General features: G+C 45.3%; 51 protein-coding genes, 1 tRNA gene and 1 other annotated feature (1 of these 53 only partly in view). Of the genes, 5 read left to right on the forward strand and 47 right to left on the reverse strand.

Annotated elements, in window-relative coordinates:
* Both miaA and ACJ28U_RS04520 read right to left on the reverse strand, forming a co-directional pair.
* A protein-coding gene (gene miaA, locus ACJ28U_RS04515) for a tRNA (adenosine(37)-N6)-dimethylallyltransferase MiaA (protein ID WP_407618536.1) crosses the window boundary here: on the reverse strand, window positions 1–602 show its 5' portion. It extends 322 nt beyond the left edge of the window; 602 of the gene's 924 nt are visible here — the first part of the coding sequence; it begins with the start codon at window positions 600–602; the stop codon falls past the left edge of the window.
* Window positions 603–616: 14 nt separating this feature from the next.
* Window positions 617–1228, reverse strand: coding sequence for a glycerophosphodiester phosphodiesterase (locus ACJ28U_RS04520; protein ID WP_407618537.1), 612 nt, complete (start codon window positions 1226–1228; stop codon window positions 617–619).
* 75 nt (window positions 1229–1303) lie between these two features.
* Here ACJ28U_RS04520 and ACJ28U_RS04525 point away from each other — a divergent pair, with 75 nt between their 5' ends.
* Entirely contained in the window at window positions 1304–1486 is a 183-nt protein-coding gene (locus ACJ28U_RS04525) for a DUF3042 family protein (protein ID WP_010372363.1), read from the forward strand.
* A gap of 50 nt (window positions 1487–1536) precedes the next feature.
* Here the strand turns inward: ACJ28U_RS04525 and ACJ28U_RS04530 are convergent, their stop codons facing one another.
* The 10 genes from ACJ28U_RS04530 to ACJ28U_RS04575 form a co-directional block, all read right to left on the reverse strand.
* Window positions 1537–1923 (reverse strand): rhodanese-like domain-containing protein, encoded by a 387-nt coding sequence (locus tag ACJ28U_RS04530; RefSeq protein ID WP_043707726.1) that lies wholly within the window; start codon window positions 1921–1923, stop codon window positions 1537–1539.
* Window positions 1924–2023: 100 nt separating this feature from the next.
* A complete protein-coding gene (locus tag ACJ28U_RS04535; protein WP_043941861.1) occupies window positions 2024–2854 on the reverse strand; it encodes a CAP domain-containing protein in 831 nt (276 codons plus the stop codon).
* A gap of 208 nt (window positions 2855–3062) precedes the next feature.
* Window positions 3063–3911, reverse strand: coding sequence for a CHAP domain-containing protein (locus ACJ28U_RS04540; RefSeq protein ID WP_407618538.1), 849 nt, complete (start codon window positions 3909–3911; stop codon window positions 3063–3065).
* Between the two features lie 332 nt (window positions 3912–4243).
* Window positions 4244–5176: a CHAP domain-containing protein gene (locus ACJ28U_RS04545; RefSeq protein ID WP_407618539.1), complete on the reverse strand. Its 933-nt coding sequence runs from the start codon at window positions 5174–5176 to the stop codon at window positions 4244–4246.
* 363 nt (window positions 5177–5539) lie between these two features.
* A complete protein-coding gene (locus tag ACJ28U_RS04550) occupies window positions 5540–5887 on the reverse strand; it encodes a hypothetical protein (protein ID WP_407618540.1) in 348 nt (115 codons plus the stop codon).
* Window positions 5888–6122: 235 nt separating this feature from the next.
* Window positions 6123–7100, reverse strand: coding sequence for an ROK family glucokinase (locus ACJ28U_RS04555; RefSeq protein WP_010372352.1), 978 nt, complete (start codon window positions 7098–7100; stop codon window positions 6123–6125).
* Between the two features lie 125 nt (window positions 7101–7225).
* Complete coding sequence (locus ACJ28U_RS04560) at window positions 7226–7432, reverse strand: YqgQ family protein (RefSeq protein ID WP_010372349.1); 207 nt, start codon at window positions 7430–7432, stop codon at window positions 7226–7228.
* 13 nt (window positions 7433–7445) lie between these two features.
* Window positions 7446–8147, reverse strand: coding sequence for a rhomboid family intramembrane serine protease (locus ACJ28U_RS04565; RefSeq protein ID WP_407618541.1), 702 nt, complete (start codon window positions 8145–8147; stop codon window positions 7446–7448).
* A 5-nt stretch (window positions 8148–8152) separates the two neighbouring features.
* Window positions 8153–8704: a 5-formyltetrahydrofolate cyclo-ligase gene (locus tag ACJ28U_RS04570; RefSeq protein ID WP_407618542.1), complete on the reverse strand. Its 552-nt coding sequence runs from the start codon at window positions 8702–8704 to the stop codon at window positions 8153–8155.
* 106 nt (window positions 8705–8810) lie between these two features.
* The gene (locus ACJ28U_RS04575; RefSeq protein WP_407618543.1) at window positions 8811–10862 is read right to left on the reverse strand and encodes a peptidoglycan D,D-transpeptidase FtsI family protein; all 2052 of its coding nucleotides are present in this window, start codon (window positions 10860–10862) and stop codon (window positions 8811–8813) included.
* A 150-nt stretch (window positions 10863–11012) separates the two neighbouring features.
* Between ACJ28U_RS04575 and ACJ28U_RS04580 the strand changes: the two genes are divergently transcribed.
* Together ACJ28U_RS04580 and greA are read left to right on the forward strand one after the other, a co-directional pair.
* On the forward strand, window positions 11013–13661 hold the full coding sequence (locus ACJ28U_RS04580) for a YfhO family protein (protein WP_407618544.1): 2649 nt from the start codon (window positions 11013–11015) through the stop codon (window positions 13659–13661).
* Between the two features lie 117 nt (window positions 13662–13778).
* Complete coding sequence (greA, locus tag ACJ28U_RS04585) at window positions 13779–14264, forward strand: transcription elongation factor GreA (RefSeq protein ID WP_099088458.1); 486 nt, start codon at window positions 13779–13781, stop codon at window positions 14262–14264.
* A gap of 54 nt (window positions 14265–14318) precedes the next feature.
* On the opposite strand, the gene recQ is transcribed toward greA, so the two are convergent.
* The 7 genes from recQ to ACJ28U_RS04620 all read right to left on the reverse strand — a co-directional run bounded on the left by recQ (window position 14319) and on the right by ACJ28U_RS04620 (window position 23970).
* Window positions 14319–16148, reverse strand: a complete 1830-nt coding sequence (recQ, locus tag ACJ28U_RS04590; protein WP_407618545.1) for a DNA helicase RecQ — start codon at window positions 16146–16148, stop codon at window positions 14319–14321.
* A 109-nt stretch (window positions 16149–16257) separates the two neighbouring features.
* Complete coding sequence (mltG, locus tag ACJ28U_RS04595) at window positions 16258–17469, reverse strand: endolytic transglycosylase MltG (protein ID WP_407618546.1); 1212 nt, start codon at window positions 17467–17469, stop codon at window positions 16258–16260.
* A gap of 96 nt (window positions 17470–17565) precedes the next feature.
* A complete protein-coding gene (gene pheT / locus ACJ28U_RS04600) occupies window positions 17566–19989 on the reverse strand; it encodes a phenylalanine--tRNA ligase subunit beta (protein WP_407618547.1) in 2424 nt (807 codons plus the stop codon).
* A gap of 9 nt (window positions 19990–19998) precedes the next feature.
* Window positions 19999–21039 carry a phenylalanine--tRNA ligase subunit alpha gene (gene pheS / locus ACJ28U_RS04605; RefSeq protein WP_043708816.1) on the reverse strand — a complete coding sequence of 347 codons (1041 nt, stop codon included), beginning with the start codon at window positions 21037–21039 and terminating at the stop codon, window positions 19999–20001.
* Between the two features lie 60 nt (window positions 21040–21099).
* Window positions 21100–21304: a binding site (T-box leader), on the reverse strand.
* Between the two features lie 676 nt (window positions 21305–21980).
* Complete coding sequence (locus ACJ28U_RS04610) at window positions 21981–22310, reverse strand: helix-turn-helix domain-containing protein (protein ID WP_043708815.1); 330 nt, start codon at window positions 22308–22310, stop codon at window positions 21981–21983.
* Window positions 22311–22670: 360 nt separating this feature from the next.
* Entirely contained in the window at window positions 22671–23150 is a 480-nt protein-coding gene (locus ACJ28U_RS04615) for an HD domain-containing protein (protein ID WP_010372317.1), read from the reverse strand.
* A gap of 49 nt (window positions 23151–23199) precedes the next feature.
* A complete protein-coding gene (locus tag ACJ28U_RS04620) occupies window positions 23200–23970 on the reverse strand; it encodes a TrmH family RNA methyltransferase (RefSeq protein ID WP_407618548.1) in 771 nt (256 codons plus the stop codon).
* Window positions 23971–24100: 130 nt separating this feature from the next.
* Here ACJ28U_RS04620 and ACJ28U_RS04625 point away from each other — a divergent pair, with 130 nt between their 5' ends.
* Window positions 24101–25117 carry a peptidoglycan bridge formation glycyltransferase FemA/FemB family protein gene (locus ACJ28U_RS04625; protein WP_099088464.1) on the forward strand — a complete coding sequence of 339 codons (1017 nt, stop codon included), beginning with the start codon at window positions 24101–24103 and terminating at the stop codon, window positions 25115–25117.
* Window positions 25118–25390: 273 nt separating this feature from the next.
* Here the strand turns inward: ACJ28U_RS04625 and ACJ28U_RS04630 are convergent, their stop codons facing one another.
* The 18 genes from ACJ28U_RS04630 to ACJ28U_RS04715 all read right to left on the reverse strand — a co-directional run bounded on the left by ACJ28U_RS04630 (window position 25391) and on the right by ACJ28U_RS04715 (window position 45388).
* Window positions 25391–25990, reverse strand: a complete 600-nt coding sequence (locus ACJ28U_RS04630; RefSeq protein ID WP_085639330.1) for a Crp/Fnr family transcriptional regulator — start codon at window positions 25988–25990, stop codon at window positions 25391–25393.
* Window positions 25991–26258: 268 nt separating this feature from the next.
* Window positions 26259–27374: a peptide chain release factor 2 gene (gene prfB / locus ACJ28U_RS04635; RefSeq protein ID WP_029237461.1), complete on the reverse strand. Its 1116-nt coding sequence runs from the start codon at window positions 27372–27374 to the stop codon at window positions 26259–26261.
* Window positions 27375–27439: 65 nt separating this feature from the next.
* On the reverse strand, window positions 27440–29806 hold the full coding sequence (secA, locus tag ACJ28U_RS04640) for a preprotein translocase subunit SecA (RefSeq protein ID WP_099088466.1): 2367 nt from the start codon (window positions 29804–29806) through the stop codon (window positions 27440–27442).
* A gap of 839 nt (window positions 29807–30645) precedes the next feature.
* Window positions 30646–32142, reverse strand: coding sequence for a glutamate--tRNA ligase (gene gltX / locus ACJ28U_RS04645; RefSeq protein ID WP_099088467.1), 1497 nt, complete (start codon window positions 32140–32142; stop codon window positions 30646–30648).
* 79 nt (window positions 32143–32221) lie between these two features.
* Window positions 32222–33325, reverse strand: a complete 1104-nt coding sequence (locus ACJ28U_RS04650; RefSeq protein ID WP_099088468.1) for a PIN/TRAM domain-containing protein — start codon at window positions 33323–33325, stop codon at window positions 32222–32224.
* A gap of 15 nt (window positions 33326–33340) precedes the next feature.
* Window positions 33341–34714 carry a DNA repair protein RadA gene (radA, locus tag ACJ28U_RS04655; RefSeq protein ID WP_407618549.1) on the reverse strand — a complete coding sequence of 458 codons (1374 nt, stop codon included), beginning with the start codon at window positions 34712–34714 and terminating at the stop codon, window positions 33341–33343.
* 14 nt (window positions 34715–34728) lie between these two features.
* Window positions 34729–35271: a dUTP diphosphatase gene (locus ACJ28U_RS04660; protein ID WP_085639321.1), complete on the reverse strand. Its 543-nt coding sequence runs from the start codon at window positions 35269–35271 to the stop codon at window positions 34729–34731.
* Between the two features lie 95 nt (window positions 35272–35366).
* Window positions 35367–35645, reverse strand: a complete 279-nt coding sequence (locus ACJ28U_RS04665) for a GNAT family N-acetyltransferase (RefSeq protein ID WP_099088470.1) — start codon at window positions 35643–35645, stop codon at window positions 35367–35369.
* 43 nt (window positions 35646–35688) lie between these two features.
* Window positions 35689–36231 carry a C40 family peptidase gene (locus ACJ28U_RS04670; RefSeq protein WP_407618550.1) on the reverse strand — a complete coding sequence of 181 codons (543 nt, stop codon included), beginning with the start codon at window positions 36229–36231 and terminating at the stop codon, window positions 35689–35691.
* Window positions 36232–36291: 60 nt separating this feature from the next.
* Window positions 36292–37179, reverse strand: coding sequence for a LysM peptidoglycan-binding domain-containing protein (locus ACJ28U_RS04675; RefSeq protein WP_099088472.1), 888 nt, complete (start codon window positions 37177–37179; stop codon window positions 36292–36294).
* A gap of 408 nt (window positions 37180–37587) precedes the next feature.
* Window positions 37588–38595: a zinc-binding alcohol dehydrogenase family protein gene (locus ACJ28U_RS04680; protein ID WP_407618551.1), complete on the reverse strand. Its 1008-nt coding sequence runs from the start codon at window positions 38593–38595 to the stop codon at window positions 37588–37590.
* Window positions 38596–38680: 85 nt separating this feature from the next.
* On the reverse strand, window positions 38681–39400 hold the full coding sequence (budA, locus tag ACJ28U_RS04685; RefSeq protein ID WP_099088474.1) for an acetolactate decarboxylase: 720 nt from the start codon (window positions 39398–39400) through the stop codon (window positions 38681–38683).
* A gap of 62 nt (window positions 39401–39462) precedes the next feature.
* A complete protein-coding gene (gene alsS / locus ACJ28U_RS04690) occupies window positions 39463–41151 on the reverse strand; it encodes an acetolactate synthase AlsS (protein WP_043708802.1) in 1689 nt (562 codons plus the stop codon).
* A gap of 229 nt (window positions 41152–41380) precedes the next feature.
* Window positions 41381–42334, reverse strand: coding sequence for an L-lactate dehydrogenase (locus ACJ28U_RS04695; RefSeq protein ID WP_010372268.1), 954 nt, complete (start codon window positions 42332–42334; stop codon window positions 41381–41383).
* 220 nt (window positions 42335–42554) lie between these two features.
* Window positions 42555–42626: transfer RNA gene (locus ACJ28U_RS04700), tRNA-Gln, on the reverse strand.
* 320 nt (window positions 42627–42946) lie between these two features.
* Entirely contained in the window at window positions 42947–43405 is a 459-nt protein-coding gene (locus ACJ28U_RS04705; protein ID WP_010372265.1) for a MarR family winged helix-turn-helix transcriptional regulator, read from the reverse strand.
* A gap of 159 nt (window positions 43406–43564) precedes the next feature.
* Window positions 43565–44002, reverse strand: a complete 438-nt coding sequence (locus ACJ28U_RS04710) for a universal stress protein (protein WP_099088475.1) — start codon at window positions 44000–44002, stop codon at window positions 43565–43567.
* A 15-nt stretch (window positions 44003–44017) separates the two neighbouring features.
* Window positions 44018–45388 (reverse strand): Nramp family divalent metal transporter, encoded by a 1371-nt coding sequence (locus ACJ28U_RS04715; protein WP_099088476.1) that lies wholly within the window; start codon window positions 45386–45388, stop codon window positions 44018–44020.
* Window positions 45389–45623: 235 nt separating this feature from the next.
* Between ACJ28U_RS04715 and rpmF the strand changes: the two genes are divergently transcribed.
* Window positions 45624–45797, forward strand: coding sequence for a 50S ribosomal protein L32 (gene rpmF / locus ACJ28U_RS04720; protein WP_003608705.1), 174 nt, complete (start codon window positions 45624–45626; stop codon window positions 45795–45797).
* A 25-nt stretch (window positions 45798–45822) separates the two neighbouring features.
* Here rpmF and ACJ28U_RS04725 read toward each other — a convergent pair whose 3' ends face one another.
* The 10 genes from ACJ28U_RS04725 to ACJ28U_RS04770 form a co-directional block, all read right to left on the reverse strand.
* The gene (locus ACJ28U_RS04725; protein ID WP_242440077.1) at window positions 45823–46176 is read right to left on the reverse strand and encodes a PTS glucose/sucrose transporter subunit IIB; all 354 of its coding nucleotides are present in this window, start codon (window positions 46174–46176) and stop codon (window positions 45823–45825) included.
* An 85-nt stretch (window positions 46177–46261) separates the two neighbouring features.
* The gene (locus tag ACJ28U_RS04730) at window positions 46262–47404 is read right to left on the reverse strand and encodes a PTS sugar transporter subunit IIC (RefSeq protein ID WP_407618552.1); all 1143 of its coding nucleotides are present in this window, start codon (window positions 47402–47404) and stop codon (window positions 46262–46264) included.
* A gap of 139 nt (window positions 47405–47543) precedes the next feature.
* Entirely contained in the window at window positions 47544–48539 is a 996-nt protein-coding gene (locus tag ACJ28U_RS04735; protein WP_010372248.1) for a D-2-hydroxyacid dehydrogenase, read from the reverse strand.
* A gap of 346 nt (window positions 48540–48885) precedes the next feature.
* Window positions 48886–49479 (reverse strand): ATP-dependent Clp protease proteolytic subunit, encoded by a 594-nt coding sequence (locus tag ACJ28U_RS04740; protein WP_010372244.1) that lies wholly within the window; start codon window positions 49477–49479, stop codon window positions 48886–48888.
* Between the two features lie 85 nt (window positions 49480–49564).
* On the reverse strand, window positions 49565–50521 hold the full coding sequence (whiA, locus tag ACJ28U_RS04745; RefSeq protein WP_099088478.1) for a DNA-binding protein WhiA: 957 nt from the start codon (window positions 50519–50521) through the stop codon (window positions 49565–49567).
* A gap of 16 nt (window positions 50522–50537) precedes the next feature.
* A complete protein-coding gene (gene yvcK / locus ACJ28U_RS04750) occupies window positions 50538–51542 on the reverse strand; it encodes a uridine diphosphate-N-acetylglucosamine-binding protein YvcK (RefSeq protein WP_407618553.1) in 1005 nt (334 codons plus the stop codon).
* The gene (gene rapZ / locus ACJ28U_RS04755) at window positions 51539–52432 is read right to left on the reverse strand and encodes an RNase adapter RapZ (RefSeq protein WP_407618554.1); all 894 of its coding nucleotides are present in this window, start codon (window positions 52430–52432) and stop codon (window positions 51539–51541) included. The genes yvcK and rapZ overlap by 4 nt, the downstream gene beginning before the upstream one ends.
* A 156-nt stretch (window positions 52433–52588) precedes the next feature.
* Entirely contained in the window at window positions 52589–52711 is a 123-nt protein-coding gene (locus tag ACJ28U_RS04760; protein WP_010372234.1) for a putative metal homeostasis protein, read from the reverse strand.
* A gap of 120 nt (window positions 52712–52831) precedes the next feature.
* Window positions 52832–55687 (reverse strand): excinuclease ABC subunit UvrA, encoded by a 2856-nt coding sequence (gene uvrA / locus ACJ28U_RS04765; RefSeq protein WP_099088481.1) that lies wholly within the window; start codon window positions 55685–55687, stop codon window positions 52832–52834.
* Between the two features lie 116 nt (window positions 55688–55803).
* Entirely contained in the window at window positions 55804–56772 is a 969-nt protein-coding gene (locus ACJ28U_RS04770) for an MFS transporter (RefSeq protein ID WP_407618555.1), read from the reverse strand.
* Window positions 56773–56920: the final 148 nt, after the last annotated feature.

Consider the following 56920-nt stretch of genomic DNA (forward strand, 5'->3'; position numbering starts at 1 on the left):
ACTTGTCGATCAGTTGTTAGACCGATAATAAAGGCATCATACAGCCGCTTTGGCTCTGGCTTTTGCTCAGAGAAAGGCTTGCCGGTATGATCACTCACTAGTAAAGCACGCACTAATCGGCGAATCTGACCAGGTAAAATTCGGGCCTCGCTCACCGCGTCCACCCTGCGCAAAGCATCACGCAATACCGCTTCCCCCTCATCACGGGCAATTTGCGTCCACTTCTCCGTAAACGCGTCATCTTGAATATCAACAACCGCTGCTAGTGGCTTATCGCCCAACAACGCTTGCACATAAAAGCCGGTGCCACCAACCAAAATTGGCACCTTACCCCGGGCCGTAATCTCAGCAATCGCTTGCTGGGCTTCCTGCACAAAACGGGCCGCCGAATACGTTTCGGTTGGTTCAGCAATGTCGATCATATGATGCGGTGCTTGTGCCTGTTCCGCCGGTGTTGCCTTCGCCGTCCCGATGTTTAGCCGTCGATAAATTTGCATCGAGTCACCTGATACAATTTCACCATCAACAGCTTGAGCTAAGGCCAAAGATAACGCGGTTTTACCAACCGCTGTCGGCCCAACAATGACAATTAATTTATCCATTTTTACTCATTCACCTATAAAATTTTTGTTGCAATATCCGTAATGATACCGCGTACGCCTAACATCCGGAGTAATGTTGTCCACCCGCGCGTATTCGGGGTCCACCAATAAGTCTTCACGCCGAATGGTCTTAACCAAGCAAGGTACCAATAACGATAATCCAGGTTAACTTGCTGAATAATACCATCCTGCCACAACCGCCAGCTCACCATATTCGGCACATGCCGCAAATAACCAATTGGTACGTTCGCATCTAAGCGACGCCACTTTCGCAAGGGTAACTCTTGAAATGACTGCAGCATCACGGCATTCGGTAATTGTTTCGCCTGCAACTCGCGATACAATTGCTCCGCTCCTACCCGTCCCTTTAATTCAATTAGTAATAACCCTTGATAGTGCGTTGTGGCAATCAACGTCAAAAAATCGCCAAATGTCGCAACATTCGCCGGTACCACGCCATCCTGATCATGCTTCAAAATTAATCGATTACCATACAATTGGACATCAACTTCAAGGCCGTCAACGCCCGCAGCAATCGCCCGTTGGAAGGCAATTAGCGTATTTTCGTCACCTCGGTCGCGATGTGTGCCACGGTGTGCAATAATTAATGTTTTGTTTACAGACATTTCACGAACCTCAGTAGTTTAATTCTTGTTAAATATGTTAAACTTATCTTAACAAATAAATGGAGGAACCACATCATGAAGAAGTTTGGTTTGGGGATTTTGACTGGTGTTGCCGGTACGTTAGCTACTGCCGCAGCCGCTGCTTTGACTTTCCACAAGGTTGCTGTAAAGCCTTTGGAAGAAGAGGAAGCTAAGTTCGAAGAGACAGAACGCAAGGCTGCTCGTAAGGCTGCTCACTCACACGGCGCTCGTTTTTAATCAAGCACATAAAGAAAAGGTTTGGGATGTACATCCCAAACCTTTTTTCATTAGTTAGACTTTGTCTTACCGTTATATTCGGCAAACCCATTCTTGAGGACGAAAATTTCGTTATAACCGTCCTTCTTCAACTTACGTGCCAAACGGGCTGCAAATTGCATGTTCTCGTCGTACAAGAACACAGGCTTGTCCTTACGCAAAGCAGTGTGGTTTTCATTCAACATGGCATATTGAATGTTACGTGCACCTAGGACGTGCTTTGCCTTAAACTTTGCCGGTTCGCGGATATCGATCAATTGTTGACCGCGACTTTGCTTTTCAAATTCTTCTGACTTCAATACCGTTGCCGCGCGCTTCAACGTGGTACGTGTCCAGATGATTGTACCAACTGTCCAAATAACCCAAATTAAAATCAAGACAAACAATGCTTGCAACATACTGCTCAAATCCCCGTTTCGTTAATCATGTTAATTACCATTTTAACAAAACCTAAAGAAAAAGTCTGCCAACCTTTGGCAGACTTTGTTTTTTCTTCAATTATTCAGCGTGACCAACAATCCAGCCATTAACGTAGCCAAAGCCGACGCGCGTGAATGAACCATTCATCTCCCAATCATGGTGCCCGTTTGGCACACCAGTCATGTTTGTTTCGTTAAACCAAGCAGAAATAACATCTTGTCCGGCACCAAAGCCAGCTGCCACAACTTCATTGGCCACTGCCCCTGAATAGTGTGCTTGATCAACACCTGTTTGTGACATTGATGCGGCACGTGCCGTTGCTGACGCAGCTAGGCCATCATCCCAAACGAGTTGTGGCAATCCTGCTGAAGCACGCAAGGCGTTCAATGCATTCAACGTTGCGTCCGCACTGGCTGGTGAAACTGTCGCAACCGGCGCAGTAGATGTAGCTGCACTCGTTGCGACTGGCGCTTCTGAACTAGCTGATGATGCTTGTGAAGCAACTGAACTGGCTGGCGCAACAGATGATGCAGCTGGGGCCAATGACGCTTCGCTTGGCGCTACTGACGCCGCAACACTTGTTGCTGGTGCTTCTGACACCAAATCAAGCTTCTGGCCAACTTCAATCATGTTGGCATTCGTAATGTCATTTTGCTTTGCAATATCGTCCACACTGCGATCCGTCGCTGCTGCAATCGTTGACAACGTGTCACCAGATTGTACAACATATACACGTCCAGCGTCCTTAACAGTTGTCCGTACTTCGTCAACTGTCTTACTGCGCCACCCCTTAGCTGAGTCGTCAGCTGACGCTGCGTTTGTGTGCATAAATGGCAAGACAGCTGCTGCAACCGCAGCCGTCGTCAAGGCCATTCCCTTAATTGATTTATTTACTGATACTTTTTCCATAAGAATCGTTTTTCTCCCTATAGCGTTTCTTATCTATTTTCTTCTCTTTTAATCTACTTACAAAAGTATAGTAAATAATTATTGCTAGTTGTTTACATCCGCGCTTCAAAGCAATTAACAGAATGCTCGAAAAATTGCAAGAACAAATCCTTCATTTCAAATTAAAAAACCAAGTCCCAAAAATGGACTTGGTTTTTCGTCATTATTATTAGTGGACAAATTGGATGCCAGCAGCTGAAATCGTACGAACGTGGTATGCCAATCCAGCGTAGTTACCCTCTGAGATTGTAATCGTACCATCTGAGTTAACAGAATCAACAACCGCAACGTGACCCAATTCACCTGCGCCGTCAAGACCAGGTGCAAAGACAGCAACCGCACCGGCAGCTGGTGTTGCGTCAACTACACGACCTGCTGCCGCAGCTGAAGCACCCCAACCAGAAGCGTTACCCCAGTTGTTACCAACCCATGACAAGGCGTTCTTAACGAACCACGTGCATTGTCCAGCTGGGTAAGTGTTACCAGTCGTATCATACGTTGGCGCAGCAACGGCAGGTTGTGACGCTGCATCGTAAGCAACTGCACCCGTGTTCGTGTATTGCGTCTCGTCGGCTGCAGATGTCGTTGCAACTTGCGCAGCTGCACTAGCAGCCTTGTCTGCTGAGGCAGCTGCTTGCTTAAGGGCATCTGAGGCAGAGTTGTTATCTTGCTTATCTGCTGGCGTCAACTTCAACGTCTCGCCAACCGTGATAAAGTGAACATCTGACAAACCATTAGCCTTGGCAATGTCATCAACACTTTCTCCTGTTGCTTGGGCGATCGTTGACAATGTGTCACCTGTTTGCACCTTGTATTCAGTACCAGCTGACAAGACAACCGCCTTCACGTCGTCAACTGTCTTAGCACGCCATGAGGCCGCTTTGTTTGCATTTGCATCAGCCTTGTTTGCAGTTGAATCTTCAGCAGAAGCGGCCGTTGTGTGTGTCATTGGTAAAATTGCAGCGGCGGCCGTTGCAGCAGCAACAAACCATCCCTTAGTCATGTTTTGAGTTGTCATATTCTTTATTATCCCCTTGATGCGATTTAAGGCGCGTCGCTACGGCAACGTCTTTCCTCTATCCATAAAAAAGTCTATCAACCTGATTTAACGGCCTAGTTACACTGGTATAACAGTTACTAAAAAAATGAAAGCAGCTACAAATGCCGTTATATCAAGGGATTTCATTGTTTTACCCCGCTTTCGTGATACACATGTCACGCCGAAAACGTGAAAACCGGCTACAATATTACGTTTTATTACAAAATGTAATATTTAATGTAATAAAAAAAGCCTGAACCAATAGGGTTCAGACAACTTTATTTCAATTTATAAGTATGTGAAATTTGCGATTAGTGTACAAACATCATGCCGGCCTTTGAAAGCGTACGTGAGTTATATGACAAACCAGCGTAGTTACCTTCTTCAATCGTAATTTGGTCACCATTTACAGCAACAACGACAGCCACGTGACCGTATCCGCCTGATCCACCAACGCCTGGTGCCATCACAGCAACTGATCCAACTGTAGGATTCGTATCAACTAAACGGCCAGCGTACGTTGCTGAGTTAGCCCAGTCCGCTGCGTTACCCCAGTAGTTCCCTACCCAAGGCAAAGCGTTCTTAACAAACCACGTGCATTGTCCAGCAGGATACGTGTTGGCCCCATTTACTGACATATCAGCATTGTATGATGGCGCTACTTCTACAACCGTTGCCTCTTGAGCTGGCACTTCTTGAACGGCCGTTTCTTCGACAGGTGCCACCGTCTCAGCAACTGGCGCTACTTCTTCAGTTACTACTGGGGCAACCTCTTCCGTTGCCACTGGTGCAGCTTCAACCGGTGCCTCAACAGGGGCAACTTCCGTGGCTGGTGTCTCAACTTGAGCAACCGTTTCTGTAACTTGAGCTGGCTCTGTTGCTACTTCAACTGGGGCACCAGTCAATTCGATTGTTTGACCAACCACAATGAAGTGAATGTCATCAATCTTGTTAGCAGCCGCAATTTCTTCAGCCGTCAAATCCGTTGCTGATGCAATTGATGACAACGTGTCACCTTCTTGAACCAAGTACGTTTGACCCGCTGTTTGAACAGCTGAGACAACCTGATCAACCGTCTTAGCACGCCATGATGACGTCGTTTGTGTTGGTGCTACTTCTTCATTAGCATATGTTGCATCCATGTGGAACATTGGCATAACCAAAGCCGCTGCAGCTAATACCGTACCTGCTACCCAGTTCTTACCTGACTTGTACAACTTCTTACGTGATGTTACGTTTTGCATGATTAACTCCCTTTTCGTCGCTCGTGTAAAGCGTGTCTTACTTTTTTAAGTTTATGATTTTTGTTTTCGTCGTTGCCTTAACAACATAATCTATCTTATCGAGGACGCGTAACAGGCGTATAACAGGCGCCAAACAACCTGTGACGCACAAATTCTTCATAAATCACACACGTGTAAATCAGCGCTACATCAACGTCTTGTTTCAGTCGTTCATACCATGTTCATAATTCGTGCATATTTCATTTTGTGAATTAGCTTACTATTTCACCATAAACAGGTGCAATGTTACATTTTGTTACAAATATCTCGGCGATTTTCAGTAAATGCCGTCATATTTGCCTATAAAAAAAGGCATTCTAGATACTATTCATAGGGAAATTCAGCAATTTCTTTTTCTAATGCGGCCGTCCACTTTTCCAAATATTCTTTAGGCTTTCCATATCCTTTTATTGACTCAAAATACGTGCCGAGCCACTGTACTCGTTCATCGTGATTGGTTATATGTCTAAGAGTCCAATCGATTTTGGCGCTTTCTGCACTCGTGAGTTGTTGGTCATAGCCGTATTTAATAGAAGGGTTGTAATCCGGTTCAATCTTTTGAATTTTTTCTAGTAATTCTCCCAAGTAATTATCAATTGATAGAATAAATTCTTCTAAATTTTTCTGACTTGCCGCATTACCAACTTTTATATCAAATTTATTATATGGCATAGATGCCTCCTTAATTAATGACGTTCGCTATATTTCTTGCCATAGTGACTGTTCTGGACCTAGTGTCCCGTGACTTATTACAGTGTGTAATTTTAACGGTGGTACAACTACAAATCTTCTCCATTATTCAATTTACTTTTAAACATAATTTCGTTTTAGCTTATATATGCTAAAAAATAGCCACAAAAAAACGAGTATCGTGACGATACTCGTTTTTAATGACTTCTATTTATAATTAGGCAATCGTACGATCTGAGTTACGGGCCAATGAAGCAGCACCGTATGCACCAGCATCGTTACCCAACTCTGCCAACTTCACTTCAGTTACGTCTCGCGTAGCCTTGAAAGCAAATTGGCTAAAGTTCTTGGCAACACGGTCCAACAAGAACTTACCAGCGGCTGAAACACCACCACCGATAACAACTGAAGATGGGTTCAAGATGTTTGAGATGTTGGCTGAAGCCAAACCAAGGTAGTAAGCCACCTTGTCGACAACTTCATTTGCCAAGTAATCCCCATCCTTTGCCAAGTCAAAGACAATCTTTGACGTCACTTCTTCACCATTGTCGACCATAGCCTTCAATTGTGAGTTACCAGCGTAAGCTTCGGCAAAATCTTGTGCCAAGTGGACAACACCTGTTGCTGAAGCATATTGCTCCAAGCAACCGTAATTACCACATGTGCACAAATATCCACCAGGTTCGACGATCATGTGACCGACCTCACCACCAGCACCGGCAACACCGTGGATCAACTTACCATCGTTAATCAATCCACCACCAACACCAGTTCCCAACGTAATGAATGCAACGTCTGGTTGGTTGTTTCCAGCACCACGCCATTGCTCACCCAAAGCGGCAGCGTTAGCGTCATTGTCCATCGTCAATGGCAAGCCAGTACCAGCTTCAATTTGTTCGCGGACGTTTTGCGTTTCCTTCCAGTTCAAGTTGAACGCTGCACGAACCGTTCCGTTCTCAGTGTCAACCGTTCCCGGCGTACCCATTCCAATACCAATGATGCGGTCCTTATCCAATTGGTACAAGTCCAAGTGGTGGTTAATTGAATCAATGATGTCGGGTACAATGTGTGAACCTTCGTCCAAGATGTTTGTCTTGATTGACCACTTTTGTTGAATCTCACCTTCAGCAGTCAAAATGGCAAACTTGATGGTTGTTCCACCAAGGTCAACACCGATTAGCTTGTCTTTAGCCATCTGTTCTTTCCTCGTTATTTCTCAAAAAATATATTTGTAATCGCTTTCTTGCTTTCAACATTATTAATTATAACGCATTTTCCAATTAAAACAAGCATTTTAGTGAAAACGGTTACAAAGTTGATTTACAAGGCTTGGCGTCGCTCTTCATCTTCGTGTTCATGTCGTAATACTAACTTGATTTGCGCATATTCTTTTGCTTCTAACAAGCCAGCCTTATACATATTGTCAATTTCAATTGCCGCCAATTCAATATCCCATAAGCGGTTACCTACGTGAATATAAATATCGTATTTCTTCAATAAATTTAACACATCCAAAAATGTCCGCATCTCATCACGCTCCTTAGATACGATTTATCGCAATGCTAAATATCACTGCTAAAAATGCGAGATACACGATCACTGCTAATAAGCGGTGCCACACGCGTACCTTAAACAAGCCGGTGTAGTGAAAGCCCGAAATAAAGGCTGGCACCAGAATAAATCCACCTAGCAAGCCCCCAATGTGGGCACTTAAATCAATATCTGGCGTTGCAAACGACGACACAATTGATAACAAGATAAAAATTCCCATCAATTTTGCCTGACTACGCCAGTATGCGCGGCGTTTGTCCAACAGCCCTAACATACCAATGGCACCGAACAGCCCAAAGATTCCGCCTGAAGCCCCAGCTGAAATGACATTAACCCCGCCAAAGGCCAGGCTCATCAAATTACCACTAATCACTGTTAGGAAAAACAGTGCCAGGAAACGCCATGGTCCCAACTCAATCTCAAGTAACCGGCCGATAAAGTATAGCGTAATCATATTAAAAGCCAGGTGGGAAAACGTCACGTGCAAAAAGCCTGCCGTTATCAAACGCCACCACTGGTGTAACTGATAAACAGCCGGTGAAAATTGGGCGCCAGAATGAAATAACACTTGTGAGTTAATGGTAAAGCTGTGCGCTTGTAAGACTTCCCATAAGTAAACAAGCACCATCACGGTCACTAAACCAGCGGTGGCCGGCGTCGCTTTAAACGCCCGCTTGAAATCATTAGTCATGAATATTATTCCTCATTTTTAAAAATTAAAACTTGATCAACTTGTTGGTCAGTCGTTTCAATCGGCCAACTAGGTTGGGGATAAACATTTTCTGCCAGCGCCAATGCGACTGTCCGAGCTGTGGTTTGGGGTAACCAGCGATCATAGTACCCGCCACCAAAGCCAATTCGGTCACCAGCTTCGCTAAAGGCCAATCCTGGAACGACCACAAAGTCAATCTCAGTTGGCGCCACAACTTCATCCCCCACTGGCTCTAACATGCCGAAGCGGTGCCGCTCATATGTTGTGGCTGGCGTCACTACAATAAAGGTCATCTGTCGACCGGGTTGGACGCGAGGCAAAACCACACGTTTCCCCTGTAGCATCGCCGTTTGAATCAGTAACTGGGTCGGTATTTCATCATCTTGAGACAACGTTAGTGCGACCGTTTTCGCTGATTGCCACGCTGGCAATGTCGTCACTTGTGTCACAACGGCTTGCATCAACGATCCCCGTTGTGCATCAGAGAGCGTAGCTAAATTGGCTAGTGCCTGTTGTCTAACTGCTTTTTTTTCCATCAAACCGATTCCCCCCTTACCAAAAAACTGGTACTTACAATCATAAGTACCAGTTTATCACAATAGTTCTTAGTCTAAGAACCGTTTATTATCAAGGAATTATCCCTTATTTGTTAGCTGACCCAGCGTCTTGGACATCCTTCCAAAAGGCAGCGTAAATTTGTGACCCAATTGCTTGGTTAACGTTTTCATCAGCGTCGTCCGTTCCTGGAATAACAACCGCCAAGGCCACGTCTGAATCTGGCACGAATGAAATCAACGAACTCGTAACAGTCGTTGCCCCATTCGTCGTCGTTTCAGCAGTTCCCGTCTTAGCACTAACTTCAGGCTTAACATCCTTCAAGTGCGTTCCAGTGGCATAGCCTGAGCTACTGTGCACAACTTCATTCATACCCTTCCAAATCAAGTCACGTTCCTCCTTCGTCCAACCAACAGTCCCAAGGACTTCGGTTGGAATCGTCGTGGTCGTCGTTACCTTATTGGCCGTGTCACGGGATTGAATTGATTGCACAATGTGCGGACGGACACGGTAACCGCCGTTTGCAATAGTTGCAACGTATTGTGCAAGTTGCATCGTTGTGTACGTATCATACTGTCCGAATGATTCATCCAAGGCGTTACCGATGTGATCCCGACTTGTTGATCCCTTGATACCCGTGATTTCACCAGGCAAATCAATACCGGTCTTCACACCTAATCCGAAACGGGCGAATCCGTCACGCATCGTTTGGTAAACAGACGTTGGCAAGGCACCCAATGACATACCTGGGAAGTAGTTCAAACCACCCAAGCGTAGCATAACTTGCATAACGTACGTGTTAGAAGACATCATCAAAGCAGTATCGGCTGTCAATGGCATGTTACCACTACCATTACGGTTCCACCATGATGACTTTGTTGGTGTTCCAGCAACTGAAATTGGTTGATCAGTAATCGTATTATTTTCTGGTGTAATCGCACCATTCATAAATCCGGTTGTGATCATTGCCGGCTTAACAACAGATCCGACAACGTTAGCTTGGTTAACCGTCGACAAGGCATCGGGCGTTAGCTTCCCCGTTTCATAATCACGGTTAACACCAGCTGTTGCATAAATACCACCTGTCTTTGGGTTAATCACGACCGCGTATGCACCTGTTGTATTACCACCAGGAATATTCTTCTCCAAAATGTCTTGCACATCATTCTGGAACTTTGCGTTAATCGTTAACGTTAAGTTGTCACCAGCTTGACCCTTATATTGGGTAGTTTCCTTCGTGTTGCCATCTTTATCAGTTGTGACTGCAACCCGGGCTTTCGTCCCCTTTAACGTCGACTCATACTGCTTTTCCAAGTATGACGTTCCCACGACATCATCACGTGAGTAGCCTTGGGTTAGCAAAGAATTGACACTGTCTTCAGGCAACCCTGACTTTGAAGTAGACGTGCCACCGACTAGTGACTTAATCGCATCACCTTGTGGATAGTCACGCGTGTAGTAGATACCAACCTTAACGCCAGGCATCTTTGATTGACGCTCACCGATATCTGCAATTTCTTGTTGCGTCACATCAGTTTCTTTCAAGTAAACCGTTGACAAGGCATATGAATTTGCCATCTTCTGGTAAATCATTGCCTTATTCTTTTGCAAATCCGTTAATGGGAAACGCTTTTTATGTTTTTCTACGTAGCTACGTAGCGCATTCACGTATGCATCCGTACCAGGAGCAGCCTTTGTGCCACTCGCTTCAACCACGCGCTTAGCACGCTTAGGGTCTTGAATATAATACGTTGCATAGTTAGGTGTTGATAGCTGCTTCGTATCGACAGTTAAGTACTTACCAACATTATTCGCAATGGCGTACATTTCTGCGTCAGTAATGCTTTTTGGCTTAGTATAAGTAATCGCCTGTGATCCCTTATTCGCAACCAAAGCTTGGCCGGTACTATCATAAATCATGCCTCGTTGGACATTAACTTGTTCGACGCTGGATTCGGCACTCGTCACGGCAGTCTTATATTTTGCACTATCCGTAATCTGTAGTGTTGCCAATCGCCAGCCCAATGCACCGAGCATCAGTACAACAATACCCATCAAAACATTCAGCCGGACAGGAATACGTGACAACGAACCGTTAGTTGACACACGTCGCTTGCCACGGCGCTTAGGTGATTGCATAACTCGACCCTTTCTTTCTATTCAATCTAATTGTTTAATTGTAGCATATTTTATGCCCCTAATACCTTAACCTCTTACAACGAATTCACTGAATTTTCAGGCCTATTATATGGTTTAATAGTACTAATTGAAATTATTGGAGAAAACATTATGTTCGCACATTTAAATCCTTTAAAATGGCGCACATCTACAAAAGCCCTATGGATTAGTTTTTTACTACCCGTTATTATCATGACGGTCTATTTTGGGTTCCGTGGGATGGCACCATTCGGGTCAAGTTCCATTCTAACTGTTGATTTGGGACAACAATACATTGATTTTTTCGAAAGTTATCGCCATGCCCTCTTTTCTGATCCGCTCAGTATTTTTTATAGTTTTGCGAAAGGGTTAGGTGGTGAGACATATGGTGACTGGGCTTACTACTTGCTAAGTCCAACGAACCTATTATTATTACCATTTTCCAACGTCTATCTGCCCATCGGCATTCTGTTTCTTACTATATTAAAGTACGGTTTAGCCGGTTGGAGTTTCGCGTACGCGTTAAAAAGTATGCGCTGGCAAAACGGCTGGCGACTGCCCCTCTTTAGTGTGACTTACGCCATGATGGGCTGGTTCGTCGCGAATGACCTCAACTTACTTTGGCTAGATGCGGCAATCTTACTGCCTTTAATCATCGCCGGCTTAGAACGGTATATCGAAGGTCGGTCTGCTTGGCGCTTCATCGCGCCATTATTTGCGATTTTCGTGATTAACTACTATATGGCCTACATGATTGGGCTGTTCCTCGTGTTATACATCATCTGGCGTTTATTCTGGCAACCATACCGTTTGTTGGAACGCTGGCATATTTTACGGAAATTTATTTTCGGTAGCATTATCAGCATTGGTTTGTCGACCGTCATTTGGTTACCAACTGCCTACACGTTATTAAATAGCAAAGGGCAGCATATGCTGGATAACTTGAGTTGGAAGTTTGAATACCAAGCTCCTGACTTACTAGGCAAGTTATTCTTAGGGACTTTCAACTTTGACCAAATGCCAAGCGGCCTACCAAACATTTTTGTTGGTAGTCTACCAATTATCATGCTCTGGTTCTTCTTTACCTACCGCTTGATTCGCTGGCAAACTCGTTTGGTCGCTTTCTTCATTACGGCATTCTTAGTCGTCTCAATGATGTACGCCCCTTTGAACTTGATGTGGCATGGCTTCCAGTTCCCAGTTTGGTACCCTTATCGGTTCTCATACGTCTTTAGTTTTTGGGTCATCTGGCTGGCAGCGTCCGTGTGGTCACCGACACTTCGGTTCTCCTGGACCCAACTCGGCAGCCTCTTCATTTTGGCTGTCGCTGCAGTGGTATATCTCTACTACCGCCTAGATAGCCTCAACTTTTTGACCCAAAACCAACTCATCATTGGCGGGAGCTTCTTCCTGTTGCTCCTTGGCTTCCATGCCTTACCAGTCCGCAGTGGCTGGTGGTTACCAATGGTGACGTTATTAGTTGTCGGTGAAATGACAACCAGTACCATCTGGTCTCTCAATAATTTCAGCTACCTGACAAACACAGAGTACACAACCTACATTAAGAACCTCAATCAGATTACGGCAGATTTGCCCAAGTCAGACAAAGACTTCTACCGGGTGGCGCAATCATTCCAGCGAACCAAGGGCGATCCGCTCCAAGCGCACTACAATGGTGCGTCAACATTTAGCTCCGCCCTTGAACATCAACAGAGTGATTTCATGGCGGCCATTGGTCAACCCGAGGGGGATAATTACATCACCTACAACGGCGGTACTTTAGTTTCCGATGCTTTGCTGGGGATGCGCTACTTAATCCAACCAAGTGGTCAAGAACCACACACATCTGGTACGCCAACGAATATGCGCACTTACTCGCGGAGTGATACCAACGGTTATTATCAAATGACCAAGCACACCCAAATGGCGGTGCTGTCAAAGAACCCTTATGCGTTGCCACTCGCATTTGCAGCGAACACAAATGCCCTCAACGTTAAGTTCAAAGATAATGACCCGTTGCGTAATCAAAGCGACCTCTGGAATGCTTTACTTGGTTATGACAATACCCCGATTTTCGAAAGCGCTAATTTTGATAGCTCAGCGGCGACGAACATGACGGCACCAACAACTATTACAGGGGCCTTTCTGAAGAAAGAAAACGCCAATGCCGTTGGTTCGTTAACCGTGACCTATACGCCTAGCACGGATGATCCGTACTATTTGACGATTGGGGATGCATTGAATAATGACAATGTTGAAATTCAGTTAAATGGTAAGGCCCTACCAACCATGCCAAGTCACCGTCACACGATTATCGTGCCACTACCGTCATACCAGAAAGGACAAACGCAAACCATTACGTTTATCCTGAAAAAGAATGATTTGTGGCTGCAAAACGTTTCATTGTACCGGGCCAACACAGATTCCATCCGTGCACAAGCCCAGACGCTACAACACAATGCCTTTAAACCAAACCACGTTAGCCAAACGCGTATCAGTGGTCAAATCACGATTCCGGCTGGTAATGGTCTTATGATGACCACGATCCCAGCCGCCGATGGTTGGACTGCCTATGTTGACGGCAAGGCAACCGATACTGTCACCGTTGGTAAATTCTTTATTGGTTTGGCCTTAAAGCCCGGCGAGCACAGTGTCACCTTTAAATTCACGCCACCTTACTTAAAGATTAGCGCGATTGTTTCACTTGGCTTTGCCCTCTTTATGGCTGGGTTGGGGTGGTCAGAAAGCGAAAAACGACGTCATTCATTGCACCAATTTTAAAAGATGCCGTTGTGAACCTTTACACACGCCAGCCCCCGTGGTATCGTATTTTTTGAACCTACGGGATTACAATTATTTTTTCAAATAAAAAACTGTTAGAAATAGGAGGCCACACACATGGCTGAAGAAAAGACATTCCCAATGACGGTCGAAGGTAAGGCCAAGATTGAGGAAGAATTGAACACATTGATTACGGAGACCCGTGCTGAAATCACTGGTCGTATCCAAATCGCACGTAGCTTTGGTGACTTGTCAGAAAACTCTGAATACCAATCAGCTAAGGATGAGCAAGCTTTCGTTGAAGGTCGCATCAACACGTTGCAAAACATGTTGGACAACGCTGTTATCATCGACTCATCAGAAATCGCTGACGATGAAGTATCAGTTGGTAAGAAGGTAACCTTTAAGGAGTTGCCAGACGAAGAGCCTGAAACTTACGCAATCGTCGGTGCCGTTGAAGCAAACCCACTTGAGGGTAAGATTTCAAACGAATCACCAATCGCCGTTGCCTTGATGGGTAAGAAGGTCGGCGACCAAGTTGAAGTGCCATTGCCAAATGGCGCTTCAATGGACGTTGAAATTATCGCCGTTGATATGGCTTAATTAAATCAATAAATACAAAGAGGCTAGGACAAAATTGTCCTAGCCTCTTTGTATTTATTCAGTTTCAGTTGCTTTTGCAATTACGGCCAACACTTCCTTACCGTAACGTTCAGCCTTAGCATCCCCAATTCCTGGTACAGCCATCAGCTCTGCATTATTGCGCGGTTGCTGCTTGGCTAGCTCGACCAAAGTACGATCATTGAAAATAATAAATGGCGGAATTTCCGTCACCCGGGCCAACTCCAAACGCCAAGTTCGCAACGCTTCAAAGACCGTGCGTTGCGCATCATCCAAATCGTCACGCGTACTTGGTGAGCCTGCCTTTACACGATCATCAATCGACCGAACATCTTGACGACGCTTAACCTGACGCTCTCCCTTCAACACCGACACGCCCTCTGGTGAGACAGTCAAACCAGCATACTGCCCTGTCACGCGCAGGTAACCTTCCGCAATTAGGTAGTCAATCAAGCTCATAATATGCACACGAGCAGTCCCTTGTAGCAGACCAAATGTTGGCAATTGATCTAAATTGGTCCATTGGAACTTGTCTGGTAATTTACCACGTAATGTTTCAGCCGCCAGCGTTTTACCAAAGCCATTCTCGCCACCACGTGACTTTGCCATGCGGACCACGTGACTCAACACCTTTTGGGCGTCCGTCGTGATATCAACCGCATCACGGTTATCCAGGCAATTCGTGCAACGGCCACAATCCAGCGTATCTTCACCAAAGTAACGGGTGATATAGCGCTGCAAACACATTTGTGTCGCCCCGTAGTTCGCCATTTCCTGTAACTTCATCTTCTGCAGGTTTTGGTACTCTGGCGTCTGATTATCACTGTTATCAATAAAGAACCGCTGCGTCTGTAAATCAGCCGCCGCGTACAGCAAGATGGCCTCAGATGGCAACCCATCACGACCCGCACGACCAATTTCTTGATAATAGGCTTCTACTGATCCTGGAATCCCATAGTGAATCACAAAGCGAACATTCGACTTGTTAATTCCCATACCAAAAGCGTTTGTCGCCACAACCACGTCACGTCGATCATAAATAAAATCATCTTGTGCTTGCGATCGCGCTTGGTCAGGCATACCAGCATGGTAACCAACTGCATTAACCCCTGCTGCCGTTAGCGTTTCCGTCAACGCTTCAACAATCTTACGGGTTGGCGCATAAATAATGCCTGATTCACCACGATGTTCACGGATATATTTAGTAATAAAATCTTCCTTGCTCCGCTTATTCAACCCTTTTTCAATGCGGATCGTCAAATTATCACGGACAACACTTGTCCGAACCGTATGTTGAATGTGCAACATTGCTTCCAAGTCGGCTTGTACACGTTCCGTAGCTGTTGCAGTCAATGCCATCACTCGTGGCGCAGACTCCAGATTATTTATTAACCCAACCGCGTTCAGATAACTTGGTCTGAAATCATGCCCCCATTGCGAAAGTACGTGAACCTCATCAATCACGACCAGCGAAATTGGCAAGCGGTTTAGTAAGGCGTACGTCCCCTCACTGCCTAACCGTTCAGGCGCCAAATACAGCAGTTTCGCCTCTTCGTTTAGCAGGCTGTTCATTGCTGCTCGATATTCCTCATCATTTTGGGTTGAATTCAACGTCACGGCAGGCACACCTGCCTCACGCAATTCATCAACCTGATTTTTCATCAAAGATAGCAATGGCGAAATGACCACCGTGATGCCATCCAACATCAGTGCTGGAATTTGGTATGTTAATGACTTACCACCACCAGTTGGCATAATCCCCAACGTACGCTGACCAGCCATTACGGCATCAATAATTTCAGCTTGCCCCTCACGAAACGAGCCATAGCCAAATGTTTGTTGTAGCGTCTCTAATGCTGTCGCCATGCTCTCCTCCTATGTGTGTAAAATACTCTACGCTCCATTATGGACTGCTACCGAAAGTGTGTAAAGCCAAACGAAAAAGCGACCCGAAAGCCGCTTTTCGCATGTGTTTTTAGTTTGATGATGTTGCAGATGAAGTCGTTGTGTTTGATGACTTCTTAGCTGCATTTGATGAATCAGCTGCATTACCAACTGATTCATTAGTTGATTCCAAGTCACCTGACTTACCCAAGTGTTCATCATAATCCTTTGAGTAGAACACCTTACCAGTCTTCAAATTAGCGACGAAGTAAAGGTAACCCTTATCGCGATCCTTAGGATTCAAAACAGCTTGAATTGATTGCAATGATGGGTTGTTAAATGGTCCTGGCCCGTAACCTGAGAACTTGTACAAGTTATAGGGGTTATCTGACTTAACATCTTCATTGCTTAAGTTCGTCTTATCCGTATCAAGTGCGTACTTTGTAGCAATATCTGACTGCAATGGCATCTTAACGTCCAAACGGTTTTCGAAAACACCAGCAATTGTGCGACGGCTATCTTCATCGATTCCTTCACGTTCAACCAACGATGCAAGGGTCAAAACTTGGTGAACCGTCTTGCCTGACTTCTTAATTGCATCAAATTGGCCCTTCAATTGGGTATAGTCTTGGTAAACCATTTGGTTAATCAATTCATTAACGTTCTTAGCATCCTTCCAATTATAAGTTGCTGGGTAAAGGTACCCCTCCAACTTGTAGCGGATTTGCTCCTTTTGATCACTTGTTGTCTCTGAATCAAGCAAACCTGGATAGGCAGCTTGCAAACGCTTGAAGAACGCCTCATCGTTAACAGCCTTCAAGAATTCATCACGCGTGAAGTGCGTCTTAGCTGCCACTTCATTCGCGATATTTGAAATTGTCTCGCCTTCGCGAACCGTAATCGTTTCCTTGTTGTTCAACGGATAAGCTGACCCACCTTGGCGCAATGACTTAACCATTTCTTGCACCGTATCTGATGGGCTAAACAAATAGTAACCAGCCTTCATGTCTGACACGTTGTTCGTCAACACATAATTCATAAAAGCACGTTCAGAGCGCAAAACCTTCGCCTTGTCCAAATCCTTTGCAATCGTAGCTGAGTCAGAACCAGCTTTAATTTGCACCTGCACATCCTTCTTACTCTTAGCATTCAACGCCGAGTAATCTGTCTTATCTTTTTGAATTGTGTAATATTGGTAACCACCGTAACCGGCACCACCCAGTAGCAAAACGGCTACCACACCCAAAGTAATCCAAAGACCTTTGCGTGACTTTTTACCGTTCAATCGACTCAAATCGTCCATTATGCAACTCCTAGTTCTAATTGGGCTTATAAAAAAACCGTTGTTACTGTCTAGTATACCAGCAACAACGACTTTTTGATTACAGTCTTTTTAAGATTAACGGATTTCAGCGTTAAACTTTTCTGCAAGTGCAGCCGTAATACGTGCGACAGCTGCATTAATATCTTCATCAACCAACGTCTTTTCAACATCAACGAACGTCAAAGCGTATGCCAATGACTTCTTATCATCAGCCACGTTTTCACCCGTGTAAACGTCAAACAATTCAACGTCGTGCAACAAAGCACCACCAGCGGCTACGATTGCGGCACGCAAATCGGCTGCGGGTACATCACGGTCAACCAAAATGGCCAAATCGCGGGCAACGGCTGGGAAGCGTGATACCACTTCATAGCCATCCTTTACCTTAGGCAAATCGAAAATGGCGTCAACGTTCAACTCAAAGGCGTAAGTTTCGTTAACCTTGTAAGTCTTGGCAGTCACTGGGTGTACTTGACCAACGAAACCAATCAACGTCTCGCCAACATAAACGTCCGCCGTTCGGCCTGGGTGCATTTCAGTATGTTCAGTCGTTGGTACAAAACGAATGTCATCAGCAAACGCATAGTTAGCCAACAAACGTTCAACAATGCCCTTCAAAGCAAAGAAATCAGCCTTTTGTGGACCGGCAGCCCAAGTACGAGGTAATACGTTACCAGTAATTACACCAGCCACGTGCTCAATTTCTGTTGGCAATACAGAAGCATCCCCATTTGAAACAAAGACACGGCCTTGCTCATACAAAGCCACATCAGCTTGCTTACGAGCAACGTTATAGGCAACATCATCTAGCAAGCCCGTCAACAAGCTACCACGCGTTTGTTGGCGATCTTGTGACATTGGGTAATCCAATTGAATTGGTTGACCATCATGCAACTTGAAGTTATTTGCCTTCTCTGGCGTCGTCAATACGTATGAAATAGCTTGGTTCAAGCCCAAACCTTCAAGATCATGACGTGTCGCACGAATCAACGCTTGCTTTGGCGTCAACTTACCGGGTGTCGTTTCACCAGTTGGCAACGTTGCTGGCAAGTTATCGTAACCGTACAAACGGGCGATTTCTTCGACCAAATCAGCGGCAATCGTAATATCCCAACGACGAGCTGGGACAGTCACGGTGAATTCACCGTCGTTCAACTTATAGTCGAAGAACAAACGGTCAAAGATAGCTGAGATTTCAGCCTCTGTGATCTCAGTTCCCAACACATGGTTCACATGAGCTGTCGTCACCTTCACAACTGGTGCTTCGTAGTCAAAGTCTTGTGCAACCACACGACCTTCAGTTACCTCACCACCAGCAATTTCAGCAATCAAAGCAGCCGCGTGGTCCAATGCCGTGAACGTGTCTTCTACATTCACACCACGTTCGAAACGTGTTGAAGCTTCTGAGTGCAAGTTTTGATCACGAGCAGCGTGACGAATGGCCTTAGGCTCAAAGATAGCCCCTTCCAAAACGATGTTCGTCGTCTTAGCCGTCACTTCAGTTGACTCGCCACCCATGACACCAGCAAACATCAAAGCTTCATCACCAGCTGCGATAACAATATCTTCAGCTGATGCTTCACGTTCAACGCCATCCAACGTCTTAATCTTTTCAGCTGGCTTAGCCGTACGAACCGTGATGTCCTTGCTTGGCAACGTATCCAAGTCAAAGGCGTGCAATGGTTGACCGTACGTCAACAACATCAAGTTCGTCACGTCGACCACGTTAGAAATTGGACGAATACCCATGGTCCACAAACGACGTTGCAACCACAATGGTGAGTCCTTCACTGCAACATTCTTAACAACACGCAAACCATACTTAGGTGCTAATTCAGCTGGTGCTGTGGCTGAAATCAAATCAGCTGTTTTCTCTGACGTTTCCGTCAATTCAAACGTTGGCAATGTTGGTTCTTCTGACAAAATAGCTGCCACTTCCCAAGCTGTCCCGTTCATTGAGAACAAGTCAGCGCGGTTAGGCGTAATGCCTGTTTCAAGCACATCATCATCCATGCCCAAAACATGCAAAGCATTCTCGCCCGGCGTCAAATCAGCAGCGTCAACATCGTTAAACACCCAGATGCCGTCTTCAAAGTCCTTAGGTGACACCTTGTCATCAAAGCCAAGTTCTTGCAAGGCAGCTAGCATACCGTTTGAAACAACGCCACGCAACTTACCCTTCTTAATCTTTTGACCCCCACCAACGATTGAATTGTGCTTGGCCAAAATAACCGTTTGTCCTTCAGCTACGTTTGGTGCACCAGTCACAATTTGGATTGGCTCATCTTCACCCGCATCCACTTGGGTAATCACCATGTGGTCTGAATCTGGGTGTTCTTCAACTGACAATACCTTGGCAATCACAATGTTCTTCATGTTTGCTTGTGGTTGGTATTGTCCTTCAATTTCAACTGTCGTACGTGAAATCTTCTCTGCCAACTCATTTGCTGGCAATTCGATTGGCAAATAATCACGCAACCAATTTACAGAAACCTTCATTTTGTTTGCTTATCCTTTCTGGTCAAATTGCGTCAAGAAACGCACGTCGTTCAAGTAGAAGTTACGGATATCTTCAACCCCATACTTCAACATGGCAAAACGGTCAGGTCCCAAGCCGAAAGCAAAACCACCGTAAACTTCAGGATCAACCCCAGCCATCCGCAAAACGTTAGGGTGCACCATGCCGGCACCAAGCACTTCAATCCATTCGATATCTTCAGGGTTCATGTCGGGCGTTACCGCGTTCCATGACACATCGACTTCAACAGAAGGTTCCGTGAATGGGAAGTATGATGGACGCAAACGAATATCGTGATCTTCACCAAACAAGTTGCGTGCAACTGCCAAAAGCGTTCCCTTCAAATCACCCATCGTGATGTGCTTATCGATCACAAGTCCTTCCATTTGGTGGAATTGGTGTGAGTGTGTTGCGTCATCAGTATCGCGACGGTAAACACGACCAGGTGATACCATCTTCAAAGGTCCGGCATTAAAGTCGTGTGACTCCAACGTACGGGCTTGGACAGGTGACGTTTGCGTACGCATCAAAATTTCTGGCGTGATATAGAACGTGTCTTGCATATCACGAGCTGGGTGATCCTTTGGCAAGTTCATCATCTCAAAGTTGTACTTGTCTTGCTCCACTTCAGGTCCTTCAATGACTTGGTAACCCATGCCAAGGAATTGATCCTCAAGTGACTCGATGATTTGTTGCAACACGTGTGGTTGACCTTGTGCCGTTGCGCGGCCTGGTAACGTCACATCCAATGTTTCAGCTGCCAACTTTTCATTCAAAGCTGCGGCTTCCAAATTCGTTTGACGGGTTGCAATGGCCTCAGTTAGTGCATCACGCACTTCGTTAGCAAGCGCCCCAACAACAGGTCGCTCTTCAGGCGTCAAATCCTTCATGCCGCGTAGCACTTCTGTTAGCGGTCCCTTCTTACCAAGCCAATTAACACGTACTTGGTTCAAAGCCTTCAAGTCCGCAGTTGCCGCGATTTCGCCCAATGCTTGATCGCGCAATTGTGTGAGCTCGTCTTGTAAACTCATGATCTGTCTCCTTAAAATTTAAAATCAAAATAAAAAGTCCCAGCGACAAATAAACATTGTCGCAGGGACGCTCATTAACGTGGTACCACCCTACTTTTAGTAGTCAATGCGACTACCCTCGGACATTCGCTAACGGAAATGAACCGCAACGGCCTTGCAACCGCTGAACTCCTGACTGAAATTCAGTTAGCCTGCTGATGGGTTTTCACCGACTCCCACTCTCTAACACAGCCCACTAACTTACTAGGTCATTCAAAGTTTCTTATATTATTGTACAACATTCTAGGCACTGTGCAAGGGGAAGTCATTCTGTATATAGTGGTGTGTGTCGTCGCGTTGCGACGAAGCGTGGAGGTGCGGGAGTGCCTTCGACAAAGATGACAGCTGGGTAACTCCGCCGGCGCGAGCACCGGCTAGCACCCAAATAATTGTGCTAAGAGTCTGGTTCCCATCGCCTTATCTAACCGGCGGTCGGCCGAACTTGTGAGTTTCCCACCTGTCATCGCTACGCCACTCCCGCACCTCCACGCCAGCAGCCAAGAATTTTTCTAATGATTTGATTTTCATCCACCAACATTCAACGAGTTCACCTATTCATACGTTCGTCCGCAAGTATATGACTATCTCACCTAAATAAGAATATCTCGGCTGCCGACATGGGGCTGGGGGATTTCGGAGCGATTTTCTGTGGGACAGAGAAGCCCGACCCGACCGCTGCCCGTCTATGCACCAAAAACACCAAGTTTCCAGTTTGGTGTATGCGACCGGCAAGGGAGCCACGGGCAGTGCTCGCGGTTGGGCGTGTCCCGCAGAAAATCTTTGCCGGAGAAATCCCCCAGCCCCATGTCTCGACGCAACGCGTCGACCAGACCACAGACAAACAGACAATTAAAAAGCCAGCAAACACATCACTGTGTCTACCGACTTCATTCGCTATGCAATTAGGCGTTCCAGTTGTCTGACCACTCGTGGATAGCAGCCATCATTGGACGCATTGATTCACCGCGCTCCGTCAAAGCGTATTCAATCAATGATGAATCTTCGTATGTACGACGCTCTACAATGCCAGCTGCTTCCAATTCCTTCAAACGCTCAACCAAAACACGGTCTGAGCACTTCGTTACAGCTTGCGCCAAGTCCTTGAAACGTCGTGGACCATCATTCAACAAAACTTCAATGATCAATCCGTTCCACTTACGTCCCAAAATATCGAAAGTTGCGATGAACTTGTCGCACAATGTGTTAGTTAATTCGTGTGATGCTACTGCCATAATTATCTTCTCCTAAATTTGAACAATGTTTTTAAAATTTACGTTTATATTTACATTTAATAAGTAATTTAATCGTACACCTCTTCACAAGATTTTGCACGTCTAAACCCTTGAAAAATGTAAGCAGAATGCGTTGCTCCCCAACAACTCATTCCTCACTTTTGATACTTACATTATACAACTGAATATGTGACCATTATAAGACCAAACCTCGGACGAAATGAACACAAACTATGGCGCGTTTCTTGCAATAGTGAAGAATTTTTGGTTATTTTCTGTCAATGAAATGAAGGCCAGTTAATACTAAAAATACCCTTTGTGATAAATTTCGTTCACAAAGGGTATTTAGATTATCTTGTATTAGTTTGCATGGAACAGTCGTTTTACACGTGCTGATGCCGGTGAAAAGAATTCAGCGATAGCCATATAGTCATCCACTAAATCCAATAAAAGACTTTCACGATAATGTGGTAATGCCGCTGTGGCCCCCCACATATGTTTTAGAATAATGTCCTTTTCCATTGGCGATAGTTGTGTAATTTTCTCCGCATTTCGTAATGAAACACGCGGATGAATGAACGCATGCGTTCCCAATTCAAATTTGGTTGTTCGCCAATCATAAAAGAACAAGTCGTGCAGTATACCAGCACGCGCCAAAGCCGTTGCGTTGAGTCCTAACCGCAACCCCAATTGATAACTGACGTATGACACCGCAATTGAGTGCGTCAAACGATCAGAGTGGTGGTGTTGCGTGTAATTAGCCAACTCTTGAACCTGTGGGTGTGCCAATAAATCTTTAACAATATTTGAATACGCTTTATCACGTTGCCAATCCTGCATAAATGTCCCCCTTTTGCATGATTAACGAACAATCGTTCTAACTTTTAACTTAGCGCGCCTTCAAGGCAAACATTGCAATTCCAGCTGCGACAGCGACGTTCAATGATTCTGCATCTCCAGTCAACGGAATGTACAAATTCTTAGTCGTCATCTTAGCCAAATCAGCGGCCATTCCTTGGCCTTCATTACCCATGATTAGCGCAAATTGTGACTGTGCTGGAATGGTAAACAAGTCAGCAGCTTCTGGATCCAACTGTGTCCCATACACATTGATATCATTTTGAGTAAAGGCTGCGGTCCAATCCTGCAAGTCGCCCGTTGTGAGTGTCATGTGGAATTGTGAACCTTGCATCGCACGCAATGCCTTTGGTGAATATTGATCAACAGAACCATTTCCAAAGACAACCCCGGCGAAACCTGCTGCATCAGCTGTACGAACCATCGTACCGATGTTACCAGGATCTTGAATCGCATCCAAGAATAACCATGCGCCATCGTGAATAAAACGTGGCTCACGGGTTGCTGTTGGCAAAGATACTTCCGCAAAAATACCTTGTGGTGTTACCAAATCAGACAACTTCTTAGCGATGTCCGTCGTAATTTCAAAAACAGGTACGCCAAGTGGCAACGCCTCTTGGTGCTCTGCTAATTGTTCGGGCGTTGCCATAATTGCATGCAACTTACCCTCGTGTTGAATGGCCTCTTGGACCAAGTGCCAGCCGTCCAACAAGTATGTCTTACTTGCTTGGCGACCCTTCTTCGTTTGCAACTTTTGCCATGACTTAACACGGCTGTTTTGTACTGATGTAATAGTTTCCATAGTTCTATTATACGCTGAATTTAAGTAACTTGCCTATGTTATAATTTTTAAGGTATTTTGTAGCTTAGTTGCACTAAGCAAGCTACAATAATTAATTGACGAATTTAAAGCAAAGAGAAAGAAGGATATCATGCCAGTTTTGGATATGAGTGATGAAACTGCGGTCGCACGTTACAACGATTTTGTCCGCAGTTCAAAGTTCGGTCAGGTGACACAAGACCTTGGTTGGGCCCAAGTTAAGAATAACTGGGAGCCTCGATATGCATATGTAGAAAACGAGGCTGGCGATATTGTCGCTGCCCTTTCAATGTTGTTAACTAACACGCCAAGTGGTAAAAAGTTTGCTTACGCTTCTAAGGGGCCTGTCATGGATATGACTGACTTAGATTTGTTTGATCAACTAATTGTAGAAGCTAAGGCAGCTTTGGCAAACGACGATGCCTACCTATTGCGTATTGACCCTGAAATTGCCTTTTCAGAGGAATTGGACGCTGATTTGCACGCACGCGGGTATGAAACGCGTAACCGTAATGTAGCTGATGAAGGTATGCACGCAACTATCCAACCACGGTTGAACATGGTCATCGATTTGACTGCTAAGCCAGATGCGAAGGAAACCCTTGACTTATACCCTTCAAAGACGAAATCAAAGCTAAAGCGTCCATTCCGCGATGGCGTGACGGTACGTTATGCTAACGATCAAGCCGCCCTCGATGCATTCTTTGAGACGTACGGCGATATGGCCGACCGTCACGGTATTTCTCACCGTCCTAAGGAATACTTTGAGCGGATGCAGGCAGCGTTCCCTGGCGACGATATTATGCGTATCTACATTGCGGAACGTGAAGGCGAATTGCTTTCAACTGGTGTTGGATTCAAGTTCGGTGACAAGATCTGGTACATGTATGCTGGTTCAATGGATGGTAACATCTACTACGCCCCTTATGCGGTTCAGACCGAAATGATCCAATGGGCTATGGATAGCAACGTCTCGTTATATGATATGGGTGGTATCGGTGAAGCTTCACCTGAAGATGGTTTGTTCGTCTTCAAGCGCACCTTCGTTAAGGATGACCCCCGCGAATACATCGGTGAAATCGACGTTGTGCTTGATGACGCAACGTACGATGAACTCGTTCGCAAATAAACACCGATAAAAATAGACGCTACCTAATTTTGGTAGCGTCTATTTTATTAGCTTTTTCGTTAAGGAACCCTTATTCAAGTTAGACTTCAAAGATGGTAACCTAATGAAGCAAGATTGGGGGAACCTGTATGTTTATGGATTTGCTAGGTATCACCTTAGACTTAGTTATCGATTTTATTATCACCGGCTTAACTCCAGATGATAAAAACATATCTAAGTAACAAAAAAGCGACTAGAACCGAAATTCTAGTCGCTTATTTTTATCAGTAATTATTACTTGCTAATCTCAATGTCATTGTTCAAGAATGGCAACTTTGAACGCAAGAATGGCGTTACCCAGTGGTCCAAACCGATACGTGCTGAGTTGTAACCACCCATCAAGATGAAGAATTCAATCAAGATAAACGTTGGGTTGATTGAAACTGTACCAGCCAAAACGTATGAGAAGTTCATGATCAATCCGAAGAAGGCCGCTGCCAAAGTCAACGTTCCAAAAATCAATCCTAAACCAACAAGCAACTCACCCCAAGCAACAACGAAGTCAAAGAAGTGCGTGTTCGTTCCGTTGTTCGTAACAGCCTTCAAGAAAGTCGTGTACCATGCGTATGATTGGTCACTTGAAGCATAGTGGATGTTTTCCAATGATACCTTTTGACCAATCAAAGCCATGTTCTTAACCGTTTCCTTAGCAAAGCCAGCTGAAGCGTGGGCATCAGCAACTGGGCTAACAATTGCCTTACGAATCAAACCGATTGCTGTGAAGCCTTCCGTCAACTTTGAGAAACCATCAAGCGCCCATTGGAATCCCAAGTAAACACGGATAACCGTCAAAATCCACATCGCAACCTTGTTGTTACGCAACCATGAAATCATAATAATATCTCCTAAATAATCCTAAATAAAATATGTGAATCAATTAACATATATAACTATAATGTACTTACATAAATTTAGCAATAGAGTATTCACACTTTCTTCACACATGATGTTTCATTCATGAAACAAAAAGCGACAAACGCCTTTATATAGGCGCTTGTCGCTACTTCAAAATTGTGAATTAATGTACAGAAATATATTATTTAACACTTTCTTACAAACATTCCGATAAATCGTCCATTGTGAAAAAAGCACTTTGTTACTTTTAGTCAGGATTTTGCTCAGCAAGCTTCCAGCGCAGGTAAGCATTAATGAACGGATCTAGATCACCATCCATTACGCCTTGTGGATTACCAGACTCATAATTAGTTCGGTGATCCTTTACCATCCGGTATGGTTGGAAGACATATGACCGAATTTGAGACCCCCAACCGTTTTCCAGTTGCTCACCAGCAATTGATGCACGTTCCTTTTCCTTCTTATCCATCTCAAGTTGGTAAAGCTTGGCACGCAACATGGCGTAGGCCGTATCCTTGTTCTGGAATTGTGAACGTTGTTGCTGTGAGGCAACGACAATGCCAGTTGGAATGTGTGTCAAACGAACAGCTGATGACGTCTTGTTAATGTGCTGTCCACCCGCTCCAGATGCACGATAAACGTCCATCTTAACGTCAGCTGGGTTAATGTCGACGTCCACTGAATCATCCAATTCTGGCATCACATCGATTGAAACAAAGGACGTGTGGCGACGACCAGCTGAATCAAACGGTGAGATACGAACAAATCGGTGCACTCCACGCTCTGAGCGCAAGTAACCGTATGCATTGTGCCCGGTAATCATCAAGGTCGCCGAATCAATGCCGGCCACGTCGCCGGGGTGATAATCCATGATTTCAACCTTGAAACCATGGCGTTCTGCCCAACGGGTGTACATTCGTTGCAGGTTAGCACCCCAGTCAGCAGACTCCGTGCCACCTGAACCCGGGTGGATTTCAAGAATCGCGTTGTTCTTGTCATAAGGTTCATTAAGCAGTTGGGCTAAGCGGTAAGATTCCAAGTCAGCGGCTAACTTTTCAAGATCAGCTTCCATTTCGGCTTGCATATCTTCATCCGGCATCTCAGCTAACAGTTCCAGGGCGGTTTCAACATTTTCTACACCGGCCGTCAGATTCAAATAATCATCCCGGCGCCCCTTCAAAATATTATTCGCATCAATCACTTTTTGGGCGGCAACATTATCATTCCAAAAATCGGGTTGTGCCATGTCGTCTTCGTTTGCGGCGATTTCGTCATTCAAAGCATCCAAATCCAATGACTCACCAAATCGCGTAATTTCTTCGCCCATTTCAGCTAATGAACGACGTGCTTCTGAAAGCTCCATTATTTTCTCCTCTTTGATATTAAAAAGGAAAGCCAGCTACCCGACTTTCCCCGTTAAATTCGTGTTTAGGCACGCAAGTTTTGACGAATTTCTGACTTCATGAACAAACGCGTGGCGTCATATTCAATCCCAGCAATCATCTCTTCAAACATGCGGAATCCTTCGTTTTGATATTCAATCAATGGGTTCAATTGACCGTAACCACGCAATTGAATGGCATCACGCAATTGGTTCATGGCATCCATGTGGTCCGTCCATTGGGCATCCACGACACGCAAGATAACAACACGTGTGAATTGCAATAATTGCTCATCGTCAACCAAAGCATCACGCTTTTGATCGTAAACTTCCTTCGCGCGGTTGTACAAATATGACTTAATGTCGTCTTGTGACTTGCCTTGCAAATCAGAAACGTCAATTGAGTCGTCAGGCACAATCACTGCCCCAGCAAAATCTACAATTGACTGCAAGTCCCATTCGTCTTCCTTACCCAAGGCGTGACGTTCAACAACACGGTTAATCGTTCGCTCAACCATTGGCAAGATAACATTGCGCAATGATTCTTCTTCATCGATAACCTGGTTACGGTTGGCATAGAACGTGTTACGTTGTTGTGACATAACATCGTCATACTGCAAGACGTTCTTACGTGAGTCGTAGTTATTACCTTCAACACGCTTTTGCGCTGATTCAACCGAACGTGTAATCAAACGGTTCTTGATAACCGCGTCTTCTTCAGCAAGGTTCATGCGTTCCATCAACGTCTTAATGCGCTCACCACCGAAACGAATCATCAAATCGTCTTCCAATGACAAGAAGAATTGTGAGTATCCCTTGTCTCCTTGACGACCGGCACGTCCACGTAATTGATTATCAATACGACGTGATTCGTGACGCTCAGTTCCGATAACGGCAAGTCCGCCCAAATCCGACACCCCAGGTCCAAGCTTGATGTCAGTTCCACGGCCGGCCATGTTGGTGGCAATCGTCACGGCACCACGTTGACCAGCGTTGGCAACAATTTCAGCTTCTTTGGCGTGGTTCTTCGCGTTCAAAACGTTGTGTGGAATGCCTTCACGGTCAAGCAATTGAGACAACAATTCTGACGTCTCAACCGCAACTGTACCAATCAAGATTGGTTGACCCTTCTCGTGCAATTCCTTAACCAAGCCAACAACCGCGATAAACTTAGAACGCAAGTTAGGGTACAACAAGTCTGGCTCGTCGATACGTTGCACAGGACGGTTCGTTGGAATTTCAACAATTTCCATGTTGTAAATCTCACGGAACTCTTCTGCTTCAGTCTTGGCCGTACCCGTCATACCAGACAACTTCTTGTAACGACGGAACAAGTTTTGGTACGTAATTGATGCCATTGCACGGTTATCTTCTTGAATTTGCACTTGTTCCTTGGCTTCCAAAGCTTGGTGCAAACCATCAGAGAAACGACGTCCCTCTTGAATACGACCAGAGAACGCATCAACCAGGACAACTTCACCATCACGGACAACGTAGTCCTTGTTGTTGAACATTGTGTAGTTGGCACGCAATGATTGATCGATGTGGTGAGTCAAAGCCGTGTTACCAGAATCGTACAAGTTGTCCAAGTTAAAGTAACGCTCTGCCTTCTTGATACCTTCATCTTGTAGCAACACCGTCTTTGATTCTTCGTCGACCGTAAAGTCTTCTTCCTTCGTCAAAGACTTAACAAAACGATCTGCTCGAATGTACAATTGTGTACTCTCTTGGGCAGGTGCACCAGAAATAATCAATGGCGTACGTGCTTCATCAATCAAAATTGAGTCAGTTTCATCGACCAACGCAAAGTTCAATGGACGTTGGACACGGTCTTCCTTGCGGGCAACCATGTTGTCACGCAAGTAATCAAACCCAATTTCTGAGTTAGTCGTATATGTAATATCAGCGTTGTAAGCGGCGCGCTTCTCATCAGGTGACATTTCTGACCCATTGATACCAACCGTCAAACCAAGCCACTTGTACAATTCACCCATTTCCTCACCGTCACGAGCAGACAAGTACTCGTTAACCGTGACAACGTGAACACCTTCTTGTGGCAACGCATTCAAATAAACCGCCATCGTGGCCGTCAAAGTCTTACCTTCACCGGTACGCATTTCGGCAATGTTTCCACCGTGCAAAACGGCAGAACCCATGATTTGCACACGGAATGGGTACAAGCCCAATACACGGCGTGCACCTTCGCGGACAACCGCAAAGGCTTCAGGCAAAATATCGTCCAAAGTCTTGCCGTTTTGCAATAGCTCACGGAAGTATGGCGTCTTTGCTTGTAGTTCTTCATCAGACAGGGCTGCCATTTCATCGGCAAACGTCTCAACTTGATCCGCAGTACGGTTCAAGCGACGCATTGTTCCCTTATCACTTTCAATTATTTTACGTAATGGATTAGCCATATTTACCTATTCCCTCTTGGTCTTCATCGGCTGATACAGCCAATGGTGCTAATAATTATTTTAACACACTCTAGGCCCTGATTGTGTGCGTTCTTTTTGAATCCTGTCGGGTATGACATTGGTCGTCGCGTTGCGACGAAGCACGCGGGTGGGGGATTGGCTTCGACAAAGATGACAGCTGGGAAACTCCGCCGGCGCGAGCACCGGCTAGCACCCAAATAATTGTGCTAAGGGGCTGGTTCCTATCGCCTTATCTAACCGGCGGTCGGCCGAACTTGTGAGTTCCCCACTGTCATCGCTACGCCAATCCCCCACCCACGTGGCAGCAGCCGAGAATTACTCTAATCATTTGATTACCATCCATCAAAACGCAAATGGACAAACTGTTCACACATTTAGCCGATGCTATATGGCTAGCTCACTTAATTCAGAATATCTCATCTGCTACACCAGTCTTGGGTTGAAATGCCGTCAACATACCGCATGGGTGGCACTATTCAGAAAGCCCATACAAGCATTTTTCTGTGTATGACTATCTAAACTAGATTAGAACATCTCGGCTGCTGGCATGGGACTGGGGGAATTCGGCGCGATGACCCATGGGACAAAGAAGCCCGACCCGACCGCTGCCCGTCTATGCGCCAAAACCCCAAGTTTCCAGTTTGGTGCATGCGACCGGCAAGGGAGCCACGGGCAGTGCTCGCGGTTGGGCGTGTCCCGTGGGTCATCTTTGTCAGAGAAATCCCCCAGTCCCATGCCTCGACGCCACGCGTCGACCCTGAACGCCGACGAAAAAAGCCCAGCACCAAATTGGTACTGAGCTAATTAGTTGTTAAATTTTACAAGAATTCGCGGATGTTTGCGATTGTTTGCTCGCGTCCTAGCAATTCTAGCAATTCACCAAGGTTTGGACCTTGTTCCTCACGCGTCGTTGCAATACGCAATGGGTTCCACAAAGCGCGGGCCTTAACGTCCATTTCGTTTTGAATTTCACGAATTGCAGTCAAGATAGCAGCTGCCGTGAACAATGGCATTGCTTCAATCTTCTCGATGAACAAGTTCAACATGGCTGGCACGTTTTCAGCGGCCATCCATTCCTTGGCTGAGTCCGTAATGGCATCAGCAGCTGGCATCTCGAAGAAGACTGGCTTTACCAATGGCACAATTTGTGACGTGTATGAAACACCATCCATGTATACATTCATCACTGAACGCAACCATTGCATCTTTTCAGCCGTCAATTCAGCTGGGTTAACCAATTCTGACTTAACAAGTTGTTGCATCAACTTGTCAAAGACCATGTTTTGGTCAGCCGTCTTGATCCATTGGTTGTTAACCCATTCAAGCTTCTTGTTGTCAAACTTAGCTGGTGACTTTGACAAGCGGGCTTCATCAAACATCTTAACCAATTGGTTCTTGTTGAAGATTTCCTTTTCGCCCACTGGTGACCATCCCAACAAAACAATGAAGTTCAACATTGCTTCTGGCAAGTAACCCAATTCACGATATTGCTCGATGAATTGCAAGATTGACTCATCACGCTTTGACAACTTCTTACCTGTCTCAGCGTTAATAATCAACGTCATGTGACCGAAGATTGGTGCTTCCCAACCGAAGGCTTCGTAGATCATCAATTGCTTTGGCGTGTTTGACACGTGGTCATCCCCACGCAATACGTGAGAGATTTCCATCATGTGGTCGTCCACAACAACGGCAAAGTTGTACGTTGGCATACCATCAGCCTTTTGAATAACCCAGTCACCACCGATAGTGTTTGAGTTGATTTCAACATGACCCTTTACAATATCATCCCAAGCATATGGCTTGTCTTCTGGCACACGGAAACGAACAACTGGTTGCAAGCCCTTTGCTTCAGATTCAGCTTGTGCAGCTGCAATTTCATCATCTGACATGCCAGCATATTCGTAAACGTAGTGTGGGGCTTGCTTTGCAGCAATTTGTGCCTCACGCTCAGCTTCCAATTCTTCAGATGTCTTGTATGACTTGTACGCCAAACCACGGTCCAACAACTCTTGAATCAATGGCTTGTAAATATCCATACGCTCTGATTGACGGTATGGACCGTACTCACCTGGGTTGGCTGGAGATTCATCCCAGTCCAAGCCCAACCATGCCAAGTTGTCCAATTGTGACTTCTCACCATCAGCGATGTTACGCGCTTGGTCAGTGTCTTCAATACGGATCACAAATTCACCCTTGTAGTGACGCGCGAACAACCAGTTAAACAATGCCGTACGAGCGTTTCCAATGTGTAGGTGCCCAGTTGGAGATGGGGCGTAACGTACACGAATCTTCTTTTCAGTAGTCTCAGCCATGCTAGTCTACTCCTTTTTTCTGTTTATAATACCGCTTACTAATATACCGCGGTTTTTAACGACTTTCAATGTTAAGTCCTTAATCGACAACCACACCAAAAATCATACGGCCAGCATCTGTTTGCAATGCTGACGTCACTTCAACTGTCACAGTCTCTTGCAAATGGTCACGCCCTTCTTCAGCCACGACCATCGTGCCGTCATCTAGATACCCAACCGCTTGCTTGCGTTCAGTACCGTTCTTAACCAAGGTTACCTTGAAACGATCACCAACCGCGACCCGTGGACGCAAAGCGCCAGCTAATTCATTAATGTTCAGAACCTCAACGTTTTGGAACTTTGTCACCTTATTCAAGTTGTAATCATTCGTTACCAAAATACCGTTAACGTCCTTGGCTAATTGAATTAGTTTTTCGTCCACTTCTTTAATTTCTTCGTAGTCGCCCTCCCACATTTCAAGTGGGATAGCGTCTGTTTCACGCAACTCATTCAAAATATCAAGACCGCGCCGACCGCGGACACGCTTGATTGACTCACCTGCATCCGCAATGTATTGCAACTCATACAATACAAAATTAGGCACCAACAGTGTTCCTTCGATAAAGCCCGTCTTCACTAAATCTGCAATTCGACCATCAATCAAGATGTTCGTGTCTAAAATTTTATAGTGGTGATAGTTAGTTTCTTCATCCGTCAACACATCGCTTTGATTAGCCGAGCGACGTGGCCGCACCCGCTTCGTGACGTTATTTAAGTTGGGAATTAAATTCCGCCACTCATCAATCCGCGTTGTCCCTAAGCGGAAGCCCAAATACCCCAACAGCACCATGACGATAACTGGAATAACTGCACTTAAAAAGAAATTATTCGCCCGCTGCAACGGTACGGTGACAACCACCGCAATCACCAAGCCAATCAAAGTTGATAATGAACCAATCAACAACAAGAGCGGTGACTGCTGGTTCAAATACGTTTCAATTCGCTTAATCCCCTGATCGATTGGTCGCCATAAAGGTATGCTCAAGATATAAAACAATATGCCACCAATAATGAAGTTCACAATTGGGTTATTTAACCAAATCTGATTATGTTCACCCAAAATGCGCCAAATGATTGGCAATACTGTTATCGCGAGCGCACCTCCAGCAACCAAGAAAGCTACCTGAATTATTCGCCTACGCATAGTTTCCCCTTTAAATTAATCTAATGCCAACCGTAAAGCATCTGCCAATGTGGCCACACCGATAATTTGAATCCCTGGTATATCCTTCATTGTATCAACTGAGTGCTGTGGCACAAATACTCGTTTGAAACCAAGTTTTTTCGCTTCAAGAATGCGATCAACCACATTTGGCACCCGCCGGATTTCACCAGTCAAACCAATTTCACCAACAAATGCGTCAGTTGCCCGTGTCCCCTTATCCCGGTAACTCGAAGCAATTGCAACTGCAACAGCCAAATCGATAGCTGGTTCGTCCAACTTCACACCACCCGCAGCACGCACATAAGCATCTTGGTTCTGCAAAAACAAGTTTGCGCGCTTTTCTAAGACAGCCATCAACAATGAAATACGATTGCGATCGATACCGGCTGCAGTGCGTTGGGCATTACCAAAGACGGTTGGTGTCACCAACGCCTGGACTTCAACCAAAATTGGTCGAGAGCCTTCCATCGCAATGACCACTGCCGAACCACTTGCGTCCGAGAGACGGTCTTCCAAGAATAAACCAGATGGGTTCGTCACTTGCGCCAAACCACCCTCGTTCATTTCAAAGACTCCTAACTCATTTGTGGAACCAAATCGATTCTTAACAGCTCGCAACAACCGGAAACTACGCTGGTTATCACCCTCAAAATAGAGTACCGTATCCACCATGTGTTCCAAAATCTTTGGTCCGGCGATGGCACCATCTTTGGTCACGTGACCAACGATAAAAATGGTAATGCCATTTGTCTTCGCGATTTGGAGCAATTCAGCAGTCGTTTCACGAATTTGTGCAACTGATCCAACGGCTGATGAAACATCTGGTTGTTGCATGGTTTGGATTGAGTCGATAATGACGTAATCTGGCTTTGTTTCATCGATAGCCTTGCGAATTTGGCTCATATCCGTTTCTGGATACAAGAAGAAATCCGCATCACCGCGAACTCCCAAACGTTCTGCTCGCAGCTTAATCTGTGAAGCACTCTCTTCTCCAGCGACGTACAAAATCGTTCCGCCTGAGTTGGCCAACTGACTTGATACCTGAAGTAGCAACGTTGACTTTCCAATCCCTGGGTCACCACCGATCAAAACCATTGACCCAGGTACGATTCCGCCACCAAGTACCCGGTTAAATTCATCAATTTGCGTATCGACACGTGGCGTCTCCTCGATGCTAACTTGGCCTAATCGCTCAACCTTCGCAATTTGTCCAGCCAGGTTAACGCGTGACTTTCGGTCCGCCTTTTCCGGTTGAATAACTTCTTCAACGAACGTTCCCCAGGCACCACAGTTAGAGCAACGTCCCATGTAACGTTGTGAAACATACCCACAGTTAGAACATACAAACTGGGTTTTTGTTTTTGCCATTTCTCCTACCTCTCTTAATGTACGCCGGAACTACCAAAGCCCCCCGTACGGTCATTCTTCTCTTGTGTTGCATCATCATCCGTTACCAAAAACGGCATGAAAATTCCTTGGCCGATGCGTTCACCCTTTTTTAGATGCATATCTTGGATGCCCCAATTAACCATCTGAATAAAGATTTCACCCTCATTCTTATCGTTATCCACATAGTCCGCATCAATGATGCCGACCCCATTTGGCAAAATCATCCCGCGCTTCAACGGATTGGATGACCGATTGGCAATCATTAAATACTCATTTTCACCCATGTATGCCTTAATACCAGTCGGTACTAAGAGGGGCTTCAATGTTGCTGTCGCTTCTTCATAATCGTGATCTGTCAATTGTCGCTTCATATATAGCGACGCCAAAATCTTAATAAATGGGAGCTTCCAAATTGATGGGAGCGTAAAGTCCTCAGCGACCTCAAAGTCGTAACCAGCCGCCATTTTCGTTGCTCGTTGGGGAAGATTAAGCCCCGCCGTTGCGTATTTTGAAACAACTGCAAATCCACGTTTCATAATTATCCCCCAAAGTTAGTTATGTTTTAAGTATATCGAAAAACGCCCCAAATTAAAAAGCACACCGGTTATTTTCGGAATGCTTCAACTAACTCTTAACTTTTGGCCTGCAAAGCCTGATATTCCGGATTCCTAAAGAACGCCATTCTAGCATATGAACAAACCGGTCGTAGTGTGACGTGGTCAACTTGGGCTCGCCGAACAACTTCAGCTAACAACTGACCCGCAATCCCTTGGCCTCGCAATGCCGGATCCACAAAGGTGTAGTCAATCGACCACGTTTGCCCATCGTTGATCGCTGGAAATAGGATTTCTGCGTCGACTTGGCCGTCGGTTTCATGATATAGGCGTCCTGGTTCAAATGTAAATTCCATATTGTCACCCCCTCATAATCATTATACCCGACCGTACCTAAAATTAACGTAGGGAGCCAATAACATCAGGTAGCCACGACTGCGTCACCGCTTTGATTTGCACCACGTCATTTAATATATCGACCGTGATATATTTCCCGCCACCTAAGTAAACACCGGCCGCCGTGGGTACTGCTAGACTGCCCCAAACCAAGATATCCCCTGGCATCGTTTCAGCTAAAGTCACTTGCTGAACCAAGGTGAACTGTTTGGCAATATTTTGCGGAAAACTGACGCCAAATACGTGATTATAGACATATTGAATCAATCCGCCGGCATCAAACCCTTCTTCAGGTGTATTGCCTTGCAATTGATATGGCCGGCCAAGCACACTTCGTAATGTTTGCCCGATATTTTCACGCAGACTCGCCATGATCATTTGCATCATCACGCGTTGCACACGAGCCCCCGCCATTTTATTTTTAAACTCGGCAAAGGTGATGGCAAAAGGGGCCTCACCTTTTGGGACATCGAATCGCATTTCTGCGTCAATCTGGCCAACATCATCAGTATGAATTATCCGGCCAGGCGTTAGTTCAAACGGCATCACTTTTCTCCTCGTTATACAAAAAAGAGCCCACGCTTGCGAGCTCTCATTAAATCTCTCTTATTGGTGAATGAACAACAAACCTGATGTTGGAATTGTACGCTCGTGATACAACATACCTGCATAGTTTGCTTCTGAAATCGTCACAGTACCATCAGCGTTAACTGACTCAACGACCGCAACGTGTCCGTATGATGAAGCACCTTGAACACCAGCTGCAAAGTAGGCAATTGAACCAACCGTTGGTACTGAGTTAACAGTGTGACCAGCTGCAACCGCCGTTGAAGCCCAGTCTACTGCGTTACCCCAGTAATTTCCAACCCAGTTCAAATCACCCTTAACGTACCACGTGCATTGTCCGTATGGGTACGTGTTCGTTGATGACACCGTGTTGTTTGAGTTTGTGTAGCCGTTATCAACAGTGCCCCAGTTATTGTTAGTGTTTGCTGAAGATTGGCTATTATCTGCAGCTGGTGCTGATGGTGTAGCAGTCGCTGCGCCGGCACCCGAAATCTTCAATGAATCGCCTGGGAAGATGTATGAATTTGCTTGCAAACCGTTCAATGACAACAATTCTGACAAAGTCATACCGTTGCTGTTTGCAATACCCCACAAAGAATCACCGGCCTTAACCGTGTACGTTGCGTTTGAAGCCCCAGCAGACGTCGTTGTGTTTGCTGATGCGTTGTTGTTTGTTGCTGGTGCAGCGTTGTTAGTTGATGTACCAGGCAATTGCAATTGTTGTCCAACAAAAATCATGTTGATGTTTGACAATCCGTTTGCTGAAGCCAAGGCATTCACCGTCGTATTGTGCGCTGTTGCAATCGCGTACAACGTGTCGCCGGCTTTAACAGTTACAGAATCCGCTGACGCAACAACAGATGATCCAGTCAACGCAGCAACAGTTCCCGCAGCTGCCAATAACGTATTTTTAACAGATACATTCATGTTTATGATATTCCCCTATCAAATATAGATTTATTAAACGTAAGAACCAACCAATTCTTAATCTTTTCTTTATTATCTTTATTATTTGTACGTTATTTATTCTACGCGAAATAATTTGCACTTCAAGGCACAATTCATTGGTTTACAATGACGAAGTTTGCATTAGTATTACAAAGCCATATTTTGCGTAAATATTGCCATATTTTTCGCGCTAATTTCACGGTCGCTAAATCTTTTTCACAAGTGTTTTCAAAATTTGAATGGTGTGACACTATCCCGCAATCACGACGCCAAGCCAATGCAGACATAACAATCAGGTGTGACACGTTGTCGAATTATCATTTTTTTGCCCGCCGAATCAAAAAAACGACCAATGTCACAAAGAATCGGTCGTTTTTTAAATTTTATTTAAAATTCAATCGCGAGTTTGCCGTTAACTTTGCCGGCGACCACTTTTTCTTGCGCCGCCAGAATCGTTTCAGCTGTCATGCCAGTCATCGTCTCCGTCAAAGTTGTCCGTAAAACACCCTGATCTGCTAACGTCGCTGCCAAAGCTAAGGCCCGACCCTGCGTCGCCATGTTGACCTCATAATTAGCCTTGGCAAACATAAATTCCCAATCAAGGGATGCTGCCTTATTTTTGATTAACCCAACTGGCAAAGGTTCCACCGACTCAACAATGGCTCCAATGTGGCCAAATGGTCCAACCAAAGTTGCCGCTTGTTCGAAGTGAGCTTCTGGGGCATGCAAAATGGCAATGTACGGTACTAAATCGAAGCCCAGGCTGTGCATATCCGCCACATAATCACGTCGGTGGTTAACCACATGATCAGCGCCTAGCTTGGTTACCCAGTCGCTTGTTTCCTGACGTGAAGCCGTCGCAATGACTGTCATCCCCATCCACTTAGCTAATTGAATCATGATTGACCCAACGCCACCAGCACCGTTAATAATGAGAATTGTTTGACCTTTTGCACTATTTTCAGCAACCGTCAAGCCAAACTTATCGACTAGTAACTCATATGCTGTCAAAAAAGTCAGGGGTAGTGCAGCAGCTTCAGCGTGTGATAACGTTGTCGGCGCCTTAGCTACTAGTGCCGCGTTGACCGCTTGTAACTCTGCATTTGCACCTAAACGTCCCAACTGGCCAGCGTAAAATACAGTATCACCTAACTTGAAATCCGTCACCTTGGCGCCGACTGCAACAACCTCACCAGTCGCATCGAAACCTAAAACATGGGATGACTTATTTGCAACCGCTACTTGACGTTGCTTACCGTCAACTGGATTAACCGCCACAGCTTTCACACGAACAAGCACATCTTCATCTGAAACAACTGGCACAGGAATCGTCATTACCTCGAGTGGTTGCGCCTCATTTGAAGTGGTCACAACTGCTTGCATAAATTCGCTCATCTTTCCTTACCTCTACTTTTCTTACTCAGTCATTGTACCGCCTTTAACAAAAAAATGGCAGACAATTGTGTCTGCCATCATTTTCTTAATCGTTTGTGTTCCCCTCAGCTGCCGTAACCCCTTCACGAAGACCATTCATATCGAGATGGTGTTCTCGGAAAGCAGTATTTTCAATTGGCAAATGCAATTGATAGTCAGAGAACGCCACCAGCGAACCCGTTAACTCAGGCGCTTGGAATTCTAAGACGTGGCCCGCAAATTGACGATCATCACTAATAAAGTGAACGTGCCAACCGGCCGCTACCACACCATGGTATAGCTCAGGTGAGTAATAACCAACCAGCGTACCCGAAACATTTTCACGTTCAAAAACTGGTTGTTGCTTAGTAATCTCAAGCAATGATGGAAATGGTTCAGATGCCTTTGGCGCAATACGCACCTTGATGTGTGAAAACTCCCCACGCAAGCCGATTCCTGAAAAATTGTTGTACAAGTTGTATTCATTAATGACGTCAACATTGCTCAACGTAACATCTTTCAAGGTAATCGCTTTTGACTCAGGCCCGTGCGCCTGGTGTACCGTCGCAAAAGGCACCAAAGTCGACATGTCCGTAATATGATTAACTTTCCCTGAAGACTCAGCCTGGTAAACTTCACCATTCAAAATGATGACTTCCCCGTCGACACCGTGCAACGTACCGATACCCGTATCGCCATGTTCCTTCAGTTCGCCGACAGTGATTGTACCGCCCAACAATCCCGCCATCAATGCAGCTAACGTACTGTGCTGATAAACCGTTGCCATTATTCGATTCCTCCTATTTTTTTACAAAAAGGGGGCGTCCATGACCGGACACCCCCTCATCATTAGATTTCTGATTCAATCAATTGTGACATCAATTCGAAGTTGTGTGAGTAGTCTACTGGTACTTCAACAACAACTGGACCTTCAGTCGCAAATGCTTCGTCCAAGACGGCATCCAATTGGTCTGGCGTATCAACGCGCAATCCCTTGGCACCAGCTGCTTCAGCAAACTTCACGATATCAATATCAGCGATCTTAACACCAGCTGACTTACCATCGTACTTCATTTCTTCTTGGAACTTAACCATGTCATAGTGGTGGTTATCTTGCCAAACAATGTGTACAGTATTCAACTTCATTTGAACAGCCGTTGCCAATTCAACACCTGAGAAGAAGAAGCCACCGTCACCTGATACTGAAACTGCCTTAGCGTTTGGACGCACCATCGCCGCAACCATGGCCCATGGCAACCCAACACCCAACGTTTGCATACCGTTTGAAATCAAGAAGTGGCGTGGTACGTATGACTTAAAGTGACGACCCAACCACAAGTAGTGTGAGCCGATATCTGACGTCAACGTCATGTCATCTGTCATGTGGTTTTGCAATGACTTGATAACATTCAATGGGTGGTTCAAACCAGCATCAGCTGGCGTGTACTTAGGCTCGTCAGCGGCACGCAAAGCGGCCTTCAACTCCGCCAACTTGTTTTGTGAAGCGACTGGCAACTCGTAGCCAGCAACCTTTTCCTTCAAGAAGGCCAACGTGTCAGCCAACGTACCAATCAATTGACGCTCTGGCGTGAAGTTGTTATCAATTTGAACAGCAGCCGTATCCAAAGCAACAATACGCAAATCAGCATTCTTGTTCCAGTTACGTGGCTCATATTCAATTGCATCGTAGCCGACCGTGATTACCAAATCAGATTGCGCCAACAACTGGTCACCCACTTGGTTACGGAAGAAACCGATACGTCCGAAGAAGGTCTTTTCTTCCAAATCACGTGAGATAACCCCAGCGCCTTGGTACGTTTCAACTACTGGTAACGTCGTTTGCGTCAACAATTGGTGCAATGCTTCCGTAGTTGCGTCATCTGATCCACGTGCACCGACCAAGATAACTGGCATTTCAGCTTGCTTAACTTGTTCAGCCAACCAAGTAATGTCAGTCAATGAGGCTGAACCCATACGAGCTGGCTCAACACGTGGCAATGCATTAGCTTCAACAATTGCATCGTCAACATCTTGTGGCAAAGAAACAAAAGCGGCACCAGGCTTAGGCCCATTGGCTTGTGCAATCGCGTTTGACAAGATTTCTGAAATATTGTTTGGATCTTGGATTTCAACTGAGTAATTCGTGATTGGCTCAAACAAAGCAGCTGATGGCGTGCTTTGGTGTGTCAAACGGTACAAGTCCTTACGAGGTACTTGTCCACCAATGGCCAATACTGGATCATTTTCAGCGCTTGCCGTCATCAAACCTGAAGCCAAGTTACCAACACCAGGTCCTGACGTTGCAATCACAACTCCCGTCTTTCCTGTAATGCGAGCAAATCCTTGTGCCATAAAGGCAGCGTTTTGTTCGTGACGCGTAACAACCAACTTAGGTGATACAGCACCTTCTGCTGGGTGTTCCAATGTTTCAAACAAACGGTCAATCTTAGCACCGGGAATCCCGAATACCAAATCAACGCCGTGATTGTTCAAGCTGTCGACAACTAGGTCGGCACCATACTTCTTCATCTCAGCCATGAGTTTAATACCTCTTTAAATAATTGCGTAATAATATTAATAAATTTCATTGTACGCTTTCTTTGTAAAAATGAGTAGTCGCAAAACTTCTTGTGAAAAACAGCATTATAAACCAAGCCCACCACTCTAAAGATGCAGGTTTTAAAGTTGGTTAGTTTGTGAACTTTCGACAAAAAGACGCGACTACTCAAATTGAATAGTCGCGTCTTTCTTAATTGCTAATATTTACTTAGGCGTCCAAACGGGCGAAACCGCCTTCAGCAACTTCCTTCAAAGTCTTAGCTGAGGCAGCCATCTTAGCAGCTTCTTCTTCAGACAATGTCGCTTCAATAACAGCTTCGACACCGTTAGCGCCGATAACAGCAGGCGTTCCGATATAGATATCGTTCAAACCGTATTGGCCTTCCATCCAGGCACCAACTGGCAAGACCATCTTCTCATCGCGGAAGATTGCTCGTGTAATACGGGCCAATGACGTTCCGATACCGTAGAACGTTGCGCCCTTACGGTTGATGATTTCGTATGCCTTGTGCGCTGTATCGTACAAGATTTGATCCAAATCAGCGTCTGAGATACCAGCTTCAGCAGCCCACAACTTCAATGGACGGCCACCAATCAAAGCTTCATCAAAGTTGGCGAACTCTGAATCACCGTGCTCACCCAAAATGTAAGCATCAACTGCCTCAGGTGAGACGTTGAACTTCTTTGCCAAAGCCATGCGCAAGCGGGCCGTGTCCAATGACGTACCTGATCCGAAGACGCGGTTCTTTGGGAAGCCTGAGAACTTTTGTACCGCCATTGTCAAAATATCAACTGGGTTAGCAGCAACCAAGAAGATACCGTTAAATCCTGATTCAACGATTGGTGACACGATTGACTTGATGATCTTCAAGTTCTTGTCAACCAAGTCCAAACGCGTCTCACCTGGCTTTTGTGGGGCTCCGGCCGTGATAACAACCAAGTCGGCGTCCTTGGCATCGTCATATGAACCTGAGTAGACGTTCTTGTTAAACGTCCAAGGAGCCGCGTCCTCCAAGTCCAAAGCGTCACCTTCCGTGCGCTCCTTCATAATATCAACGATTACCAATTCTTCGGCGATACCTTGTTGCATCAATGCGAATGCGTATGATGAACCAACCGCACCGTCTCCGACAAGAACAACCTTTTGGTGGTGTTGTGCCATGATTATATTCCTCCACAATTACTTAATATAAGTTTCAAATCTTTTATAGTTTAGCATAATTCACTGACAATGTGAATATCTGTACAACGTTTGAATGGCGACATTTCGCAACGTGTGTGGTACAAATTAGTCGATTTTTCCATTTGTGAAACATTTATTCACAAATAAGCGCAAAATAAAAAGGCGCTTCCGAAAAATCAGAAACGTCTTTCCGTTATCACTGGGCATACTGGATTCGAACCAGTGCATGACGGTACCAGAAACCGTTGCCTTACCGCTTGGCTAATGCCCAAAAATCAACTTCTATATGATACAACAACCAGCAGACGAATTCAAGTCTCAAAAATAACAAAAAGCCCCGCGTATCCGCGGAGCATTTAATTTCAGTGGTGAGAGGCCACCGATTTTTCTTAACGTAAATTAAGATAAAGAGAAAAGAGTTTTACGTGGCCTAATAGAGAGAGAGAGAAACCACGGTTCATCTCTGAACACTTACTATCTTACTGCAATACTTAGTTAAACAACGAAAAGTACCAAAAATGATGCAAAACCACCCCTTTTTATAAAAAAGCCGGACAAATCCCCCTCTGATTTGTCCGGCATCTCATGCTATTACTCTAAGTTTCGCGCTTTTACTTTCGCCTTCGTCTTTGAAACGACCTTATCGTCGAATTGACGGATAAACGCCAACACTTTGTGTGCTTTGTCTTCCCCAAAAGACTCCACCCAACCATCAAAGCGATTTTCGACGCGCTTCGTCACAATTCGTTCAACATCCGCGCCAGCTTCAGTCAAATGTAGCAACATGCGGCGACGATCCATTTCATCAGGCTCTTGATAAATGAATTCCTTCTTCAACAGCATCTTAATTTGACGTGATACGGCTGCCCGCGTAACATGTCGTCGTTCAACGACATCAGTTAGCGTTAACCCATCCTGATCAGCGATGCTATGCATAATCAAATATTGTTCGAACGACAACCCATAATCAGCTGCCGGCTCCGAAACAACTTCGTCTAAATACTTCAGCGTTGATAAATACGCATCGATATACTGACTTAACAGTTCCATCATTACCCTCCACAAAATATCCCAAAGTTATATAACGCTAACCATTGTACAGTAAACCACAAGCCTTGTCAGCCGGAAAAGGAACCTAATTCAGACCGTCAGAATACCAAAAAAGCACCTTAACAATTCAGTTAAAGTGCTTTTTATATACCTTTAAAATCAGCGAACAATCATGACTGTTACAGGGGCATTATTTGCCACATAACTAGATTGTGAGCCAAAGTACTTTTCCGCGCCTCGTTGTGAGTGTGACCCAATCACGACCATATCCGGCTTGACTGATGGAATGACATCCTTAACAATCACCTCACCCGGCTCGCCTTCAGCGAATACCGTGTCAACGTGACTAACGCCCGCATCAACCGCCGTTTGTCGGTAACGAGTAAGCGCCTCTTCGACGTCCTCACGTGCTGCAGCATTCTTTTCCTTTGAAAAGTAATCAAAGACGTTCATCTGTTCGGCCTCAAAGACAGAAACAATGATCAGTTCTGAATCATCTTCTTGTGCTTGGTGAATAGCGTTAACTAATGCTAGTTGACCCAACTTTGAATCATCAACAGCTGCCAACACTCGTTTAAAATGCTTTGCCTCTACCATGAACTCGTCCCCCTTTTACTTAAACAATGGTGCCAAAGTCGACACAATCAATTGAATATTCAATCCCGTCAAGATAACTGCCACGGCATACCCCAAAACAGTTGCCCATCGGGGGTTAACAAACTCACCCATGAACTTCTTCGATGACGTAAAGTAAATCAATGGGAACATTGAGAATGGCAAAGCCACTGACAAGAACACTTGTGAGTAAACCAAAAGACGATCTAAGGCCCCTTCAGTTGCACCGAAGATAATGGCAAAAATCACAATTGGAATCAACGCAATACCACGCGTCAAAATTCGTTGTAGCCACATTGGCATCCGCCAGTGAGTATACCCCTCCATGATAATTTGCCCAGTCAAGGTACCCGTAATTGTTGAGTTTTGACCTGACGCCAACAACGCAATAGCGAACAGCATGCTCAAGACAGGGCTGGCAATTGCACCAACAATCGCTTTATCGTTAAGGGCGTTAAACAAATCACCAAAGGCTTCAAGCTCTGACCCGTGACCGAAGAACAATGCTGCACCAACAATCAATAATAGCGAGTTAACAACAAACGCACCCGTTAGTTGAATGTTTGAGTCCCAAGTTGTGAAACGAATTGCTTCGGCAATGTTCTTCTTCTCGCTCCGATCAACCTTTCGCGTTTGCGAAATTGATGAGTGGAGATACAAGTTGTGCGGCATAACCGTCGCACCCACAATTCCTAACGCCAACATCAACTGACCATGCTTCAAAATATCATGGTGTGGCACCAAGTTGACCGCCACCTGACCCATGTCTGGCTTTGCTAGAAACGCCATATATAGGAACACAAGCAGAATCACGATAATCAACGTTAAGACAATACCTTCAATCTTACGGAACCCGAGCTTCATTAGAAGCAAGAGTAGCAAAACATCCAGCGCTGTGATAATTACACCCCACAAAAGTGGCAGGCCGAACAGCAAGTGGATGGCAATCGCCGCACCGATAACTTCGGCCATTTCAGTTGCCATAATCGCCAATTCCGTCATGAACCAAAGGATGTAACCAATCCATTTATTCGTGGAATCACGCGTCATTTGGGCCAGATCTTTCTGAGCCACAATCCCTAGTTTAGCCGCCATATATTGCAACAACATCGCAATTAAACTAGATACTAAGATCACAGAAATCAATAGGTATCGATACTGTGCCCCACCGACAATTGACGTAATCCAGTTACCTGGGTCCATGTAACCAACGGCAACCAATGCCCCTGGTCCACTCCACGCCATCAACTTCCGCAAAAATCCGCCGCCTTGTGGAACTTCCACTGTGCTGTTGATTTCCGCCAAACTTGGACCATCAGTCGCTTGTGCGTTTGCAACTGACGGATCCTTTACTGAATCTTTTGCCATCAGTAAATATGCCTCCTTGTTTTTTGGTACGTTTAATTATCTTACTTTACGTATATTTTGTAAACAATGAAAGCCCGTGATATCAACGTTCGATCGGCATACCCAAAATAGGAAAAAAGCGCCCGTCACTTGACAACTATCAAAAAATAATGTAATTTAGAACAGTTGAAAAAATAATCGATTATTAAACACTGCCTTTCTTTTCTGACACGGCGGTGTAAGGGAGGATAAAAATATGGCAGTTCCTGCACGTAAGACTTCAAAGAACGCAAAGCGCTCACGTCGCGGTGGTCAAGGCGGACTTAAGACGCCTGCTATCCACATGAACGAAAACGGTGTTTACGTACGTAACCACCACGTGGCCGCTGATGGTTCATACAAGGGTAAGCAAGTTGTTTCACCTAAGTAATTAGGAAAGACTACTAGGATTCGTCCTAGTAGTCTTTTTTTATGCCTTGCAGCCACCGCTTGATACGTTGCCAAGCCCCCATCGTGCTTGGTTGCGCATCAGGCTCACGCGTCGCATCTTGTAAGACGTTCTCCACCATTTCATACACCTCATGGACACCAGGGCCAATCACAACTTGATATTGGCCAAGGAGCGCGTTAAAGGCCTCTCCAGCCACGCCATCAATTGCAACCAACCGAGGCGAATCAACCTTACCGGGATCAACTAAATAAAAACGCAATCGTGTCACACAATGGATTACCCGTTTAATATTTGTCGCGCCCCCAACAGCTTGGACAATTTGTTCAGCTTGCTTTCGTTCCAGACTAACCACCATCATCACCCCCTTTACTCGTATTTTACCGCCGATTACGCAAAAAAGCAGTTATCTCAAATTGAGATAACTGCTTTTTGTTTGACTCATATTACATGTCTTGCTCAAAATCAGCAGGCGTGTACAACTTAAATACCTTTGTAAACAACAAGTCGACTACGAAACCAGCAACAGCTGGCACAATCAACCAAGTCAACAAGGCTGGGAAAGCACCAATCGTGTGCGTTACGATATCTCGTTCGGCACCATCAGCAATCATTGATTGAATTGGTGAAACCATTCCAATCCAACCGAAACCAGCTGACGTAGGCGTTCCTTGTACGTTGAAGATGGCCACTGGGATGGCTGAGATAGCTGCTGCAACCAAGAAGCTCAAAATCATAATAGGCTTCTTGAAAATTGCTGGCATCATACCCTTCATCGCACCCAAGAAGATGGCAACCGTCGTTCCCTTCTTGTTAACCTTCCATGAGTTGATCAACAAGATAACTGTCGTGGCAACAACACCAGCACCGGCAGCACCGGCACCCAAACCTGACAAGGCGATCGCCAAAGCAATTCCAACCGTTGAGATAGGCGTGATAATGATGAATGAGAAGGCCATCGCAATCGCAATTGACATTGGCAATGGTTGCAAGTCAGTTGCCAAACGCACAGCATCACCAACCCAAGTCGTGATGTAAGCAACGTATGGGGCAATTGCCTTACCAAACAAAGCCACACCACCACCAATAACAATTGGACTCAAGATAATCGCTACTGCACCAAAGCCCTTTAGGTACTTTGATACTAACCAGATAACCAAAACTGCAACCGCAGCGACGATGATAGCGTTAATCACGTCACCGGCACCAGCTGCGATGTACACGTTAGCAGGTGCCGTCAACTTAACGCCTGTCACTGGGTTTACGAAGCCAGCAGGTGCCGTTGCCCACTTTACAGAACCAGCAGATGCACCAACCGCAATCGCCATAACACCCGCATCAAGTGCCTTCATGCGGAATTGCATGGCAATCGCAAGACCAATCAACAACGGAATGAATGATGAGAACAGCGTCAAAATCGCTGACAAATCAAGCGCCCATTGCGCCGTTCCGAACATCTTCAAGATGTACTTCATTACGGCAGATGGCAAAACACCAATCAAGATACCTTGGGCAGAACCAGAAAGCACCTTGAAGAAGAAATCCTTCAACTTCAGCTCGTATGAGCCGTCAAAAAATTCGCTCGTCATAATATTCAATTAACCTTTCAAACCAAAAACTCAATTCCCAACAAATTCTCGAAAACCGCTGAATCTCACAACAGTCGGTATTTCATTTGGAGAGGATTATAAAAATGAATAATTACTTACAAAAAGTAAGTTATCACAATTAGTATTCAACTGCAATAGCTGGAGTTTCACCATTAATAAATGCCAATGAGGCATCCATTGATTGGTGAACCATTTCAAGCACAGCCTTTGTCGTGTAGAAAGCCGTGTGAGGCGTAACCAAGACGTTCTCGCGGGCAATCAAGTCAGCAATCTTAGCGTCTGGGAATTCCTTATCTGACCAGTCGACGTTAAACAAACCAACTTCTTCTTCGTAAACGTCCATTGCAAAGTCTGAAATCTTACCTGAATCCAAACCAGCAATAACTGCGTCGATATCCATCAAGTTACCGCGTGAAACGTTAACCAAGACAACGCCGTCCTTCATCTTTGCAATTGACTCTGCGTTGATCATGTGGTGGTTAGCTGGGACACCTGGTACGTACAATGAAATAACGTCTGCTTGTGCGTACAACTCATCCAACGTATCAACGTAGATGCCTTCTGCTTCCAACTCTGCATTGCGGTACAAATCGTAAGCGATTACCTTGGCGCCGAAGCCCTTCAAGATGTTAATCGCAACACGACCAATGTGACCAGTACCGATAACACCAACCGTTTGCATGCGCACTTCACGTCCAATTGTTGGTGCCCAACGCAAGTCGTGGTTCGCAATCTTGGCGTCCAACGCCTTCGCACGACGCAACAAACGTGACATTTGAATCATTGAGTGCTCAGCAATGGCGTTTGGTGAGTAAACAGGTACGTTTGAAATTGAAAAATCAAATTCGCGAGCGGCATCGAAATCAATGTTATCCGTACCAACGTTACGCAATGACATCTTGTTGATGCCCAATTCGTGCAATGCCGTCAACGTCTCACGTGTGTAGTCCAATTGTTGGTAGACATTAACTGCATCAGCACCTTCTGCCAACTTAGCCGTCTCGGGATCCAACAACTTGTCAGTGTACCCAACTTCAACTTCCGGGTGAGCGGCAATCCACTCGTTCAATGATGGCTTTTCGTCTTCACGAATACCGTATGCAAAAATCTTCATAACTAAAATCCTCCAAAGCGTTTCTTAACACTTATTCATTATAAGGTAACTTGTGAATAAGTCAACATACTTTCCTAAACTAGTTTCACATAGTTTTGTCCCATTTGGACAAACTTCGGGCCAAAACCCCCACTAATGTTACAGTAGTATGTCAAACGGCGTATCTTTCGACCCCTTTTTTGCTGCATAAAAGTTCACAAATTTCACGAATAATTCACATTTGGCCCTAAAAAACGGTCAAAAACCACCAAAACTCCAACTTATCGGAATACGCAACGTTAATCTAAGAAAAAAACATGCCCCAAACGACGACATTCAGGACATGTTTATGACAAATATTAACGATTTACTTACGATCGTCAGCGTTCTTCATGATCTTATCAACCAAACCGTATTCAAGTGATTCTTCCGCATCCAACCAGTGGTCACGTTCCGTATCACGTTCAAGACGCTCGTATGGGTTGTCTGTGTTTGCAGCCAAGATTTCATTCAACTTCTTACGCGTCTTCAAAATCTCTTCAGCCGCAATCGCAATTTCAGTTTGTTGACCTTGTGCACCACCAGATGGTTGGTGAATCATAAACTGAGAGTTAGGTAGCATAAAGCGCTTGCCCTTTGCTCCTGATGAAGCCAAGACTGACGCCATTGAAGCAGCCAAGCCGATAACAATCGTTTGTACATCGGCGTGGATGAAGTTCATAGTGTCATAGATGGCCATACCGGCATTAACTTCTCCACCAGGAGAGTTAATGTACATGTAGATATCCTTATCTGGATCTTGTGCATCCAAGAATAGCAATTGGGCAATGATTGCCGTTGCCATTTGTGATTCAATTGGTCCACTGACCATGATAATACGGTCAATCAACAAACGTGAGTAAATGTCGTAAGAACGTTCACCACGTGATGATTGCTCAATAACGTATGGAATTGGGTTCATTTTTTAATTTCCTCCTGATGTTCAAATCAGAACATACCTATATTTTAGACATTTCGTCAAACATGGTCAAACAAAAAGAAGCCTTCTAGTTGATTCCTTTAGGAAGTGCCCCCGTCGTCCGTAAATCATCAGCCATCTTCGAGAGTTTACGCAGACGGTGATTAACCCCTGACTTAGAAATTTCACCAGATGGCACGTATTGACCAAGTTCCGACAACGGTTCCTCACGATGGGCAAGCCGAACCTCGGCAATTTCACGTAACTTTTCAGGCAGACGAGCTAAACCAATTTCTTCATCTAAAAATTCAATATCATCAATCTGCTTTTGGCTGGCATTAACCGTCTTATCCAAATTAGCATTCTCGGCATTAACTAATCGGTTAACAGAATTACGCATATCCCGTAGAATACGCACGTCTTCCATTTTAAGCATGGCATTAGTCGCCCCAATCACCATTAACATATCACCGATTTTTTCAGCCTCTTTTAGATAAACAATGTAACCTGACCGGCGATCAACGACTTTAGCATTTAAATCAAACCGATTCATCAAGCCTTCCAATTGGTGCGCTTGTTCTTCATACAATGAATAAATCTCTAAGTGATACCGACTTGTTTCTGGATTATTAACCGATCCGGCCGCCAGAAACGCCCCACGCAAATAAGAACGTGCTTTACCTTCATCAGCTAGCCAGTCATCTGGTACCGTTGGCAATAATTCAAAGTCTTCAAAAATGTGCAAATCATCCAGCAATTCATTGACACCTTGCACGATTCGGACGACATACAAATTATTCTTCTTCAGTTTCATCTGGCGTCGGACCGAAATTTCTGACGGCAACTGGTAGAACTGTTGGAGCAACCCCAGAATCCGTCGGGCTGTCGCTGCATTCTCAGTTTGTACATTCAGCGTAAACCGCATGTTTGCTAGTCCTAGCGAACCATTCATTCGCAACAATGCTGACAATTCAGCCTTCGCATTATCTGGATTGTTAATCTCAAGCATTGTTAATTCTTTTTTCACATCACTTGCAAATGACACAGTTTACACCTCCTTTTTATATTTCGGGCGAGTTAGCAATTTGCATGATTAACTGGGCCACAATATCACCATTGTGAAAGGCGCCATCATCCCGCAACTCTAACAAATCGCCCAAGACAGGTACCGCACCTTCTTGTCGGACTTCTTCCGGATCAAACGTCACCTGGTGCGAGACCTCATTCCACTTCTTCCAGTCGATATAATCTTCTGGTACGACGCCAGTATTCATAATCACAGCATCGACGACGTTATCACCCACGTGTCGATTAATCGCACGGAGGTGATCAGCATCTGAGAAATCATCAGTTTCGCCCTTTTGCGTCATGATGTTCGCAATGTAAACCACTTTCGCCCGGGTTGCCTTTAATGCTTCAGCGACGTTAGGCACCATCAAATTTGGTAAGACACTCGTAAACAAACTTCCTGGTCCTAAAACAATCACATCCGCGTTCAAAATAGCGTTAATGACTTCTGATGGCGCTTGCGCAACTTCATTCGTCGAATCATCTTGCGGTGTCACCCAAATACTATCAATGCGCTTGTGGGCAGCCGTAATTTCAGCTTCGCCAGACAAAGTCGTGCCATCTGAAAATGTGGCATGCAACACCAATGGCTCGTCCGCTACCGGATACACATGGCCCTGTACGTCCATGACTTTTGCCAACGTCTGAACACCTGTAAAAATGTCACGTTCCTTTTCTGCCATCGCTGCAATGATTAAGTTCCCCAACGCGTGATTCGCTAGCATTTCATCCTCTTTGCGAAAACGGTATTGGAAAATATCAATAATTTCTTGTGGCAAACTCGATAAAACGGCCATCACATTTCGAATATCACCAGGCGGTACCATATTGAGATAATCCCGCAACGTTCCAGAAGAGCCACCATCATCAGCCACCGTAATAACGGCAGTTAAATCAGTATCATACTGCTTCAACCCCCGTAAAATCACAGGTTGGCCGGATCCACCGCCAATGACAACAATCTTTGGCCGTGTCGTTACTTTAAAGGTCTCCGTCATGAGCGATTACTGCTTTCTTTACGACGCTCAATGTCACGGTGGTATTCGTTTACCTTCCAATCAGTCGCCAAATCTTGGCTCAAGCGGTGTGCAAACGCCACTGATCGGTGTTGACCGCCAGTGCAACCAAAGGCAATCGTTAGTGTACTTTTACCCTCAGCCTTATACTTTGGTAACAACCACTTAATCAAGCTACTTTGACGCTCATAAAATTCTTCGGCATCTTCGCTTGACCAGACATAATCCCAAACTGCCTTATCCAAGCCCGTTTGTTCACGCAAAGCCGTGATGTAGTAGGGATTCTTTAAAAAGCGCACATCAATAATCAAGTCAGCATCAACTGGCACACCATACTTAAAGCCGAAGCTCATCACTTGCACAGCGAAAGTCCCAGCACGATCAGCATCCGACCCGAAATGTTCTTGAATATAGTTACGCAATTGACGAGGAGCAAAATCATCTGTATGAATCACTTCGCTCGCCATATCATGAATTTCCGTTAGTTGTTGACGTTCAGTTTGAATACCGTACAACGTGCCCCGGTCACCTGACAATGGGTGCGAACGGCGTGTTTCCTTATAGCGGGCCACCAATTCTTCATCCGTCGCATCGATATACACAATCTTCAAGTCATACTTATCATGATTTGAAGCCGACATAATGCGAATTTCGTCATCTAAGTCAGCGAAAAAACTTTGTGACCGCAAATCAATCATCACTGCAGCCCGCTGAATGTTTTCTTCGTCAGAAATCATTTGCCAGAATTTTGGCAACATAGCAGGTGGCAGGTTTTGAACAGTAAAGTAGCCAAGATCTTCAAAGGCTTGAATAGCAACTGTTTTACCAGCGCCACTCATCCCCGTAACGATGACCAATTCTTTTTTAGGCATACGCGTTCCCTCCGAACATATAATGTGTCTAGGTTATTATACCATTGAGAGGAAACGCCCGGCTATGTGGTTTTTGTGAACCGTTAACTTGATATCAAAAAACTCCCTAGATAGCTGATTTCAGCCTTCTAGGGAGTTTTTACATAACGCCAAGAATTACTTCTTGTTGTTCGCTGCCTTACGTGCATCGTGCAATGCCTTCAATGCGCGCTTGCGAGTCTTAATGTTTGGGCTCTTCATCTTACGACGAGCTGATGCCACATCCAACTTTTCAGCCATGATGTTTACCTCACTTTTTAGTCTTTATTTTCTTCAAAAATATAACTTACAAAAAGGAAGTATACACGCATCAAACCCCAAACGCAACCAAAAAGGTCAACTGTAACATGGACTTAATCTTTACTTTGCCGTCGCTGCAGCTGCACGTTCGCGGTCACGTGTCATAATTGGGCCAAGATATTGACCTGTATATGAAGCTGACACGGCAGCGATATCCTCTGGCGTACCGGTGGCAAGCACCGTTCCACCACCTTCACCGCCTTCTGGACCCATATCAATTAGCCAGTCAGCTGTCTTGATGACATCCAAATTGTGTTCGATAACCAAAACAGTGTTACCACCATCAACGAGACGTTGTAACACTTCAAGCAAACGTGAAATGTCATCAACGTGCAAGCCAGTGGTTGGTTCATCCAAGATGTAGAATGTCTTACCAGTTGACTTACGTTGCAGTTCTGACGCCAACTTCATGCGTTGTGCTTCACCACCAGACAACGTCGTCGCTGATTGGCCAAGTGTTACATAACCCAAACCAACATCAACAATCGTTTGCAACTTACGACGAATCTTTGGAATTGGTGCGAAGAAGTCAACAGCTTGTTCAGCCGTCAAATTCAAAACATCAGCAATCGTCAAACCACGGTACGTTACTTCAAGCGTTTCTGAGTTGTAACGGGTACCACCACAAACTTCACATGTTACGTAAACATCAGGGAGGAAGTTCATCTCGATCTTGATGACGCCATCACCCTTACATGCCTCACAACGACCGCCCTTCGTGTTAAATGAGAAGCGGCCCTTGTTATAGCCACGTAGCTTTGCTTCATTTGTTTGCGCAAATAGCGTGCGAATATCATCAAAGACGCCAGTATACGTCGCTGGGTTTGAACGTGGCGTACGCCCGATTGGACTTTGATCAATATCAACAATCTTGTCGACATTCTCAAAGCCGGTCATCTTCTTGTACTTACCAGGCTTTTCAGAGTTATTGTTTAACTCCATCTTCAAAGCTCGCTTCAAGATTGTGTTCACCAGCGTTGATTTTCCAGAACCAGAAACCCCGGTCACGGCGACAAACTTGCCTAAGGGGAAGTCAACTTTCACATTTTTCAAGTTATTTTCCGATGCGCCGGTAATCGTAATCTTTTTACCATTACCCTCACGTCGCGTTTCAGGAACTGGAATAAACTTCTTGCCTGCTAGGTATTGTCCCGTTAGCGAGTTGTCATTTGCTTCGATTTCTGCCGGGGTACCCGTCGCCATGATTTCACCACCGTGGTCACCAGCCCCTGGTCCCACGTCGATGATGTAGTCTGCCGCTTTCATCGTATCTTCATCGTGTTCAACGACAATCAATGTGTTACCCAAATCACGCATCTGCTTCAATGAATTAATCAAGCGGTCATTGTCACGTTGGTGCAACCCAATTGATGGCTCGTCCAAAACATACATCACACCCGATAGGTTTGACCCAATTTGCGTTGCCAAACGAATACGTTGTGCCTCACCACCCGACAACGTTCGCGCTGAACGAGAGAGCGTTAGATAGTCTAACCCAACGTTCTTCAAGAAGCTCAAACGATCCGTAATTTCCTTAACAATGGGCGCTGCAATCTGACTGTCTTGCTCACCAAACTTCACATTTTCAAAGAATTCCAATTCCTTATCAACTGGCATCTCTGACACTTGGCCAATGTGCTTATCACCAACCTTGACCGACAAAGCGGCTGGGTTCAAACGGTATCCGCCACAAGCGTTGCAAGTCAATTCGTCCATGTAACCACGCATTTGTTCACGGGTAAAATCAGAATTTGATTCACGGTAACGACGGTCGATGTTATTCATCACCCCTTCGAATGGGACGTCAACATCACGCACCCCACCAAAATCATTCTCATAGTGGAAGTGGAATGGCTTCAAACGTGAGCCATATAGCACCATGTCTTGTTGGTCAGCGGTCAATTCTTCAAATGGAACGTCCATTGGAATCCCAAATTGCTCAGCAAATTGGCGCAACATTTCTGGGTAGTATGATGATGAAATTGGGTTCCAGGCCACAATAGCTCCGTCAGCCAATGACTTTGACTTATCAGGAATAACTCGGTCAACATCGACCTCAAGTGTCATCCCCAAGCCCCCACAGATTTCACACGCTCCCATAGGTGCGTTGAATGAAAAGAGCTGTGGTTCCAGCTTACCAACGGCAAAGTCCTTCAACGGACCGGTGTAGTGATCTGAGAACGTAATTGGTTCACCACCAATCACATCAACCGTCACAACCCCTTCAGCCATGCGCATTGCTGATTCAAATGATTCGAATAAACGAGCGCGTGACCCATCCCGCAAGATAATACGATCAACCACAATTGAAATATCGTGATACTTGTTCTTATCCAATGTCAGCTCGTCGGTGATTTCATGCATCTCACCATCGACCATAACACGGACAAACCCTTCTTTTTGAATGCGTTCAAAAGCCGTCGCATGCGAACCACGCTTATGACGAACAATTGGTGATAGGATTTGCATCCGCGCCCCTTCATCCAAGTTCTCCGTCAAATAATTCAACATTTGGTCAATTGACGTCTTCACAATCGTGCCATCTTCAGCCGCGTCAGGCTGCCCAACACGGGCAAATAATAGACGATAATAGTCGTTAATCTCAGTTACCGTTCCCACCGTTGAGCGAGGATTTTTTGAGGTCGTCTTTTGATCGATAGAGATAGCAGGACTTAATCCTTCAATGGCATCTACATCCGGCTTATCCATTTGTCCTAAGAATTGACGGGCATAGGCAGACAAGCTTTCAACATAACGTCTCTGTCCTTCTGCATATAACGTGTCAAAGGCAAGTGAACTCTTACCAGAACCAGAGAGTCCGGTCATCACCACGAATTTGTCACGGGGAATCGCCACGTCCACATTTTTCAAATTGTGAGCGCGCGCGCCGTGAATATTGATCCAATCATTGGCCATTTCGGGCGGCCTCCTTCATGTGTTTTTAGTTAGTGTTATTATACCCCTAAACGCAAGTGAGGTGTTAGTTATAACCTAACACCTCACTTACTTTCTTAAATTAAATTCAACTTAGCTTACTCTGAATAAGGTGCGTTATGCTTCAAAAAGCGGTTAAACCATACGAAGTTTAGCACACCCAATGCCAACATAAACCAAAAGACATGCTGGGCGCCGCGCGCTGTTTGTGTTGCAACGGAGGCAGCACTGTCAGGGTTCACCTTCATTAACAATGACGCCACCGTTGTTCCGATGGCACCGGCAAACTGCTGCGCCGTGTTAAAAATCGCGTTACCATCGGCACGTTCGGGCAATGATAACTGAGCTAGCCCAGCGGTCATTGACGTACCAAAGGCTAGATTCCGGCCGAGCGTCATCAACAGGTAAAAGATTGTCATTGAGATAACTGTGCCATTCATCGTCATCATCGACCAAACCATCATAATCACGACAAACGCTGCATTACCTGCCAACAGGGGCATCTTTGGTCCGTACACATCATACGCACGCCCATAAATTGGATTCAACAGCGCTCCAGCCAACGACCCCGGCATCAAGGCAAAGCCGGCAATCATTGTCGTCGCTCCCAAGGATAATTGGACAAATGTCGGTACGGCAAAATTAACCATCAAATTGGTAAACATGCACGCGACGTACCCCAACATCGCAAAACGCAACGCAGGCACTTTAAAAATACCTAAGTTTAAAAATTGGCGTGTCGCATGCTTAGCTCGGTATAAGAAGGCGGCAAATGCTAGGGCAGCAACAATCAGCAAGGCAAAGAGCATCCCACTAACATGTCCATGTTCTAACTGACTTAATGCCCACAAGAAAGTGGTAAAGGCAATGGCCAACATCGCAAAACTCATATAATCAAAGCGGAACGCGGCATTTTTAATATGATCCGTTGGCACGGTCTTAATTGAAATAACCAGCGAGACAAACGCAACTGGTAACACCAATAAGAAAATTTCACGCCAACCTAAGTAATAAGCCACGACACCACCAAAAATTGGTCCGAAGGCTGGGGCCAACGATAAAATCATCGTGCCGAAGAGGCTGGGACAAAACTCAGCTGAACATTTTGAATAAAAGCAGGCGCAAACCCATGTATATCAAGGGTTTGCGCCTGCTTTTTGGTATAATAGTGGTAATAAAGGCAAAGAAAAAGACGTTGAGCGGCAACTCAACGTC

It is taken from the genome of Weissella sp. MSCH1 (assembly GCF_045799135.1).
In the GTDB taxonomy this organism is placed as follows: Bacteria; Bacillota; Bacilli; order Lactobacillales; family Lactobacillaceae; genus Weissella.

Excerpts from the sequence above, each read along its gene's own strand:
- ACJ28U_RS04570 (WP_407618542.1), bottom strand. The coding sequence starts at position 8,704 with ATGGAAAAAAAAGCAGTTAGACAACAGGCACTAGCCAATTTAGCTACG.
- ACJ28U_RS04545 (WP_407618539.1), bottom strand. The coding sequence starts at position 5,176 with ATGCAAAACGTAACATCACGTAAGAAGTTGTACAAGTCAGGTAAGAAC.
- ACJ28U_RS04540 (WP_407618538.1), bottom strand. The coding sequence starts at position 3,911 with ATGACAACTCAAAACATGACTAAGGGATGGTTTGTTGCTGCTGCAACG.
- greA (WP_099088458.1), top strand. The coding sequence starts at position 13,779 with ATGGCTGAAGAAAAGACATTCCCAATGACGGTCGAAGGTAAGGCCAAG.
- ACJ28U_RS04770 (WP_407618555.1), bottom strand. The coding sequence starts at position 56,772 with ATGATTTTATCGTTGGCCCCAGCCTTCGGACCAATTTTTGGTGGTGTC.
- uvrA (WP_099088481.1), bottom strand. The coding sequence starts at position 55,687 with ATGGCCAATGATTGGATCAATATTCACGGCGCGCGCGCTCACAATTTG.
- ACJ28U_RS04705 (WP_010372265.1), bottom strand. The coding sequence starts at position 43,405 with ATGGAACTGTTAAGTCAGTATATCGATGCGTATTTATCAACGCTGAAG.
- ACJ28U_RS04710 (WP_099088475.1), bottom strand. The coding sequence starts at position 44,002 with ATGGTAGAGGCAAAGCATTTTAAACGAGTGTTGGCAGCTGTTGATGAT.
- ACJ28U_RS04535 (WP_043941861.1), bottom strand. The coding sequence starts at position 2,854 with ATGGAAAAAGTATCAGTAAATAAATCAATTAAGGGAATGGCCTTGACG.
- secA (WP_099088466.1), bottom strand. The coding sequence starts at position 29,806 with ATGGCTAATCCATTACGTAAAATAATTGAAAGTGATAAGGGAACAATG.
- ACJ28U_RS04610 (WP_043708815.1), bottom strand. The coding sequence starts at position 22,310 with ATGGCAGTAGCATCACACGAATTAACTAACACATTGTGCGACAAGTTC.
- recQ (WP_407618545.1), bottom strand. The coding sequence starts at position 16,148 with ATGGCGACAGCATTAGAGACGCTACAACAAACATTTGGCTATGGCTCG.
- ACJ28U_RS04620 (WP_407618548.1), bottom strand. The coding sequence starts at position 23,970 with ATGGAAACTATTACATCAGTACAAAACAGCCGTGTTAAGTCATGGCAA.
- ACJ28U_RS04575 (WP_407618543.1), bottom strand. The coding sequence starts at position 10,862 with ATGCAATCACCTAAGCGCCGTGGCAAGCGACGTGTGTCAACTAACGGT.
- gltX (WP_099088467.1), bottom strand. The coding sequence starts at position 32,142 with ATGGCTGAGACTACTGAAAAGAAGATTCGTGTACGTTACGCCCCATCT.
- ACJ28U_RS04565 (WP_407618541.1), bottom strand. The coding sequence starts at position 8,147 with ATGACTAATGATTTCAAGCGGGCGTTTAAAGCGACGCCGGCCACCGCT.
- pheT (WP_407618547.1), bottom strand. The coding sequence starts at position 19,989 with ATGAAGGTTTCTGTAAATTGGTTGCGTGATTATTTGCCAATCGAATTG.
- prfB (WP_029237461.1), bottom strand. The coding sequence starts at position 27,374 with ATGGAGCTTTCAGAAGCACGTCGTTCATTAGCTGAAATGGGCGAAGAA.
- radA (WP_407618549.1), bottom strand. The coding sequence starts at position 34,714 with ATGGCAAAAACAAAAACCCAGTTTGTATGTTCTAACTGTGGGTATGTT.
- mltG (WP_407618546.1), bottom strand. The coding sequence starts at position 17,469 with ATGGACGATTTGAGTCGATTGAACGGTAAAAAGTCACGCAAAGGTCTT.
- rapZ (WP_407618554.1), bottom strand. The coding sequence starts at position 52,432 with ATGCCTAAAAAAGAATTGGTCATCGTTACGGGGATGAGTGGCGCTGGT.
- ACJ28U_RS04725 (WP_242440077.1), bottom strand. The coding sequence starts at position 46,176 with ATGATGGTGGTTAGTCTGGAACGAAAGCAAGCTGAACAAATTGTCCAA.
- ACJ28U_RS04520 (WP_407618537.1), bottom strand. The coding sequence starts at position 1,228 with ATGTCTGTAAACAAAACATTAATTATTGCACACCGTGGCACACATCGC.
- ACJ28U_RS04555 (WP_010372352.1), bottom strand. The coding sequence starts at position 7,100 with ATGGCTAAAGACAAGCTAATCGGTGTTGACCTTGGTGGAACAACCATC.
- alsS (WP_043708802.1), bottom strand. The coding sequence starts at position 41,151 with ATGGCTGAGATGAAGAAGTATGGTGCCGACCTAGTTGTCGACAGCTTG.
- ACJ28U_RS04675 (WP_099088472.1), bottom strand. The coding sequence starts at position 37,179 with ATGAATGTATCTGTTAAAAATACGTTATTGGCAGCTGCGGGAACTGTT.
- ACJ28U_RS04695 (WP_010372268.1), bottom strand. The coding sequence starts at position 42,334 with ATGGCACAACACCACCAAAAGGTTGTTCTTGTCGGAGACGGTGCGGTT.
- ACJ28U_RS04650 (WP_099088468.1), bottom strand. The coding sequence starts at position 33,325 with ATGCGTAGGCGAATAATTCAGGTAGCTTTCTTGGTTGCTGGAGGTGCG.
- ACJ28U_RS04735 (WP_010372248.1), bottom strand. The coding sequence starts at position 48,539 with ATGAAGATTTTTGCATACGGTATTCGTGAAGACGAAAAGCCATCATTG.
- ACJ28U_RS04625 (WP_099088464.1), top strand. The coding sequence starts at position 24,101 with ATGCCAGTTTTGGATATGAGTGATGAAACTGCGGTCGCACGTTACAAC.
- ACJ28U_RS04760 (WP_010372234.1), bottom strand. The coding sequence starts at position 52,711 with ATGGCTGAAAAGTTGGATGTGGCATCAGCTCGTCGTAAGATGAAGAGC.
- ACJ28U_RS04530 (WP_043707726.1), bottom strand. The coding sequence starts at position 1,923 with ATGTTGCAAGCATTGTTTGTCTTGATTTTAATTTGGGTTATTTGGACA.
- ACJ28U_RS04615 (WP_010372317.1), bottom strand. The coding sequence starts at position 23,150 with ATGCAGGATTGGCAACGTGATAAAGCGTATTCAAATATTGTTAAAGAT.
- rpmF (WP_003608705.1), top strand. The coding sequence starts at position 45,624 with ATGGCAGTTCCTGCACGTAAGACTTCAAAGAACGCAAAGCGCTCACGT.
- ACJ28U_RS04660 (WP_085639321.1), bottom strand. The coding sequence starts at position 35,271 with ATGAAACGTGGATTTGCAGTTGTTTCAAAATACGCAACGGCGGGGCTT.
- ACJ28U_RS04670 (WP_407618550.1), bottom strand. The coding sequence starts at position 36,231 with ATGCCGTTTGAACTAACGCCTGGCCGGATAATTCATACTGATGATGTT.
- ACJ28U_RS04730 (WP_407618552.1), bottom strand. The coding sequence starts at position 47,404 with ATGACGAGCGAATTTTTTGACGGCTCATACGAGCTGAAGTTGAAGGAT.
- ACJ28U_RS04715 (WP_099088476.1), bottom strand. The coding sequence starts at position 45,388 with ATGGCAAAAGATTCAGTAAAGGATCCGTCAGTTGCAAACGCACAAGCG.
- pheS (WP_043708816.1), bottom strand. The coding sequence starts at position 21,039 with ATGAGTTTACAAGACGAGCTCACACAATTGCGCGATCAAGCATTGGGC.
- ACJ28U_RS04550 (WP_407618540.1), bottom strand. The coding sequence starts at position 5,887 with ATGCCATATAATAAATTTGATATAAAAGTTGGTAATGCGGCAAGTCAG.
- ACJ28U_RS04680 (WP_407618551.1), bottom strand. The coding sequence starts at position 38,595 with ATGAGCGAATTTATGCAAGCAGTTGTGACCACTTCAAATGAGGCGCAA.
- ACJ28U_RS04665 (WP_099088470.1), bottom strand. The coding sequence starts at position 35,645 with ATGGAATTTACATTTGAACCAGGACGCCTATATCATGAAACCGACGGC.
- ACJ28U_RS04630 (WP_085639330.1), bottom strand. The coding sequence starts at position 25,990 with ATGATTTCATGGTTGCGTAACAACAAGGTTGCGATGTGGATTTTGACG.
- ACJ28U_RS04580 (WP_407618544.1), top strand. The coding sequence starts at position 11,013 with ATGTTCGCACATTTAAATCCTTTAAAATGGCGCACATCTACAAAAGCC.
- ACJ28U_RS04525 (WP_010372363.1), top strand. The coding sequence starts at position 1,304 with ATGAAGAAGTTTGGTTTGGGGATTTTGACTGGTGTTGCCGGTACGTTA.
- yvcK (WP_407618553.1), bottom strand. The coding sequence starts at position 51,542 with ATGACGGAGACCTTTAAAGTAACGACACGGCCAAAGATTGTTGTCATT.
- budA (WP_099088474.1), bottom strand. The coding sequence starts at position 39,400 with ATGGCAACGGTTTATCAGCACAGTACGTTAGCTGCATTGATGGCGGGA.
- ACJ28U_RS04560 (WP_010372349.1), bottom strand. The coding sequence starts at position 7,432 with ATGCGGACATTTTTGGATGTGTTAAATTTATTGAAGAAATACGATATT.
- ACJ28U_RS04740 (WP_010372244.1), bottom strand. The coding sequence starts at position 49,479 with ATGAACCCAATTCCATACGTTATTGAGCAATCATCACGTGGTGAACGT.